This window comes from Aquabacterium sp. A7-Y, assembly GCF_026153205.1.
Lineage (GTDB): Bacteria > Pseudomonadota > Gammaproteobacteria > Burkholderiales > Burkholderiaceae_C > Caldimonas.
Window position 1 is genome coordinate 113402 of record NZ_JAPFBW010000014.1, and the last position, 48063, is coordinate 161464.

Annotated in this window: 47 protein-coding genes and 1 pseudogene (1 of these 48 running past the window's edge); 32 read left to right on the plus strand and 16 right to left on the minus strand. The window is 70.6% G+C overall.

Going from position 1 to position 48063, the window contains the following annotated elements:
- Positions 1 to 81, plus strand: the final stretch of a protein-coding gene (locus tag OOT46_RS14700; protein ID WP_265404362.1) for an SGNH/GDSL hydrolase family protein. It extends 879 nt beyond the left edge of the window; the window shows 81 of its 960 coding nt (coding positions 880-960); the start codon falls outside the window, past its left edge; the stop codon is at positions 79 to 81.
- Between the two features lie 85 nt (positions 82 to 166).
- Here OOT46_RS14700 and OOT46_RS14705 read toward each other — a convergent pair.
- Positions 167 to 421: pseudogene (locus OOT46_RS14705) on the minus strand (SemiSWEET transporter); the annotation flags it as partial.
- Positions 418 to 1851 (minus strand): D-alanyl-D-alanine carboxypeptidase/D-alanyl-D-alanine-endopeptidase, encoded by a 1434-nt coding sequence (gene dacB / locus OOT46_RS14710; RefSeq protein WP_265404363.1) that lies wholly within the window; start codon positions 1849 to 1851, stop codon positions 418 to 420. The pseudogene OOT46_RS14705 and the gene dacB, both read right to left, overlap by 4 nt.
- Positions 1852 to 1992: 141 nt before the next feature.
- Here dacB and tsaB point away from each other — a divergent pair, with 141 nt between their 5' ends.
- Genes tsaB through OOT46_RS14730 form a run of 4 tightly spaced genes read left to right on the plus strand, consistent with a single transcriptional unit; the run spans position 1993 to position 5060 of the window.
- Positions 1993 to 2730: a tRNA (adenosine(37)-N6)-threonylcarbamoyltransferase complex dimerization subunit type 1 TsaB gene (tsaB, locus tag OOT46_RS14715; protein WP_265404364.1), complete on the plus strand. Its 738-nt coding sequence runs from the start codon at positions 1993 to 1995 to the stop codon at positions 2728 to 2730.
- Positions 2727 to 3230, plus strand: a complete 504-nt coding sequence (gene rimI / locus OOT46_RS14720) for a ribosomal protein S18-alanine N-acetyltransferase (protein ID WP_322114258.1) — start codon at positions 2727 to 2729, stop codon at positions 3228 to 3230. The genes tsaB and rimI overlap by 4 nt, the downstream gene beginning before the upstream one ends.
- On the plus strand, positions 3227 to 4102 hold the full coding sequence (locus OOT46_RS14725) for a uracil-DNA glycosylase (protein ID WP_265404365.1): 876 nt from the start codon (positions 3227 to 3229) through the stop codon (positions 4100 to 4102). Before rimI ends, OOT46_RS14725 begins: the two co-directional genes overlap by 4 nt.
- Before the next feature lie 7 nt (positions 4103 to 4109).
- Complete coding sequence (locus OOT46_RS14730) at positions 4110 to 5060, plus strand: DUF1853 family protein (protein ID WP_265404366.1); 951 nt, start codon at positions 4110 to 4112, stop codon at positions 5058 to 5060.
- On the opposite strand, the gene OOT46_RS14735 is transcribed toward OOT46_RS14730, so the two are convergent.
- Both OOT46_RS14735 and hemB read right to left on the minus strand, forming a co-directional pair.
- Positions 5054 to 6166 carry a magnesium transporter CorA family protein gene (locus OOT46_RS14735; RefSeq protein WP_265404367.1) on the minus strand — a complete coding sequence of 371 codons (1113 nt, stop codon included), beginning with the start codon at positions 6164 to 6166 and terminating at the stop codon, positions 5054 to 5056. The two genes, OOT46_RS14730 and OOT46_RS14735, sit on opposite strands and share 7 nt — an antisense overlap.
- A gap of 16 nt (positions 6167 to 6182) precedes the next feature.
- A complete protein-coding gene (gene hemB / locus OOT46_RS14740; protein WP_265404368.1) occupies positions 6183 to 7184 on the minus strand; it encodes a porphobilinogen synthase in 1002 nt (333 codons plus the stop codon).
- A 282-nt stretch (positions 7185 to 7466) separates the two neighbouring features.
- Here hemB and OOT46_RS14745 point away from each other — a divergent pair, with 282 nt between their 5' ends.
- The 7 genes from OOT46_RS14745 (at position 7467) to OOT46_RS14775 (ending at position 12466) form a co-directional block, all read left to right on the plus strand.
- Positions 7467 to 7895, plus strand: coding sequence for a CopD family protein (locus OOT46_RS14745; protein WP_265404369.1), 429 nt, complete (start codon positions 7467 to 7469; stop codon positions 7893 to 7895).
- A gap of 8 nt (positions 7896 to 7903) precedes the next feature.
- A complete protein-coding gene (locus OOT46_RS14750) occupies positions 7904 to 9025 on the plus strand; it encodes a VanZ family protein (RefSeq protein ID WP_265404370.1) in 1122 nt (373 codons plus the stop codon).
- A 105-nt stretch (positions 9026 to 9130) separates the two neighbouring features.
- On the plus strand, positions 9131 to 9457 hold the full coding sequence (locus OOT46_RS14755; RefSeq protein WP_265404371.1) for a (2Fe-2S) ferredoxin domain-containing protein: 327 nt from the start codon (positions 9131 to 9133) through the stop codon (positions 9455 to 9457).
- Positions 9458 to 9460: 3 nt separating this feature from the next.
- Positions 9461 to 10069 carry an alpha/beta hydrolase gene (locus OOT46_RS14760; RefSeq protein ID WP_265404372.1) on the plus strand — a complete coding sequence of 203 codons (609 nt, stop codon included), beginning with the start codon at positions 9461 to 9463 and terminating at the stop codon, positions 10067 to 10069.
- Positions 10070 to 10106: 37 nt separating this feature from the next.
- Complete coding sequence (locus OOT46_RS14765) at positions 10107 to 11264, plus strand: D-alanyl-D-alanine carboxypeptidase family protein (protein ID WP_265404373.1); 1158 nt, start codon at positions 10107 to 10109, stop codon at positions 11262 to 11264.
- A gap of 42 nt (positions 11265 to 11306) precedes the next feature.
- Complete coding sequence (locus OOT46_RS14770; RefSeq protein ID WP_265404374.1) at positions 11307 to 12194, plus strand: D-amino acid aminotransferase; 888 nt, start codon at positions 11307 to 11309, stop codon at positions 12192 to 12194.
- Entirely contained in the window at positions 12191 to 12466 is a 276-nt protein-coding gene (locus OOT46_RS14775; protein ID WP_265404375.1) for a DUF493 family protein, read from the plus strand. The genes OOT46_RS14770 and OOT46_RS14775 overlap by 4 nt, the downstream gene beginning before the upstream one ends.
- A 16-nt stretch (positions 12467 to 12482) precedes the next feature.
- Here the strand turns inward: OOT46_RS14775 and OOT46_RS14780 are convergent, their stop codons facing one another.
- A complete protein-coding gene (locus OOT46_RS14780) occupies positions 12483 to 13211 on the minus strand; it encodes a tetratricopeptide repeat protein (RefSeq protein WP_265404376.1) in 729 nt (242 codons plus the stop codon).
- A 117-nt stretch (positions 13212 to 13328) separates the two neighbouring features.
- On the opposite strand from OOT46_RS14780, the gene lipB reads away from it, so the two are divergent.
- The 7 genes from lipB to OOT46_RS14815 all read left to right on the plus strand — a co-directional run bounded on the left by lipB (position 13329) and on the right by OOT46_RS14815 (position 20596).
- Complete coding sequence (gene lipB / locus OOT46_RS14785) at positions 13329 to 13991, plus strand: lipoyl(octanoyl) transferase LipB (RefSeq protein WP_265404377.1); 663 nt, start codon at positions 13329 to 13331, stop codon at positions 13989 to 13991.
- A gap of 45 nt (positions 13992 to 14036) precedes the next feature.
- Entirely contained in the window at positions 14037 to 15020 is a 984-nt protein-coding gene (gene lipA, locus OOT46_RS14790) for a lipoyl synthase (RefSeq protein ID WP_265404378.1), read from the plus strand.
- Between the two features lie 373 nt (positions 15021 to 15393).
- Complete coding sequence (locus tag OOT46_RS14795; protein ID WP_265404379.1) at positions 15394 to 17727, plus strand: RICIN domain-containing protein; 2334 nt, start codon at positions 15394 to 15396, stop codon at positions 17725 to 17727.
- A gap of 14 nt (positions 17728 to 17741) precedes the next feature.
- Positions 17742 to 18284, plus strand: coding sequence for a hypothetical protein (locus tag OOT46_RS14800; RefSeq protein ID WP_265404380.1), 543 nt, complete (start codon positions 17742 to 17744; stop codon positions 18282 to 18284).
- Positions 18274 to 18876 carry an SCO family protein gene (locus OOT46_RS14805; RefSeq protein WP_265404381.1) on the plus strand — a complete coding sequence of 201 codons (603 nt, stop codon included), beginning with the start codon at positions 18274 to 18276 and terminating at the stop codon, positions 18874 to 18876. The genes OOT46_RS14800 and OOT46_RS14805 overlap by 11 nt, the downstream gene beginning before the upstream one ends.
- A gap of 68 nt (positions 18877 to 18944) precedes the next feature.
- Positions 18945 to 19643, plus strand: coding sequence for a helix-turn-helix domain-containing protein (locus OOT46_RS14810; RefSeq protein ID WP_265404382.1), 699 nt, complete (start codon positions 18945 to 18947; stop codon positions 19641 to 19643).
- A gap of 83 nt (positions 19644 to 19726) precedes the next feature.
- The gene (locus tag OOT46_RS14815; RefSeq protein WP_265404383.1) at positions 19727 to 20596 is read left to right on the plus strand and encodes a DMT family transporter; all 870 of its coding nucleotides are present in this window, start codon (positions 19727 to 19729) and stop codon (positions 20594 to 20596) included.
- Here the strand turns inward: OOT46_RS14815 and OOT46_RS14820 are convergent, their stop codons facing one another.
- Complete coding sequence (locus OOT46_RS14820) at positions 20597 to 21097, minus strand: TlpA family protein disulfide reductase (RefSeq protein ID WP_265404384.1); 501 nt, start codon at positions 21095 to 21097, stop codon at positions 20597 to 20599. It abuts the gene before it with no gap.
- 11 nt (positions 21098 to 21108) lie between these two features.
- Here OOT46_RS14820 and OOT46_RS14825 point away from each other — a divergent pair, with 11 nt between their 5' ends.
- Positions 21109 to 21807, plus strand: a complete 699-nt coding sequence (locus tag OOT46_RS14825; RefSeq protein WP_416136197.1) for a DUF4197 domain-containing protein — start codon at positions 21109 to 21111, stop codon at positions 21805 to 21807.
- 26 nt (positions 21808 to 21833) lie between these two features.
- On the opposite strand, the gene OOT46_RS14830 is transcribed toward OOT46_RS14825, so the two are convergent.
- Positions 21834 to 22532, minus strand: coding sequence for an alpha/beta hydrolase (locus OOT46_RS14830; protein WP_265404385.1), 699 nt, complete (start codon positions 22530 to 22532; stop codon positions 21834 to 21836).
- 95 nt (positions 22533 to 22627) lie between these two features.
- Between OOT46_RS14830 and OOT46_RS14835 the strand changes: the two genes are divergently transcribed.
- The 3 genes from OOT46_RS14835 to OOT46_RS14845 all read left to right on the plus strand — a co-directional run bounded on the left by OOT46_RS14835 (position 22628) and on the right by OOT46_RS14845 (position 23997).
- Positions 22628 to 23173 (plus strand): hypothetical protein, encoded by a 546-nt coding sequence (locus OOT46_RS14835; RefSeq protein WP_265404386.1) that lies wholly within the window; start codon positions 22628 to 22630, stop codon positions 23171 to 23173.
- Positions 23174 to 23300: 127 nt separating this feature from the next.
- Positions 23301 to 23759 (plus strand): PTS sugar transporter subunit IIA, encoded by a 459-nt coding sequence (locus OOT46_RS14840; protein WP_265404387.1) that lies wholly within the window; start codon positions 23301 to 23303, stop codon positions 23757 to 23759.
- A complete protein-coding gene (locus OOT46_RS14845; protein ID WP_265404388.1) occupies positions 23728 to 23997 on the plus strand; it encodes an HPr family phosphocarrier protein in 270 nt (89 codons plus the stop codon). Before OOT46_RS14840 ends, OOT46_RS14845 begins: the two co-directional genes overlap by 32 nt.
- A 21-nt stretch (positions 23998 to 24018) precedes the next feature.
- Here the strand turns inward: OOT46_RS14845 and OOT46_RS14850 are convergent, their stop codons facing one another.
- Positions 24019 to 24870 (minus strand): GNAT family N-acetyltransferase, encoded by an 852-nt coding sequence (locus OOT46_RS14850; protein WP_265404389.1) that lies wholly within the window; start codon positions 24868 to 24870, stop codon positions 24019 to 24021.
- A 186-nt stretch (positions 24871 to 25056) separates the two neighbouring features.
- On the opposite strand from OOT46_RS14850, the gene OOT46_RS14855 reads away from it, so the two are divergent.
- Positions 25057 to 28686 (plus strand): PAS domain-containing protein, encoded by a 3630-nt coding sequence (locus tag OOT46_RS14855; RefSeq protein ID WP_265404390.1) that lies wholly within the window; start codon positions 25057 to 25059, stop codon positions 28684 to 28686.
- Here the strand turns inward: OOT46_RS14855 and pobA are convergent.
- Complete coding sequence (pobA, locus tag OOT46_RS14860) at positions 28659 to 29837, minus strand: 4-hydroxybenzoate 3-monooxygenase (RefSeq protein WP_265404391.1); 1179 nt, start codon at positions 29835 to 29837, stop codon at positions 28659 to 28661. The genes OOT46_RS14855 and pobA overlap by 28 nt on opposite strands.
- A gap of 64 nt (positions 29838 to 29901) precedes the next feature.
- On the opposite strand from pobA, the gene OOT46_RS14865 reads away from it, so the two are divergent.
- Entirely contained in the window at positions 29902 to 30132 is a 231-nt protein-coding gene (locus OOT46_RS14865; protein WP_265404392.1) for a helix-turn-helix domain-containing protein, read from the plus strand.
- Positions 30133 to 30161: 29 nt separating this feature from the next.
- Here OOT46_RS14865 and OOT46_RS14870 read toward each other — a convergent pair whose 3' ends face one another.
- Complete coding sequence (locus OOT46_RS14870) at positions 30162 to 30470, minus strand: hypothetical protein (protein ID WP_265404393.1); 309 nt, start codon at positions 30468 to 30470, stop codon at positions 30162 to 30164.
- A 720-nt stretch (positions 30471 to 31190) separates the two neighbouring features.
- Between OOT46_RS14870 and OOT46_RS14875 the strand changes: the two genes are divergently transcribed.
- Positions 31191 to 32408 carry a calcium-binding protein gene (locus OOT46_RS14875; RefSeq protein WP_265404394.1) on the plus strand — a complete coding sequence of 406 codons (1218 nt, stop codon included), beginning with the start codon at positions 31191 to 31193 and terminating at the stop codon, positions 32406 to 32408.
- Here the strand turns inward: OOT46_RS14875 and pth2 are convergent.
- Complete coding sequence (gene pth2, locus OOT46_RS14880; protein WP_265404395.1) at positions 32405 to 32821, minus strand: aminoacyl-tRNA hydrolase; 417 nt, start codon at positions 32819 to 32821, stop codon at positions 32405 to 32407. The two genes, OOT46_RS14875 and pth2, sit on opposite strands and share 4 nt — an antisense overlap.
- A 71-nt stretch (positions 32822 to 32892) precedes the next feature.
- On the opposite strand from pth2, the gene OOT46_RS14885 reads away from it, so the two are divergent.
- Positions 32893 to 33240: a hypothetical protein gene (locus OOT46_RS14885; protein ID WP_265404396.1), complete on the plus strand. Its 348-nt coding sequence runs from the start codon at positions 32893 to 32895 to the stop codon at positions 33238 to 33240.
- Between the two features lie 60 nt (positions 33241 to 33300).
- Here the strand turns inward: OOT46_RS14885 and OOT46_RS14890 are convergent, their stop codons facing one another.
- From OOT46_RS14890 to OOT46_RS14900, 3 genes are all read right to left on the minus strand, one after another.
- The gene (locus OOT46_RS14890) at positions 33301 to 34074 is read right to left on the minus strand and encodes a general secretion pathway protein GspB (RefSeq protein ID WP_265404397.1); all 774 of its coding nucleotides are present in this window, start codon (positions 34072 to 34074) and stop codon (positions 33301 to 33303) included.
- Positions 34075 to 34079: 5 nt separating this feature from the next.
- Positions 34080 to 35744, minus strand: a complete 1665-nt coding sequence (locus OOT46_RS14895) for an ExeA family protein (protein WP_265404398.1) — start codon at positions 35742 to 35744, stop codon at positions 34080 to 34082.
- 273 nt (positions 35745 to 36017) lie between these two features.
- On the minus strand, positions 36018 to 36200 hold the full coding sequence (locus OOT46_RS14900; protein WP_265404399.1) for a substrate-binding domain-containing protein: 183 nt from the start codon (positions 36198 to 36200) through the stop codon (positions 36018 to 36020).
- 332 nt (positions 36201 to 36532) lie between these two features.
- Here OOT46_RS14900 and OOT46_RS14905 point away from each other — a divergent pair, with 332 nt between their 5' ends.
- The gene (locus OOT46_RS14905) at positions 36533 to 39217 is read left to right on the plus strand and encodes a glycoside hydrolase family 3 protein (protein ID WP_265404400.1); all 2685 of its coding nucleotides are present in this window, start codon (positions 36533 to 36535) and stop codon (positions 39215 to 39217) included.
- Positions 39218 to 39405: 188 nt separating this feature from the next.
- A complete protein-coding gene (locus OOT46_RS14910; protein WP_265404401.1) occupies positions 39406 to 41178 on the plus strand; it encodes a cellulase family glycosylhydrolase in 1773 nt (590 codons plus the stop codon).
- 30 nt (positions 41179 to 41208) lie between these two features.
- Here OOT46_RS14910 and OOT46_RS14915 read toward each other — a convergent pair whose 3' ends face one another.
- Positions 41209 to 43935 carry a CHASE domain-containing protein gene (locus OOT46_RS14915; RefSeq protein ID WP_265404402.1) on the minus strand — a complete coding sequence of 909 codons (2727 nt, stop codon included), beginning with the start codon at positions 43933 to 43935 and terminating at the stop codon, positions 41209 to 41211.
- A 146-nt stretch (positions 43936 to 44081) separates the two neighbouring features.
- Here OOT46_RS14915 and OOT46_RS14920 point away from each other — a divergent pair, with 146 nt between their 5' ends.
- On the plus strand, positions 44082 to 44966 hold the full coding sequence (locus OOT46_RS14920) for a hypothetical protein (protein WP_265404403.1): 885 nt from the start codon (positions 44082 to 44084) through the stop codon (positions 44964 to 44966).
- 14 nt (positions 44967 to 44980) lie between these two features.
- The gene (locus OOT46_RS14925) at positions 44981 to 45814 is read left to right on the plus strand and encodes a creatininase family protein (RefSeq protein ID WP_265404404.1); all 834 of its coding nucleotides are present in this window, start codon (positions 44981 to 44983) and stop codon (positions 45812 to 45814) included.
- A gap of 6 nt (positions 45815 to 45820) precedes the next feature.
- On the opposite strand, the gene ribA is transcribed toward OOT46_RS14925, so the two are convergent.
- Positions 45821 to 46993 carry a GTP cyclohydrolase II gene (gene ribA, locus OOT46_RS14930; RefSeq protein ID WP_265404405.1) on the minus strand — a complete coding sequence of 391 codons (1173 nt, stop codon included), beginning with the start codon at positions 46991 to 46993 and terminating at the stop codon, positions 45821 to 45823.
- 137 nt (positions 46994 to 47130) lie between these two features.
- On the opposite strand from ribA, the gene OOT46_RS14935 reads away from it, so the two are divergent.
- Positions 47131 to 47997, plus strand: a complete 867-nt coding sequence (locus OOT46_RS14935; protein ID WP_265404406.1) for a RibD family protein — start codon at positions 47131 to 47133, stop codon at positions 47995 to 47997.
- The last annotated feature ends 66 nt before the right edge of the window (positions 47998 to 48063 follow it).

Sequence of the window (48063 nt, forward strand, 5' to 3'; positions counted from 1 at the left end):
AAAGGCCGTTACCTGACGCCGACCATCAACCGCCTGCTGGGCGACCTGGCGGTGAACCGCGCCGAGGACCACCCGTTCTGAGTGCCACCCGGCCGCGGCGGGTGGCCGCGGCCTTTCCTGCCGGGGCGGCTGCGGCCGCCCTTGGAGCGATGCCGCGCCCGCCCGCATAACCAATCTTCATCGCCAGGATGGTCAGCGCGAGCGACAGCGTCACGACGTTGGCCACGATGAGGGGCCAGGTGCCGAGCAGAAGGCCATACACCAGCCACAGCGCGATGCCCAGCGTGAACAGGCTGTACATGCCCAGCGAGATGCCGCTCACGTCGCGGGTCTTGAAGGTGTGCCAGGCCTGCGGCACGAAGGACAGCGTCGTCAGCGCGGCGGCGGCGAAGCCGAGGACGTCGATCAGTCCGAGAGTCATGGCAGGTCCTTCGCCGTCCAGTCGATCAGCGCCTCGAGCACCGGCCGCGCGGCCGCCGCACGCGGATGGTTGACGATGGCGACCAGCACGTAGCGCTTGCCGCTGGCGGCCAGCACATAACCCGCCACGCCCGACACATCGCGCAGGGTGCCGGTCTTGAGGTGGGCCGTCTGCGGGCTCGCGGTGTAGCGCTTGAGCGTTCCATCCACGCCGGTGACGGGCAGCGAGGCGATGAACTCCGGCATCACCCGCCCAGCCCAGGCCGCCTGCAGCAGGCGCGTCAGGAAGGCAGCGCTCACGCGGCTCTCGCGGGACAGCCCGGCGCCGTTGTCGAGCACCAGCTCCGGCGTCGCGCCCCACTTGGCGTCGGCCCACTCGCGCAGCGCGCGCTCGGCGGTCTCCTGCGAGCCGATGCCATGCTGCACCAGACCCAGCGTCAGGAACAGCTGGCGTGCCATGGTGTTGTTGCTGTACTTGTTGATGTCGCGCACCACCTCGGCGAGCGGCGGCGACACCGCGGTGAACAGCGGCGGCACCCCCACCGGCGCGACACCGTCGCGCACCCAGCCGCGCAGGCGCCCGCCCAGGCTCAGCCACATCCCTTCGACGGCGCGCGCGTTGTAGCTGCCCGGGTCGGCATAAGCGAGCGACCAGGTCTTCTCGCCGCAGGCCAGTGCATAGGCGCCGCGGAACCACAGTCGCTCGGTGCCGCCCAGCTCGCCGCGCAGGCCGGCCTGCCAGTCGCTGCAGCCGGCCGTGTGGTCCAGCGGCACCCGCGCATCGACCGAGACGCCGGCCAGCGGCGGATCGACCGAGATGCGCGCGATGCCGCGGTCGGGGTCGGGTGTGAAGGTCAGCTGCAGCGCCTTGAAGTTGACCAGCAGCGCATCGGGCGCGACGTTGTAGGGCCGCAGCGGCTCGCCGTCGAAGGCCCCCGGGTCACCCTCGGGCAGGTCGAAGGCGAGGCGGTCGAGCACGATGTCGCCGCGCACCTCGCGCACGCCCAGCTGCTGCACCCGGCGCAGCAGCTGCCAGAGCCGCTCCATCACCAGCGTGGGGTCGCCCTCGCCCTTCAGGTAGAGGTTGCCATGCAACACCCCGTCCTCCACCGGTCCGTCGACATGGACCGGCGTGTTCCAGGTGTAGGCCGGGCCCAGCAGGTCCAGGGCGGCATAGGTGGTGACCAGTTTCATCAGCGAGGCGGGCTGCAGGCTCGCCTCGGTCCGGTGCGCCAGGCGCGGCTCCGCGGCGCCGACCTCGACCACCTGCACGGCGAGCGCGTCGGCGGGCAGGCCGGCGCGCGCAAGCGCCGCCTCGGCCTCGGCGGGCAGGCGCTCGGGCAGCAGCGTGCCGCCCCAGGCGGGACTGCAGCAGAGGAACAAGCAGACGATGGCCCTGCGCAGCCACGCGGACACGACACTCGAAGGCATGGCCGCGATTATCGCGGTGGCGGGGGCTTGGCGCGCGTTGCGGGCACGCCGCAGCCGCCCCGCTAAACTGCCAGCCTGTGTGCCGCTGCGCGCTTCGTGCGCCGGCCGTCCTTGATCCGCGCTTTGCCTCCGCTACCGCCCGTGCCGACCCCTTCGCCTGTCCTGCTGGCCCTCGAGACCGCCACCGAAACCCTCAGACTGGGCGCGCTGACCGCCGGGCGCGTCCACACCCGCGAGGGCGCCGGCGGCGCCCAGGCTTCGGTGCAGTTGCTGCCGGCCGTGCTGGCGCTGCTGGAGGAGACGGGGCTGCGGCTGCAGGACCTCGACGCGATCGCCTTCGGCCGCGGCCCCGGCGCCTTCACCGGCCTGCGCACCGCCTGCTCGGTCGCGCAGGGGCTGGCCTTCGGCGCCGGCAAGCCGGTGCTGCCCGTCGACACCTTGCTGATCGTCGCCGAAGCGGCGCGGCGCGACGGCGGCGCGGCCGACGTGTGGGTCGCCCAGGACGCACGCATGAACGAGATCTATGCGGCACGCTACCGGCACGACGGCGGACGCTGGCACACGCTGCGCGAGCCGGCGCTCTACAGCGCGGCCGCGCTCGCCGAGCGCATTGCCGCCGAGGGCGGCGAGTGCCTGGCGGGCAACGCCCTGGCCCTGCACGCCGAGCCCTGGCAGGCCCTCGCGCTGCAACGCCTGCCCGACGCGGTGCCCGATGCCGCCGCCCTGCTGCAGCTGGCCGCGGCGGGCTGGTCGCGCGGCGAGGCCGTCGATGCCGCCCTGGCCCTGCCGCTCTACATCCGCGACAAGGTGGCCCAGACCACCGCCGAGCGCGAGGCGGCGGCGCGGGCCGCGGCGCAGGACGCGGGAGCCCGACCATGAGTGCGGCACAACGCCTCGGGCCGCTGACACCCGGGCACGGCGGGGCAAGCCCGGCGTGCCAGTTGGAGCTGATGACGGTCGCCTCGCTCAGCGAGGTCCTGGAGATCGAGCAGCGGGCCTACGAGTTCCCCTGGACGCGCGGCAACTTCATCGATTCGCTGCACGCCGGCTACCTGGCCCGACTGCTGTCGGCACGCGACGGCCGCCTGCTCGGCTATTTCGTCGCCATGTCGGGCTTCGAGGAAATGCACCTGCTCAACCTGACCGTTGCGCCGCCCTTCCAGGGCCAGGGCCACGCCTTGCGCATGCTCGATACCTTGTGCCAGCTGGCGCGCGAGCGCGCGGCCTTGCAGCTGTGGCTGGAGGTGCGCGTCAGCAATGCCCGCGCACGCGCGCTCTACGAACGCTACGGCTTCCAGGCCGCCGGCATGCGCAAGGGCTACTACCCCGCCCTGGAGGGCCGGCGTGAAGACGCCATCGTGATGAGCTTGCCGCTATGAGCCTGGATCCGCGCCGACTGGCGATGCTCAAGGAGATGGGCATCGTGACCTGGGAGCCCCGCGATGCCGGGTCGACCGACGAGGCCGCCGAGGGTGTTGCGCTCGCCGAGGCCCTGCCTGAGGCTTTGCGGGCTGCACCGCCGCCCGCCCGGGCCGCTGGGCCCGAACCGCGCCATGAGAACCGGCCTGCTGCGGCCCGCGAGATGACGCCCCCCCCGGCGCTCGTGCCCCGGCCTCCCCCGCAGGAAACGCCGATCCGGATGGCGCCGGGCGGCGAGGCCCGACGCCCGGCCGGCGTCGCGACCATGGACTGGTCCGCGCTGCGCGAGGCGGTGGCCGGCTGCACCGCCTGCAAGCTCTGCTCCGGCCGACGCCGCACCGTCTTCGGCGTCGGCAACGAACAGGCCGACTGGATGGTCATCGGCGAGGCGCCCGGCGAGCAGGAAGATCTCAAGGGCGAACCCTTCGTGGGACAAGCCGGCAAGCTGCTCGACAACATGCTGCGCGCGCTGGGCCTGGGCCGCGAGCCCGAGACGGCCGACAAGCAGGTGTTCATCGCCAATGTGCTGAAGTGCCGGCCGCCGCACAACCGCAACCCCGAGCCCGAGGAGGTGGCGCAGTGCGAACCCTACCTGCAGCGGCAGGTCGAGCTGGTGCAGCCGAAAATCATCCTCGCGATGGGCCGCTTCGCGGTGCAGTCGCTGCTGCGCACCAGCGAACCCATCGGCCGACTGCGCGGCCGCGTGCACCGCTACCACGGGGTGCCGGTGGTGGTCACCTACCACCCGGCTTATCTGCTGCGCAACCTGCCGGACAAGGCCAAGGCCTGGGAGGACCTGTGCCTCGCCGCCGACACCTTCCGGGCCGCCTGAGACGCCCATGACGGCCGGGCCCGGCGCCGCCGCCGCGCTGGCCGATCTGGCCTGGCTGCTGCTCTCCCCGCCCTTGCTGGCCGACGGCTGCTTCAGCGCCCCGGTCCAGGCCTTCGATGCCGACGAACGTGCGGCCATCACCACCTGGCTGGACGGCTTGCGAACCGAGCCGGCGCCCTTGCTCGACTTCCTGCAGCACGCCGGCGCAGTGGCGCCGCCGCGCCTGCCGCTGGGCCGCCATGCCGAGCGACTGCTGGAATTTTTCCTGCGCCACGGACCGACCCACCGGCTGGTGGTCGCCAACCTGCCGCTGCGGCATGCGCCGGGCGCCCTGCCGGGCATCGACCACACCACCCGCGGCGAGATCGACTTCCTGCTGGAGGATGCCAGGGGGCGGCCGCTGCACTGGGAGCTGGCGGTCAAGTTTTTCCTCTGCACCGCCGAGGGCGAAACGGCCCGGGCGGACGATTTCGTCGGCCCCGACCGCGCCGAGACCCTGCCCGGCAAGCTGGACAAACTGTTCGGCCGCCAGCTGAAACACCGGCCGCCCGTCCCCTGGGACCAGCGCGGCTGGCAGCCGGCCGCCTACACGCGCGGCTGGATGTTTTATCGCCACGACCGCCCGCCGCCTTGCTGCCCGCTGCTCTCGCACGCGCACCTGCGTGGCGGCTGGCTGGAGTGGCAGGAGCTCGACCGGCTGCCCGCCGGCCACTATGAACGGGTGCCGCGCTCGCGCTGGATGGCCGCAGCCCGGCTGGACGCCGACGACCCCGCGCCGCTACCGCGCCAGGCGCTCGCCGCCCACCTGGAAGGACTGTGGGCGGCGCCGCCACCCCCCGGGGCGCGGCGCTGGCCCACGGCTCAGCTGCTGGCACGGCTGGAGCCGGACCCGCAGGGCTGGCACGAGACCGGGCGGTGGTTTGTCGTGCCGCAGGGCTGGTCCGACCCGCCTCAGTGATGCGTGCCGAGGTAACGCTTGCGCCAGAAGAACAGGCCCAGGCCGATGCCCACCAGCACCATCATCACGAAGGCCCCCCAGAAGCCCGAGCTGCTGTGGATCAGCGGCAGGAAGTCGAAGTTCATGCCGAAAAAGCCGGTGATCAGGTTCAGCGGCAGGAAGATCGCGGTCAGCACCGTGAGCGTGCGCATGATGTCGTTGGCACGGTTGCTCTGGGCCGAGAAGTGGATCTGCACCGCGCCTTCGGCCGAGGACTCCAGCCGCCTCACGTGGCCCAGCACGCGTTCGATATGCTCGACCACGTCACGCGAGCGCACCCTCAGCAGCTCGCGTTCACGGCGGCCCTGCGAGTCGATTGCCGCGGGGCGCTCCTCGAAGGTGTCTATCCATTCGAGCGCGGCGCTGCGCTGGTCCTCGCAGATGTCCTCCAGCTGGTGCAGCGCGTTGCGCCAGTCCAGCAGCACCTGCCAGCTGCGGAAGCGCCCGCGCGGATCGAGCAGCGCGCCCTGCAGGTTGCCCAGCTGGCGGGTCAGCAGCCGGCGCAACTCCAGGTAGCCGTCCACCATCTGGTTGACCATGCGCAGCATCTGGTCGTCGGGGCTGGTCGGCAGGCGCGAGGACGCCGTGCGTGCGTCGCCGCCCGGCTCTCCGGCGGCCTGGCCCATCTGGGCCAGCCGCAGGATCGAGGACTCCAGGATCTGGCAGGGCCCCGGGTGCACGGTCAGCAGCACGCGGTCGAACACCGCGAAGCCCACCGCGCTGGTATCGATGGCCTGCAGGGCGCGCTGCGCACCCGCCAGCCGACCGTCTTGATCGTCCTCCACCAGCGCGGTCGAGATCGAGCCGGCGGCAAGCCGCCGGAACACCAGCAGGTCGTACCAGGAGGTGTAGTCGAAGTGGGAAGGCAGCTGCCGGTTCAGCAGGTCCGAGACGTGCAGATCGACCAAGGCGCCGCCGGCGCACTGATGCAGGAAGGACTGCAGCGTGGCGAGCTTCGCCTCGAAGTCGTCGCGCGAGATGGCGAGCCAGAGATAGCCCTGCTCGGGCACGCGTTCGGGCATCCCGGCCAGCTCCTCGAACCGGGCTCCAATATGGAAAACACGCATCGTCGGTCGGTTTTTTTCAAGCGCGCAGGAGGCGGGCCGCCTCGACCGCGAAGTAGCTCAGCACGCCGTCGGCCCCGGCCCGCTTGAAGGCGAGCAGCGATTCCATCATCACGGCGTCGTGGTCGAGCCAGCCGTTGGCGGCGGCGGCCTTGAGCATCGCGTATTCGCCGCTCACCTGGTAGGCGAAGGTCGGCACGCGGAACTCGTCCTTGACCCGGCGCACGATGTCGAGGTAGGGCATGCCGGGCTTGACCATCACCATGTCGGCGCCTTCGGCGATGTCCATCGCCACCTCACGCAGCGCTTCGTCGGAGTTGCCCGGGTCCATCTGGTAGACCTTCTTGTTGCTCTTGCCGAGGTTGGCCTTGGAGCCGACCGCGTCGCGAAAGGGGCCGTAGAAGGCGCTCGCGTACTTCGCGCTGTAGGCCATGATGCGGGTGTGAATCGCGCCGCTGTGTTCGAGCGCACCGCGTATCGCGCCGATACGGCCGTCCATCATGTCGCTCGGCGCAACGATATCGACGCCGGCCTCGGCATGCGTGAGCGCCTGGCGCTTCAGCACGTCGACGGTCTCATCGTTGAGGATGTAGCCGGTCTGGTCGAGCAGGCCGTCCTGGCCGTGTGTGGTGTAGGGATCGAGCGCGACATCGGTGAGGATGCCGAGTTCGGGAAAACGTTGCTTGAGCTCGCGCACCGCACGCGGCACCAGGCCTTCGGCATTGAAGGCCTCACGCCCGTCCTCGGTTTTCAGCGCGGTGTCGATCACCGGGAACAAGGCCAGCACCGGAATGCCGAGCTTCGTGCAGTCCTCGGCCAGCGGATAGAGGCGGTCGAGGCTCAGGCGCTGTACGCCCGGCATGGAAGCCACGTCCTGCACCTGGCCCTGCCCGTCGAGGATGAAGACCGGATAGATCAGGTCATTGACGGACAGCTCGTTCTCGCGCACCAGGCGGCGGGTGAAATCGTCGCGGCGCAATCGGCGCGGACGGGCAGAGGGAAAGGAAGCGGGCAGACTCAAGGACTTTTTCCTGTAACAGGCGCATAAACACGAAAAACTAGCGTTTTCCATGCCTTTCGCAAGGATACGTGTCAGTGAAATGACAGCTGTGTTCTGGTAAAGTTACATGTGAATGATACGTCGCAAGACGTTCATTCCCTGCTTTTCCTCCCTGAGCAGGTGCCTTACCGTGATGACAGCGTTAAGGCTTTGCAGCCCCAGTCTCAGGACTGGGGCTTTTTCTTTGGGGCCTGCTTCGCGGCCTTCGGGGCTGGCTTTCGCGGCGCTGGCTATCATCGCCCGATGCTCTGGATCAAAGCCCTGCACATTGTCTTCGTGGCCAGCTGGTTCGCCGGCTTGTTTTACCTGCCACGCATCTTCGTCAACCTCGCGATGGTGCCGCAGGACAGCCATGCCGAGCGCGAACGCCTGCTGCTGATGGCGCACAAGCTCTACCGCTTCATGAGCCTGCTGATGGTACCGGCTCTGGGCTTCGGCCTGTGGCTGTGGCTGGGTTACGGCATCGGCAAGGGCAGCGGCAACGGCTGGCTGCATGCCAAGCTCGCATTGGTCGTCGCGCTGATCGGCTACCACCATTACTGTCGCCGCCTGCTGCGCGAGTTCGAGCAGCTGGGCAACCGCCGCAGCCACACCTGGTACCGGTGGTTCAACGAGGCGCCGGTGCTGGGCCTGCTGCTGGTGGTGGTGCTGGTGGTCGTCAAACCCTTCTGAGCCGCCGCATGGCGCGCCACCGCAGCTCCCTGGTGCCGCTGGCGATCGCCTATGCGGCGCTGATCGCCTACGCCAGCCTCTATCCCTTCGCCGGCTGGCGCCTGCCGGGCGTCAGCCCCTGGGCCTTCGTGACCTTGCCGTGGCCGCACTGGTGGACCACCTTCGACCTGGTGTCCAACCTGCTCGGCTACATGCCGCTGGGCGGCCTGTTGTGCGGTGCGCTGCTGCGCAGCGGCGCGGGCCGCCTGCTCGCGCTGGTCGCCGCGGTACTGCTCGGTGGACTGCTGTCCGGCACGCTCGAGGTGCTGCAGAACTACCTGCCCTCGCGCGTGCCCTCCAACGTCGACTGGGGTCTCAACACCCTCGGCACCTTCGCCGGTGCGCTGCTCGCGCTGGCGGTGGCCATGATGGGATGGATGGGCCGCTGGCAGACCCTGCGTGACCGCTGGTTCATCCCGCAGAGCGCCGGAGGGCTGGCGCTGCTGCTGCTGTGGCCCGTGGCGCTGCTGTTTCCGGCGCCGGTGCCACTGGGGCTGGGCCACGTCGCGCAGCGGCTGCACGAGCTGCTCCAGACCTCGCTGGCCGACACGCCGCTGGAACAGTGGGCCGCCGGCCTGCCGCCGCCCGGCGGCGAGCCGCTCGGCCCGGGCACCGAGCTGATCACCATCGCGCTGGGGCTGATCGCGCCCTGCCTGCTCGCCTACACGATCTCGCCGCCGACCTGGCGGCGCGGCCTGCTGGTGAGCGGCGCGGTGGTGCTCGGGCTGGCGGCCACCACCTTGTCCACGACACTCAGCTTCGGCCCTTCGCACGCGCTCGCCTGGGTCACGCAGTCGGCGCCGCTGGGCTGGGTGGTCGGGTCCGGGGTGGCGCTGGTGCTGGTCTTCCTCCCGCCGCGCATGGCGGCAGCGCTCGGCGTGCTGCTCGTCGTCGGACTGATGGCGCTGGTCAATGCCTCGCCGGCCGATCCCTATTTCGCGTCCAGCCTGCAGGGCTGGGAGCAGGGCCGCTTCATCCGCTTCCACGGGCTGGCGCAATGGGTGGGCTGGCTCTGGCCCTACATGGCCCTGGCCTACTTCCTCGCCCGGCTGACCACCCGCAGCCCGCGGCCGCGACGAGCCTCCAGGTGATGTCTCCGCCGCGCTGCGGCCGTCGATGCACAAGCCGCTTCCTGCCTTGTGGTGAGGCATCGGAAGCAGCAGCCCGCGGGCGCGCAAACCCCTAAAATCGCGCGGATGAGCTATTACGAGCGGCACATCTTCTTCTGCCTCAATCAGCGCGACAACGGCGCGGACTGCTGTGCAGCCCATCACGCGCAGCAAGGCTTCGAGCACTGCAAGGCGCGCGTGAAGGCCGAAGGCCTGGCCGGCCCCGGCCAGGTGCGCGTGAACAAGGCGGGGTGCCTGGACCGCTGCGCAGCCGGCCCGGTCGCGGTGGTCTACCCCGAGGCCGTCTGGTACACCTATGTGGACCAGCAGGACATCGACGAAATCGTCGAGTCGCACCTGAAAAACGGCCAGGTGGTGGATCGCCTGCTGGTCCCGCCGGGTGTCGGCCGCTGAGTCATGAATTCGCAAACCGCCAAAGAGACGATCAGCGGCCCGGCCGGCTCGATCGAGTGCGCGCTCGACCAGCCGGTCGGAACGCCCGTCGGCCTGGCCGTGATCGCGCACCCGCATCCGCTGCACGGCGGCACGATGGACAACAAGGTCGTGCAGACGCTGGCCCGTGCTTTCGTGCAGGCCGGCTGGCGCAGCGTGCGTTTCAACTTCCGCGGCATCGGCGCATCCGAAGGCCGTTGGGACGAAGGCCGCGGCGAGATCGACGACATGGCGGCCGTCATTGCCCACTACCACCGCGGGGGGGAAGCCTTGGCCCTGGCCGGCTTCTCTTTCGGGGCCTACGTCACCTCGCACGCCGCCGCCCGCCTGGGGCCGGAGCAGGTCCGGCACCTGGTGCTGGTCGGGCCGGCCACCGGAAATTTCACCGTGGCGCCCGTGCCTGCACACACCCTGGTGATCCACGGCGAACAGGACGACGTGGTGCCGCTGGCGGCGACCTTCGACTGGGCCAGGCCGCAGAACCTGCCAGTGGTCGTGGTGCCGGGTGTCGGCCATTTTTTTCACGGCCAGTTGCCGCTGCTGAAGCACCTGGTGCTGCGCGGACTGGCCTGAGCTCGCTCTCCGAGCCTTACCTTACGAACTGGACTGCATGAAAAGAATTCTTGCTGTATGCCTGGCTCTCACCGTGAGCCTGTCCACCACCCTGCCGGTACACGCCCAGGTGCTGCAGCCACCCGAGGTGGCGGCCAAGTCCTACCTGCTGCTGGACATGACCAGCCAGCAGGTGCTGGCGGCCCGCGACGCCGACGCGCCGGCCGACCCGGCCTCGCTGACCAAGCTGATGACCGCCTACGTGGTGTTCGGCGCGATCCGCGACAAGAAACTGACCCGGGAGCAACTGCTCCCGGTCTCGGTGCGCGCCTGGGACGAGCGCAAGGGTGGCGCCTCGGTGATGTTCATCGAGCCGCGCATGCAGGTCTCGGTGGACGACCTGCTCAAGGGCATGATCGTGCAGTCCGGCAACGACGCCTCCGTGGCCCTGGCCGAAGGCGTGGCCGGCAGCGTCGAGAACTTCGTTGCACTGATGAACCGCGAGGCCCAGCGCCTGGGCCTGAAGAAGACCAGCTTCAAGAACGTCACCGGCATCACCGAGCCGGGCCACGTGACGACCGCGCGTGACCTGGCCATCGTCGCCTCGCACATCATCACCGACTTTCCCGACTTCTACCCGCTGTATTCGATCCGCGAGTTCAAGTTCAACAACATCACCCAACCCAACCGCAACCTGCTGCTGCGCCGCGACCCCAGCGTCGACGGCATGAAAACCGGCCACACGGCGGCCGCGGGCTATTGCCTGGTCGCCTCGGCGCAGCGCGAGCTGCCCAACGGCAAACGCCGACTGCTCAGCGTGGTGCTCAACACCACCTCGATGGAGGCGCGCGCCAACGAAAGCCAGAAGCTCCTGAACTGGGGCTATCAGGCCTTCGACACGCTCAAGGTGTTCGACGCCGGCCAGGCCATCGCAACACCCCAGGTGTGGAAGGGCGAGGTGCCCCAGGTCAAGCTCGGCAGCGCGCGGCCGATCTACGTGACCGTCGCCAAGGGCGACGCCGACAAGATCAAAACGCAGATCGAGCGTGTCGATCCGCTGGTGGCCCCTCTGACGAAAGGACAGGCGGTCGGCAAGCTCAAGGTCAGTTCCGGCGGCAGCGTGATTGCCGAAGCCCCGCTGGTGGTGCTCGAGCCGGTGGCGCAGAGCGGATTTTTCGGCCGCGCCTGGGATGCCATTCGGCTCTGGATCAAGTAACCTGCGCGCTACGGGCGCTTGAGCCCGCGACAGGAGGCGACGATGCAAGCTTTGCCCGACAGCCTGTGCTACCTCAACGGCGAGTACACGCTTCTGCGCGACGCAAAAATCTCGGCTCTCGACCGGGGATTCATCTTCGGAGACGGCGTCTACGAGGTAGTGCCGGTGTACGGGCGACGCCTGTTCCGCTTCCAGGAGCACATCTCGCGGCTGGAGCGCTCGCTCGCCAAGGTGCGCATCCCCAACCCGCACACCGAGGTCGAATGGCTGGAGCGCATGCGCCGCCTGATTGCCGCGTATGCCGAGCGCTACGACGTGGCCGATCAGCTGGTCTACCTGCAGGTCACGCGCGGCGTCGCGCTGCGCGACCACGTCATGCCCGAAGGGCTGCAGCCCACCGTCTTCATGATGGTCAGTCCGCTCAAGCCCGCCAGCGCCGAGCAGCGGCGCCAGGGCGTGGCCTGCATCAGCGCGCGCGACTTCCGCTGGCAGCGCGGCGACATCAAGTCCACCTCGCTGCTGGGCAACGTGCTGGCGCGCCAGATGTCGGCCGACCAGGGCGCGGCCGAGACCCTCCTGTTCCGCGACGGCTTCCTGACCGAGGCGTCGGCGAGCAATGTCTGGGTCGTGCACGAAGGCGCGGTGCTGGGCCCGCCGAAAAGCGAGCATGTGCTCGAAGGCATACGCTACGGACTGATCAGCGAACTCTGCGAGGAGCTCAGCATCGGCTTCAATTTGCGGCCCATCTCGGAAAGCGAGGTGAACGCCGCCGACGAGATTTTCCTGTCGTCCGCGACCAAGGAAGTGCTGCCGGTCACGCGCCTGGACGGCGAACCGGTCGGGCACGGGGCTGGAAAAGGCAAACCCGGCCCCATCTATGCCCGCTTGTACGAGGCCTACCAGCGGGCCAAAGCGGAGCAGTCCATATGAACCTCACCCCTCCCGAGCCGTCGCTCATCGAATACCCGAGCCAGTTTCCGATCAAGGTCATGGGGGCCAACGTCGACGGCTTCGCCCAGGCGATCGCCGAGGTGGCCCTGCGCTTCGATCCGTCCTTCGACGCCGGCAGCATCGAGATGCGCCCGAGCAAGGGCGCGAACTACTTGGGCCTGACGATCACCGTCATGGCCACGAGCCGCGAGCAGCTCGACGATCTCTACCGGGCGCTGTCCTCGCACCCGATGGTCAAGGTGGTGCTGTAGTCCCTCCCCGCCCCGCTCACAGCGGCACGGTGCGCAGGCGCTGGTCGATTTCCTTCACCTTGTGGGGCGCTGCCTCGTCGCCGTTGCGGGCGGCGGCGTCGTACCAGTAGCGCGCGATGCGCAGGTCCTGCTCGACGCCGTGGCCGGACTCGTACATCGAGGCCAGCAGATATTGCGCTCCGACATCGCCGCCCTGGGCGGCGCGCCGGTACCACTCGGCCGCCTGGGCCGGGTCCTTGGCGATGCCCCGGCCGAGGTAGTAGGCGGTCGCGAGCGAGACCTGTGCGTCGATGTGGCCGTGCTGGGCTGCACGCTGGTACCAGGACACCGCGCGCGGCTGGTCTGGCGGGCCGGCCACGCCCAGCTCGTAGAACTGGCCCAGCGCATATTCGGACCGCACGAAACCCTGCGCCGCCGACTGCTCCAGCAGCCGCACCGCCTCGCCCTTGTCGGGTCGCGCGGCCTCGTCCAGGACGTGCATCATCGCCAGGTTGTAGCGCCCCACCGGGCTGCCCTTGCCGGCCAGGGCCCGGAAGCGCTGTTCCGCCTCGGCGTAGCGGCCCGCTTCGTACACCGCCAGTGCCTCGGCGATCTCGCTGCGCTCCAGGCGGTGGCGCTCGACCGACTCCGGGTCGCCGAGTGCGGCGCGGGCCGCGCCCGTGCCGGCCGCCCGGGCCGGGCTGCTGCCCCAGGCCAGGCAGCCGGCCAGGATCGTCAGGATGACGGAACGGCGGCTGGGACGCATGCTGCCTCCTGGGTGTGACGAACGCGGTGCTTGCATTCTGGCGCGGATACCGGGTTCCGGACAGCCCCACAGGCCGGCCGGTCGGCCCGGGGAGGCTCCGCTACACTGGCCGCCGCCATGGACATCCGAGTGCTCGGGCGCGTCGATTACGCCGCCACCTATGACGCAATGCGCACCTTCACCGACGGGCGCGACGACGGTACGCCCGACCAGCTGTGGCTGTGCGAGCACGCGCCGGTCTACACACTGGGTCAGGCCGGCAAGCCGGAACACGTGCTGAACCCGCGGCAGATCGAGGTGGTGCAGACCGACCGGGGCGGGCAGGTGACCTACCACGGCCCCGGGCAAGTGGTCGCCTACCCCCTGGTGGACCTGCGCCGGCTCGGCATCTTCGTGAAGGAATACGTGTTCCGGCTGGAAACTGCGCTGATCCAGACCCTCAACAGCTGGGACATCACCGGGCACCGGGTGGCAGGCGCCCCGGGCATCTATGTCAGCCTGGCGGCTCCCTCCAGCCACGGCCAGTTGACCGGCCCGCGCCCCGATCCTTTCGCCGGGCTGGGCAAGATCGCGGCGCTGGGCATCAAGATCACCCGCCACCGCACCTACCACGGCGTGGCGCTCAACGTCGCGATGGATCTGAGCCCCTTCGACGGGATCAACCCTTGCGGTTACGCAGGACTGCGCAGCGTGGACTTGGCTACACTCGGGGTTTCCACCGACTGGGGCACCGCCGCCGCTCGCCTTGGCGAGCGTTTGGCGACACACTTGAGCCCCTGACGCCCAGCCTGCCGTCAAGCGCGGGCGAGCCTGGAGAGTTCCGAGATGTCGACCCCCAACGTCGTCCACGCGGCCCAAGACGCGGCCTCCTACGACGCCACCGCGAAACAAAAAGCCCAAGCCAAGACCGCCCGCATCCCGATCAAGGTCGTGGCCGCGGAGCAGCTCAAGAAGCCCGACTGGATCCGCGTCAAGGCCGGCTCGCCGTCGACGCGCTTCTACGAGATCAAGCAGATCCTGCGCGAGCACAAGCTGCACACCGTCTGCGAGGAAGCGTCCTGCCCCAACATCGGCGAATGTTTCGGCAAGGGCACCGCGACCTTCATGATCATGGGCGACAAGTGCACGCGGCGCTGTCCCTTCTGTGATGTCGGTCACGGCCGGCCCGATCCGCTCGACGCCGAGGAGCCGCTCAACCTTGCCAAGACCATCGCGGCGCTGAAGCTCAAGTACGTGGTCGTCACCAGCGTCGACCGCGATGACCTGCGCGACGGCGGCGCGGCCCACTTCGTCGAGTGCATCCGCAAGACCCGCGAGCTCTCGCCCGAGACGCGCATCGAGATCCTCACGCCCGACTTCCGCGGCCGCCTGGACCGCGCGCTGGACATCCTGAAGGCCGCGCCGCCCGACGTGATGAACCACAACCTCGAAACCGCGCCGCGGCTCTACAAGGAAGCGCGGCCCGGCTCGGACTACCAGTTCTCGCTCAACCTGCTCAAGCGCTTCAAGGAGTTCGCGCCCGAGGTGCCGACCAAGAGCGGCATCATGGTCGGCCTGGGCGAGACCGACGAGGAAATCCTCCAGGTCATGCGCGACATGCGCGCGCATGACATCGACATGTTGACGATCGGCCAGTACCTCGCGCCCAGCGGGCACCACTTGCCGGTGCGCCGCTACGTGCACCCCGACACCTTCCGGATGTTCGAGGAAAAAGCCTACGAGATGGGCTTCACGCACGCCGCGGTCGGCGCCATGGTGCGCTCCAGCTACCACGCCGACCAGCAGGCGCACGAAGCCGGCGTGGTCTAGGCGCCGGCCCCCGCCTCACCGACGCAACGGGCAGTTCGAGGCTGCCCGTTTTGCTGCGTGCCGGGGCTTGCGTTTCCTGGCGTCTGCGCAGCCGGTTTGCGGAATTGCATCGGATGTAAAAAGCTTCTGAGCGGCCTCGGCGGAGCGCCAAAAAACCTGCCCTGGAATGGCTGTGCCCGGATTGCACCGTCACACCGCGCTCCTGCTGGCCTGCTCTGTGTTTGCTGTGCTGGCCGGAGAAGCAGTTCCGCGGCGTTGAAATCACACCCTACAAAGACTATGTTTCTCTCGCTACAAGATGTGGCTCGGCTCGGCTTGGCGTTTGCCACCACGGGCCGCCACAGACGCCGGGGAGGCAGAGATGAACAGGTCGATGACATGGAGAGTCCCGCTTTGCCTGGCGGGACTTGCATTCGGTCCGGCTGCCCTCGGGCAGGTCGCGACCGCCTACACCACCTTGGTCGTGCAGCACAGCGGGAAGTGCGTGCGCATCCTGGGCGACAGCGGCGGCGGCGGACCCGGTGCCGCGGCGATGCAGTACGGCTGCGAGGGGGCGAACCAGGACAGCTGGACGCTGGAGCCGGTCGGTACCGCCTTTCGCATCGTCCAGCGGGGCAGCAGGCAGTGTCTGTCGGTCCAGGGCGCCATGCTGGGCGACGACGCGCCCGTGCAGCAGTTGCGCTGCGAGGACCGTGGCAACCAGCTCTGGAACCTGGTGCGCGAAGGCGCGGTCTGGCGGCTGAGGGCACTCCACAGCGGACGCTGCCTGGACGTCCGCGGCGGATCCCTCGCTGACAGCGCCCGCATGGTGCAATCGAGCTGCAGAGCCGTGCCGAGCCAGGCCTTCGTGTTCTCCTCGCGGATGTTCGATCCGCAAACGCCGGCCAGTGTGGTGGCTCGCCACAGCGGTATGTGCCTGCAGGTGCGCGACGGCGGGACGGCGCAGGACACCCCGGTGGTCCAGGTGCCGTGCAACGGCGCGGCCGCGCCCCACGAGCGCTGGCGCCTGGAAGCGGAAGCCAGCGGCTGGCGCCTCATCGCCGAGCACACCGGCCAGTGCCTGTCGGTGGCCGGCGCGTCGCGCAGCGCCTCGGCAGCGGTGGTCCAACTGCCCTGCGGCGGCGCGCAGCATCAGCACTGGCGCCTGCGAGCAGGCCCGCGCGGGTATCAGCTGGTGGCCTCGCACAGCGGGATGTGCCTCGATGTCGAGGGCGGCTCGCGCACCAGCGGTGCCCGGCTCATCCAGTACGGCTGCCACTCGCGCGACAACCAGCGCTGGCACCTGGCCCTGCCGACCCAGCCGGCCCTCTGGAGCGGGGTCATTCCGCTGAGTATCGTGCCGGTCGCCGCCGCCCACCTGCCCGACGGCCGGCTGCTGACCTGGTCGGCCTATGACCGACTCAACTTCGGCGGCGACTACGGCTACACCTACACGGTCTTTTTCGACCCGGTCACCGCCACCGGCAGCGAGCGGCTGGTCAGCGAGACCAGCCACGACATGTTCTGCCCCGGCATCGCCAACCTCGCCGACGGCCGCATCCTGGTCAACGGCGGCAGCAGCACGGCCCGCACCAGCATCTACGACCCCGCCAGCAACAGCTGGAGTGCCGAGGCACCGATGAACATCGGGCGCGGCTACCAGGGCACGACACTGATGTCCGACGGCTCGGTGCTGACCCTGGGCGGCTCCTGGAGCGGCGGCATGGGCGGCAAGGACGGCGAGCGCTGGAAGGCCGGCGAGGGCTGGGTCCCGCTGCCGGGCGTGCCGGTCGGGCCCATCCTGGCCGACGACCCGGAAGGAATCTACCGGGCCGACAACCACCTGTGGCTGCTGACGATGGCCGGCGGCCGGGTGCTGCACGCCGGCCCCAGCCCGAACATGAACTGGATCGACGGCCGCGGCCAGGGCAGCATCACGTCAGCCGGTCGGCGCGCCGACGATCCCTACAGCATGAACGGCACCGCCTCGCTCTACAACGTCGGGCGCATCCTCACGGTGGGCGGCGCGCCGGCCTACCAGCGCGGGTTGGCCACCGCCAACGCCCATGTGATCGAGCACAACGGCAGCGACCTGTCGGTCCGGCGCACCGCGTCGATGGCCTATACCCGCGGCATGCACAACAGCGTGGTGCTGCCCAACGGCGAGGTGGTGGTGATCGGCGGCGTCGCCGTTCCCGCCTCTTTCACCGATGCGCGCTCGGTGCTGGTGCCAGAGCTGTGGGACCCGCGCACCGAAACCTTCAGCCGCCTGCCGCCCATGCGCACCCCGCGCAACTACCACAGCGTGGCGCTGCTGCTGACCGACGGTCGCGTTTTTGCCGGCGGTGGCGGGCTGTGCGGCAGCTGCCCGGTCAACCACCCGAATGCCGAGATCCTCACGCCACCCTACCTGCTCAATGCCGACGGCAGCCCAGCCGCGCGCCCGTCCATCACGGCAGCGCCCGCCACGGCGGCCTTGGGCGCGAGCATCAACGTGAGCACCGACGGCCCGGTGCCGGAGTTCGCGCTGATCCGCATGTCCTCCGTCACGCACACCGTCAACAACGACCAGCGGCGCATTCCGCTGCGCGCGCTGACGGCCGACGGTCGCAGCTACATCTTGAAGCTGCCGAGCGATCCCGGGGTGGCCCTGCCCGGCTACTACATGCTGTTCGCACTCAACAGCCAGGGTGTGCCCAGCGTGGCGCGGGTGATCCGGATCGCTTGAGCGGCGCGGCGGCGATGTGGAGCCCCCTGTCCTGCCGGCGCCGCGCCTGGCTGGGAACGGCCGCAGCGGTGCTCGCGCTGGGGTCGCTGCCCGCGGCGGCCGTCCCGCCCGGGCTGGAGAGCTTGGCCGAGCCGGACCTCGCTGACGTGGCCCTCGGCCGTGCGCTGTTCAACGGCCACCGGCCGCTGCTCGGCCGCATCGCAGGTCATGACGCAACACTGCCGGCAGCAGTCTCCGCCTGCACCGGCTGCCATCGCCCGCGCACCGGGCTGGGGACGCAACTCGGCGCTGCCGCGGCGGCGTCCTTCGGTCCCGAGCTGAGCCGCGCCTTCCTGTTGCAGGCGCTGCCACGCCGCAACGGCCCGCCGTCCGCCTACACCACCGCCTCGCTGTGCGAGGCCTTGCGCACCGGCGTGGACCCGGCCTTTGTCACGCTGCTGCCCAGCATGCCGCGCTACCAGATGAGCGACGCCGAGTGTCGTGCGCTGTGGTCCTACCTGACCGCAGCGCCCGCATCCCGAGCCGGCGTGCCGGAGGAAGCAGGCGATGAAAACTGAGGCGGGCCGCGAAGCCGGTCGGCGCCGCTGCCTGGCCTGGCTCACCGGCCTGCTCGCCCTCACGCGGGCCGCATCGGCCCACGAGGACATGGGGCCGGTGGAGCCGGCGCGCCCGGCGCCCGATCTGCCGCTGCGGCTCGATGACGGCGGGGTGACCCGCCTGCCGGCCCTGCTGGCCGGGCAGACCACCGCGTTGCAGTTCATGTTCACTGGCTGCAGCTCCATCTGCCCCGTGCAGGGTGTCCTGTTCGGCGAGGCCCAGGCCCTCCTGCTGCAGGCGGCGCGCCGCCAGGCGGGACCCGGCGTGCAGCTGCTGTCGCTCAGCATCGATCCGCTCGGCGACGACCCGCCCCGGCTGGCGGCCTGGCGACGCCAACATGGCGCCACGGCACGCTGGCGCGCCGCCGTGCCGCCGGCCTTGAGTGCCGGCCGCGTCCTGAGGAGCTTCGATGCCGGGCAACGCGACGACGACCAGCACACCACCCAGGTTTATCTCTTCGATCGCCTGGCCCGGCTCGTCTGGCGCACCGGCGAGCTGCCGACGGGCGCCGAGATCGCTGCCATCGCGCTGCGCATCGACGCGCGCGGCTGAGCAGGGCTGGCGTGGCGTCGCTCCGCCGCGGCGCCGATACACTGCCGCCTGACGCTCCGTTTCCTTACATGAGTCACGACGCCCCTTCCCTCAGCCTGCGCCGCTACGGCGCCTCGCCCGGCAGCCACAGCCACACGCACTTCCAGCTGCTGTGGGGCTGGCGGGGCGCGCTCGAGCTGGAGGTCGAGGGACGCGGCGCACGCATGACGGCTGGCCGGCTGGCGGTGATCGCGCCCGGCGACCGGCACGACTTCTGGGCCCCCCGCGGCAGCAGCTGTTTTGTGGTGGACTGCGGCGAGCTGCCACAGCTGGGCCGCCTGGCAGGCCGCGTGGTCGACGCCGGGCCCGCGACCCTGGACCTGTTGCGTTTCCTGGCCGCCCATCCCGGGCTGGAGGCGGTGCAGCGCGGCGCCGCCGAGCTGCTGCTGTCCACCTTGCCCGCGGCGCCCGACGCGGGCCGCGCCCGGCGCCGCATCGACTGGCCGGCACTGGACGCATGGATCGATGCCCACCTGGCCGAGCCGGTCTCGGTCGCGCGCCTGGCGCTGCTCGCCTGCCTGAGTCCCTCGCAGTTCGCCGCCCGCTGCGTCGAGGAAACCGGGCTGGCGCCGATGGCCTATGTGCGCGGGCGCCGCCTGCGGCAGGCACGCGGGTTGCGGGCGCAGGGCTGGCAGGTGCAGCAGATCGCCAGCCACTGCGGCTACCGCTCGCCCTCGGCCCTGACCGCCGCCTTGCGGCGCGACGCCGACGCGAATCGCGACGCCTGAGGCGCGGGAACCGTCGTTGCGCGACGATACGGCGTGCTTGCGCGCCGGCACCACGGCCCGAGAGGCCCTAAGCTCGCCTCACGATGACCCCGCCGAACGCCTCCCTGCACACCTCTTCCGCCCGCTTCTCGGGCGCGCACGCTTGCGCCCTCGGCGCGATCGCCCTGTGGGCCTCGCTCGCCACGCTGGGCGTGGCGCTGTCCAAGCTCCCGCCCTTCCTGCTGACCGGCCTGGCACTGCTGATCGGCAGCGTGCCGGCCTGGCCGCGCTGGCGCGAATGGCGGGTGCCCGCGAGCACCCTGGCCCTGGGCCTCTGGGGCCTGTTCGGCTACCACTTCCTGCTGTTCGTCGCGCTGCGCGATGCGCCACCCGTGGAAGCCAACCTGGTCAACTACCTCTGGCCGCTGCTGATCGTGCTGCTGTCGCCGCTGCTGCTGCCCGGCACACGCTTGCGCCCGCTGCACCTGGTCGCAGCGCTGGCCGGCTTCGCCGGCGCGGCGATCGCCATCGTGGGCGGGCGCTCGCTCTCGGGAACATGGTCGTGGGGTTACCTTGCCGCGCTCGGAGCGGCCTTCATGTGGTCCAGCTACTCGCTGATGACCAAACGCGTGGCGGCCTTCCCGACCTCGGTGATCGGCCTGTTCGGGCTGGTCTCGGGGCTGCTGTCGCTGGCCTGCCACGTCCTGCTGGAGCCCTCGGTCGAGCTCAGCCTGCGCGACTGGGGCTTGGTCACCGTGATGGGCCTGGGCCCGCTGGGCGCGGCGTTTTTCCTCTGGGACAAGGCCATGAAAACCGGCGACCCGCGCAGCATCGGCATCCTCAGCTATCTGACGCCGCTGGCCTCGACGACGCTGCTGCTGCTCGTGACCGGGCGCAGCCTGACGACCTGGACCGCGCTGGCGGCAACGCTGATCATCGGCGCAGCAGTCGTCGGCCTGCGGGCCAGGGGCTGATCAACCCTCGGCCAGGAGCTTCTCGACCAGCTGGTGCAGGGCCGCGAAGTCGGGCTCGCCCAGATAGCGCTTGACGACTTCCCCGCGCTTGTCGAGCAGGTAGGTGGTGGGCGTGAGCTTGACGTCGCCGAACTGCCTGGCGATCTCGCCGCTGCTGTCGATGCTGACCTTGAAAGGAAGCTGGCGCGACTGCGCGAAGTGCGACACGTAGGCCGGCGTGTCGTAGCTCATCGCGACCGCGACGAAGTCCAGGCCGCGGTCGCGGTACTTCTGGTAGGTCTCGACCATCTGCGGCATCTCCTTCACGCAGGTGACGCAGCTGGTGGCCCAGAAGTTGACCAGCACCACCTTGCCCTTGAGGTCCGCGATGTTGTGGCGGCTGCCGTCGAGCAGCACGTAGTCGACCGCCGGCGCGGTCTCGCGCTGGCCGACGGCCATCCAGCCCGCCACACCCAGCGCCAGGGCAACGGCAATGCCGGCCAGATAATGTGTTTTTTTCATGGAGGGACTCCGTGGATCGACGCAAGTTTACGGTGCAAGCCGGTGGCCTGGCCGGCGCCCTGCTGCTCGGCACGCCGATGAGCGTGAAGGCTGTCTCGCTTGCCTCGCTCAGCGAGGGCGAAGCGACCGCCGGTCTGCGCGCGGCGCTGGAGCGTGGCGCCCTCGCCGCGGTCAGCCTGCTGGGACGCACCGATGGATTCCTCGGCAACCCGAAAGTTCGCATCGAACTGCCCCAAAAGCTGCAGGAAGCCGCCAACCTGCTGCGCACGCTCGGCCAGGGACGCCGGCTCGACGAGCTGGAGACGGCGATGAACCGCGCCGCCGAAGCCGCGGTGCCCCAGGCCAGGAGCCTGCTGGTCGGCGCAGTGCGCCAGATGAACGTGCAGGACGCCAAGCAGATCCTGACCGGCTCCGAAACGTCCGTGACCGAGTTCTTCTCCGCCAAGACCCGCGAGCCGCTGGCCGCACGCTTCCAGCCCATCGTCGCGCGCACGACCGAGAAGGTCGGCCTGGCGCGGCGCTACAACCAGCTGATCGAGCGCGCCTCCGCTTTCGGGCTGGTCGACGCCGACGCGCGCATCGAGCCCTATGTCACCGCCCGCGCGCTGGATGGCCTGTTCCTCGTGATCGGCGAGGAAGAGGTGCGCATCCGGCGCGATCCGATCGGCACCGGCAGCGCCATCCTGCGCAGGGTGTTCGGCAGTCTCTGAGGGCTGGCGGAACCCGCAGGGCCACTTCAGGCCAGCGCCAGCAGGGCGCGCAGCAATGCCTCGGGCGCGCTGATCATCGGGTCGTGCCCGGTGGCGATCTCCACCACCTGCCAGCCGGACTCGCTGCGTACGCGCCGGCGCGATGCCGCGATGGTGGGCAGGGCCGGGTCGGTGCAGTCGATGAAGGTCTTGGGCCGCCCGAACACGCGCGCGGCATCGAAGTCCAGCGGGCTGTCGTAGACGCCGCCGGGCTGAGGTGTCATGCGCCGTGCCACCCAGGCCGCATCCTCGCCCCGCAGCCCGAAGGCGACGGGATCGGCGGGCGGCAGCACACCCTGCGCAGCGATCTGGGCACGCCGCTGCTCGCGGGTCTCGGGACTGTGGCCGCTCGACCAACTCTCGCCAGGACCTGGCACCACCGCGTCGAGGTAGACCAACTGCCCGATGTGTTCGGGCAGGCGGTCGGCCACGCCGGTGACCACCATGCCGGCATAGCTGTGGCCCACCAGCACGGCCGAGTCCAGCTCCTCGGCCTCGATCACCCGGCAGACGTCCTCGACATGGGTTTGCAAGGTGATCGGGGTCTGGAGCAGGTGGGCGCGTTCGCCCACCCCGGTGAGCGTCACCGCGAAGGCGCGATGCCCGGCCTGCCAGAGCCCCGGCAGGATGCGCTTCCAGCACCAGGCGCCGTGCCAGGCACCGTGGACGAGTACGTAGTCGGCCATCCTTGCTCCTTTTCGATGATTGTCCCGCCGCCTGCCGCCAGGGAGGCGGCACGAAGCACCGCGCATATTCTGCGCGGCTGCGGATAATCGCGCCCATGATGCGCATTTCTCCTGGCCGGGCGGTTGCCTGGGGCGTCGTTGCCGCGGGCTCGGTCCTCGGGCTGGCCGGCTGCAGCCCCAGCCTGGACTGGCGCCAGGTGCGCCCGGAAGGCTCGGGTCTGCAGGCGATGTTCCCGTGCAAGCCCTACAGCCACGCCCGCCAGGTGCTGCTGGCCGGGCAGGCGACGCGCATGGAGATCCACAGCTGCAGCGGCGGAGGCTGGACTTTTGGTATCACTTTCGCCGACATCGGCGACCCGGGTCGTGTCGGCCCGGCGCTGGAGCAATTGAGCCAGGCGGCCGCGGCCAACGTCGGCGCCTCGGCCTCGCCGCAGGCGCCGCCGCAGGTCCAGGGCATGACGCCCCACCCGCAAGCCCGGCGCATCCTGGTCCAGGGCCGGCGGCCAGACGGCAGCGCGCTGCTGCAGCACGCCGCTTTCTTCAGCAAGGGCACGCGGGTCTATCAGGCCAGCATCGTCGGGGCCGAGCCTCCGCCGCCCGAAGTGCTGGAGGGCTTCTTCGACGGCCTGGCCCTGCCATGAGCGCGCACGGTCGATGTCGCGGGCGATCCGCCTCGTCCCGGCGCAACTGCATCACGCGGGTCGCCACACTGTTGCAGTTGTCTCGCCGCCGGCGCGCGTTGTGCGCGGATAATCCGCGCTTCCTGCTATGACCGGCATCCTGATCATTGCCCACGCTCCCCTCGCCAGCGCGCTCAAGGCCTGCGCGGCGCACACCTTTCCCGATTGCGCAGCGACGCTGGAGGTCCTGGACGTGGCGCCCAACCTCCCGGTCGAGGACATCGAGGCCCAGGCCCGCGTGCTGCTGGCGCGCGTGCGCCAGCCCGAAGCGCTGGTGCTGACCGATGTTTTCGGTGCCACCCCCTGCAATGTCGCGCAGCGGCTCGCGGACGGGATGACCGTGAAGGTGGTGGCCGGCGTGAACGTGCCCATGCTCTGGCGCAGCCTGTGTTATCAAGGCGAACCGCTCGACGCGCTGGTCGCGCGCGCGGTCGCGGGGGCGACTCAGGGTGTCATGCAAGTGGCGACCGCGAGGCCGCAGAATCAGGCCCAGAACGTCGGCTTGCGAACGGGACATGATCAAGCAGAACATCACCATCAGCAATAAGCTCGGCCTGCACGCGCGTGCCTCGGCCAAGCTCACCAAACTCGCGGCGGGCTTCCGCAGCGACGTCTTCATGAGCCGCAACGGCCGTCGCGTGAATGCCAAGAGCATCATGGGCGTCATGATGCTGGCCGCCGGCCTCGGCAGCGAGATCGAGCTGGAAGTCGACGGCCCCGACGAACAGGACGCGATGACGGCGCTGGTCGCGCTGATCGACGACAAGTTCGGCGAAGGCGAGTGACTGCGCCGCCTTGCGCCCGCCTCAGGCGGCCAGGAAATGCCGCCGGTAGCGCGCCGGCAGGTCCTGCAGGCGCATCAGCATCGGCAGGTCAGCGGTATTGAAGTCGGGGTCCCAGGCGGGCGCCCCGAGGATCTTCGCACCGCAGCGCAGATAACCCTTGATCAGGGCCGGCGCCTCGACATCCAGGTCGCGGCGCAGTTCGTGCACCGGCAGCGGCAGGCGCGGCCGGACCTGCCATTCGATGGGCGCCAGGTGGGTGTGCCGCAGGCGCTCCCAGAGGCTGGCCGCCACATGGCCGCCGTCGCGCATGCTGATGCTGGCGCAGCCTATCATCGTGTCCAGCCCGTTGCGCCCCATGAATTCCGCCAGCGCCCCCCACAGCGCCAGGATGGCGCCGCCCGAGCGGTGCTCGGGGTGCACGCAGGAGCGGCCCAGTTCCACCAGGCGCGGTCGCAGGGCGCGCAGCCGTGTCAGGTCGAACTCGGTCTCGCTGTACAGGCTGCCGACCCGCACGGCCGCCTCCGGCGTCAGCACCCGGTAGGTGCCGATCACCGGGCCGCGCTCGCCGGCCTGGGGCGTCGACGGCGCGGCACGCACCAGCAGGTGTTCGCAATGGGCGTCGAACATGTCGACGTCATGCCCGGCCGGCGCCCCGCGCAGCGGTGTCAGGCGGGCGCCCATCTCCTCGGCGAAGATCTGGTACCTCAGTCGCTGGGCTTCGAGGACGTCGTCACGGTCGCGCGCCCAGGCCACTTCCAGCCGGGGAGCCGGCGCAGTGGCCGCATCCAGCCTCGCACCACCCGGGTGAAGCGACCTCCGTGGCGGCATGCGGAGTTCCGACAGCGGCATGGTCGGCATCGGCACGTCTCTCATCTGATCCTCCCGTCCAAAGTGGCTCTAGCGTAGGCAGCCGGGGTGACGCGCACGTGACCCCGGCGTGACGCTTGCGTGAAGGTACCAGTGGTACTAGTGCGCAGCCGAGGCTGCCGACGTCCGTAGTTCCCCCCTTTCTCCACGCTGCCAACGTGGTAACTTCTCGCAACACCGTCCCGCCCAGCCATGCCGCCTTCCTTGGACCCTCCGGCGCCCTGCCCCCTCTGGCCTGCGGCGCTGCTGCGCTGGGCCTCCGTCAGCCGTGCCCGGCGTAGCGTCGGTGCGGCGCTGGCACTGGCGCTGTTGGGGACTGCGGCAGCCTGGCTGTGGCCGCAGAGCGGCGCGCCGGGGCTGTCCTGCCTGCTCCTGCTGCTACCGCCGCTGGCCTTGTGTTTCCTGCTCGGCGCAGGCGCCGGGCTGGCGGGATCGGGCGCCGCCGCCGCGTTCGTGTTCGCGCTGGCACACCGACACGCCAGCCCCGAGGGCGCTGCAGCCTATCTTCCGGCCGTTGGCTACGCCGCCTTCGCGCTGCTGCTGTGGGCGCTGGCCGCCGCCCTGCGGGCCCACGTGGTGCGCGCCCGCGACCTGCAGGTGGAGGAACGCGCGCTGCGCGCGCACGAGCGCGAGCTGCTGGACCTGAACAAGCGCCTGGAGCTGGCCGCCCAGGCCGCCAGCTTCGGCGTCTGGGAGTTCGATGTCGCGCGCCGCAGCTTCGTTGCCGATGCCCGGCTGCTGGCCCTGCTGGGCGAGGACGGACCGCCGCGCGAGATGAGCTTCGAGGAGGTGCGCCGCCGCGTCCACCCCGAGGACAAGCTGCAGCTCAACGACCGCCTCGTGCAGGCGCTGGCGAGCGGCTCGGTCTACCAGGCGCAGTTCCGCATCGTCCGTCCCGACGGCGAAGTGCGTTGGCTGAGCAGCGTCGGCAAGGTCGAACGCGATGCGGACGGCGTGGCGCTGAACATCGTGGGCCTGGACCAGGACGTCACCCGCGACACCGAAGCCCGGCTGTCGGACCGCCGGACGCAGGCGGCGTTGCGTGAAGCCAACGAGCGGCTCAACGTGGCCCTGTCCGCCGTGCAGGCATCGGTCTGGGTCTACAACGCCGATTCCGACACGCTCGAGTGGGACGAGCGCGGCGCCGATCTCTACGGGCGCATCCTGAACGGTCAGCCGCGCGCCTGGCAGGACAGCCTCGCGCCCGACACCGCGGTCGCCACGCTGCAGCGCTGGCACGAGCACTTGGCCGACCCCCGCTGCACCGGCTTCGACATGGACTACGCGATCCAGCACCCGGCGCGCGGGGTGCGCCACATCCGCTGCGTGGGCCGCATCGAACGCGATGCCCAGGGCCGGCCGCTGCGTGCGGTGGGGCTGGACCTCGACGTCACCGAGCAGCGCGCCACCGCGCAGCGCGTCGAGGAGTTGGCGGGCCGCCTGCAACTGGCCGTCTCGGCCTCGGGCCTGGGCATCTGGCTGGTCGACCTGGTGGCCGGGCGCACCGAGTGGAACGAGGAGCTCTACCGCATCTACGGCATGGACCCGGGCAGCTTCCAGCCCACCATGTCGACCTGGGACGAATACCTGCATCCCGACGATGCCGAGCGGGTCCGCCAGCTGGCCGCCCGCACCCTCAGCGGCGAGCCGGTGGACGTGGACGAGTACCGCATCGTGCGGCCCGACGGCGAGGTGCGCAGCGTGCGCACCATGCTGCGCCATGTGCGCAACGACCGCGGACGCACCCTGCGTGTGGTGGGGGCCACCTTCGACATCACCGAGCAGCGCCGCGCCACCGAGGCGATCGAACGGGCCCGCGCCGCGGCCGAGGCCGCCAACCGGCTCAAGAGCGAGTTCCTGGCCAACATGAGCCACGAGATCCGCACCCCGATGAACGCCATCATCGGCATGACCGAGCTGGCGCTGCTCGGCGCCCTGCCGGCACGCGAGGAGCAGCATGTCGCCAAGGCCAATGCGGCGGCGCGCAAGCTGCTGCGCGTGCTCAACGACATCCTCGACTTCTCCAAGATCGAGGCCGGCCGGCTGGAGGTGGAGCAGATCCGCTTCTCCCTGCACGAAGTGCTGGAGAACGTGGTCGACGTGGTCGGCCTGCAAGCCGCGGAGAAGGGCCTGGAGCTGGTGCTGGACCTGCCCGCCTCGCTGCCGGCCGAACACATCGGCGACCCGACCCGGCTGGCCCAGGTGCTGACCAATCTGCTGGCGAACGCGGTCAAGTTCACCGAACAGGGCCGCGTGACCCTGCGTGCCCAAACGCTGCCGGCGCCGGTCGACACGGGGCCGCAGCGGCTGCGCTTCGAGGTCAGCGACAGTGGCATCGGGCTCAGCGAGGCCCAGCAGGCCCAGCTGTTCCAGGCCTTCAGCCAGGCCGACACCTCGATGACGCGGCGCTTCGGCGGCACCGGGCTGGGGCTGGTGATCTGCCGGCGCCTGCTGGAACTGATGGGCGGGGAGATCGGCGTCGAATCGGCCCCTGGGACCGGCGCGACGTTCTGGTTCGAGCTGCCGCTCGGGCGCTGCCTGCCGGCCGCCCTGCCGCTGGGCGGCCCCACCCCGCCGCCGCAGCGCCACTGGGTGCTGGTGGTCGACGACGATGCCGGCACCCGTGACGCCCTCACACGTCTCCTGCAGGGCATGGGCCACGAGGCGGCCGCGGCCGCCGGCGCGGCCCAGGCGCGGGCGCTCTGGCAGCAGCACCGCCCCCAGGGCCTGCAGGACGCGGTGGCCCTCATCGACGCAGGCCTGCCCGACCGCGCCGGCCTGTTGCTGGCCGCCGAGCTGTCGCGCGATGCGCCAGCGCCACGGCTGCTGCTGATGTGCCGGCCTCAGGAACACGACGCGCTGCGGCCGCAGGCCGAGCAGCTGGACGTGCACGCCTGGCTGGGCAAGCCGGTGCTGCCGGCCCGTCTGCGCGAGGCCTTGGGCGAGCCGAGCGCGGTGCCGCACACCTTGCCGGGCAGCCTCACCATGCCGGTGCTGCGCGGCATGCGGGTGCTGCTGGCCGAGGACAACCCGCTCAACCGCGAGCTGGCGATCGAACTGCTGCAGCGCGCCGGTGTCCAGCTGAGCACGGTGGGCAGCGGGCGCGAAGCGGTGCAGGCGGTGCAGCGCCAGGCCTTCGACGCGGTGCTGATGGACGTGCAGATGCCCGAGATGGACGGCTTCGAGGCGACCCGCCGGATTCGCGAGCTGGGCGGGCCCTATGCCTTCCTGCCCATCATCGCAATGACCGCCCACGCGATGGCGGGCGACCGCGAACGCTCGCTCGCCGCCGGCATGGACGACCACCTCGCCAAGCCCATCGACACCGCCGTGCTGCTGCGCACCCTGCAGCGCTGGGGCGGTGCACAACGTGAAGGCGATGCAGGCAGCCGGCCCATGCCCTTGGCGCCAGCCCCGTGGCCGGCCGCCCCTGGGAACGAGACCACGCTGCAGCCTGCCGCGGACGCAGCGGTGCTGGACCTGGACGCGGCGCTGCGGGGCTGCGGCGGCATGCAGTCCATCCTGCGCCGCGCCCTCGGACGTTTCGCCGAGCTCTACCCCCAGGGCCCGCTGCAGCCGGACGACAACGCCGAGGCACAAGCCCGCACCGCGCACAGCCTCAAAGGCGTGGCCGGGTCCCTCGGCATGCAGGCCCTGCACGCCCTGGCGCGGCATACCGAGCTGAGCTGCCGCGGCGGCGTGCCGCTGGACGCGGCGGCGCGCGAGCGCTTCAACGCCGCGGTGGTGGCGGCACGCGAGGCGGCGCTGCGTTATCTGCTCGACCCCGCGCCGCCTCAGTCCTCGAAGGGCAGCCCGACGTAGTTCTCGGCCAACGAGGCCGCGGCGGCCTGCGAATGCACCAGGTAGTCGAGCTCGGCCTCCTGGATCTTGTGACCGAACTCGCCCTGGTCGGGAAAGCGATGCAGCAGGCTGGTCATGTGCCAGGAGAAACGCTCGGCCTTCCAGACCCGCCGCAGGCACTTGGCCGAATAGTCGGCGATGCCGGCGGCGCTGTGGTCCCGGTAGTACTCGATGAAGGCGCGCGAAAGGTAGCGAACGTCCGAGGCCGCCAGGTTGAGGCCCTTGGCGCCGGTGGGCGGCACGATATGGGCCGCGTCACCGGCCAGGAACAGGCAACCGAAGCGCATTGGCTCGGCAACGAAGCTGCGCAGCGGCACCATGCTTTTCTCGATCGAGGCGCCGGTCACCAAGGCCTGCGCCGTCTCGGCATCGAGCCGTCGGCGCAGCTCGTCCCAGAAGGCCGCGTCGCTCCAGCGCTCGGCCCGGTCGTCGAGCGAGCACTGGAGGTAGTGCCGGCTGCGCGTCGGCGAGCGCATGCTGCACAGTGCGAAGCCGCGCTCGTGGTTCGAATAGACCAGCTCGTCTGAGACCGGCGGCGTGTCGGCCAGCACGCCCAGCCAGCCGAAGGGATAGACCCGCTCGTAGATGCGCAGCGCGCCGGCCGGCACGCTGGCGCGGCAGACGCCGTGGTAGCCGTCGCAACCGGCGATGAAGTCGCAGCGCACTTCGTGGCGTTGTCCGTCGCGCCGGAAGGTGACGCGCGGGCGCTCGCCGTCAAAGTCGTGCACCCGGACCTCGGCGGCCTGGTAGACGCTGGGCAGGCCGGCAGCCTCGCGCGCTTCCATCAGGTCGCGCGTCAGCTCCGTCTGGCCGTAGACGCGCACCGCCCGGCCGCCGGTGAGCCGGTACAGGTCGAGGCGGTGGCGGCGCCCGCCGAAAGCCAGCTCGATGCCATGGTGCACGAGGCCTTCGCGGTGCATGCGCTCGCCGACGCCGGCTGCGTCGAGCAGGTCCTGGCTGATCTGCTCCAGGATGCCCGCGCGTATGCGTGCCAGCACGTGGTCCTTGCTGCGTTGTTCGATCACGACGGCAGCGATGCCGGCACGGTGCAGCAACTGCCCCAGCAGCAGCCCGGCCGGCCCGGAGCCGACGATGGCGATCTGGACTCGCATGCTTGTCTCCAGAGGACTCGACGTCGGTCCAGGGACTGTCAATACTATGGGAGGGCTCGCGCCGGTGCCGGTCCTGCTCGCCTTCTACGCCGCGCAGCCGGGCATCACACCGACCCGGCTCAACCGGGTCTGCCGCGAGGTGCTGAGCGTGAAGGAGATCGGCTTGACTCCGGGTTTCGAGGATGTGGCGTATTTCACGCGGTTTTTTGCCCGCCAGACCGGCACCTCGCCCAGCCGATTCCGTGCGGCGGCACGGCGCGAACTCGCCGGTCGCCGCCCGGCACCCTCGTCCTGAGACCGAGACGAGCTGGCCGGTGCCCTGGCTCAGGGTCGGACCCCGTTGAAGGAGGCGGGGCGGCGCGGATACCGGTCCACCAGCCTTTGCGGGGCGGTAGATCGGCCCTCGCCCAGGTCCCACAGCTGCCAGTTGTCCAGCTCGGGTGGCCACGACCACAGGCTGCCCGGCTCGGGCGTGGTCGTCAGCAACTGCTCATGCTCGGGCAGCCAGGCTGCGACGGCCTCCCGCGGCCCCGCCCTCCCGAGCGGCAGGCAGCCGAGGGCAGGACCCGGCAGGCAGAGGCCGAAGCCGGCTGCCAGCGCAGCGATCTGCAGGAAGGGCCGACACTGTCTCATCAGTGAGATGCCTCGCGTCGTGCTCGGAAGCGCTCAGTGTCGATCCGCCGCGCAAGGCGATCAATGTCAGGAAGTGGCAGCCCGCGGCGGGGAGAGACAAGCCGGCTGCCCAGGCGGCTCGAGCAGCCGCTCCAGCGCCGTCCCACCCATCTGTCCGGAGGCAAAACACAAGGGCCGTGTGTATCCGGTGTGGGGCGCGACCAGGCCGGCGGCGAAGCGGGCCGCCGCTTGCTGCAGCGGTCGTTGACGGTCGCTTACACAAAGGGTTTTCCCATGGGGCCGCCGGGCGCCTACTCTGAGGTGTCGGCGCCTCATGCTGCAACGCAACATCCAGTCCACCCTGTCCGGCGGGCCGGGTGCATGTGAACCGCATCAAGACGAGGCAGTTTCTGTTGCGCCGCCTTGTCCACATCTCTCAGGGGGTCAGAGATGAACCATCGGGTCCCGGCCGGCGAGCCGTTCAGCGCCACGTCATCTTCAGACGCTCCACAAGCCGCCCCTCGCGCGGGGGCAACACCAGTTCCCCGGGCGTTCCGGGCTCTACACCCGGGCGTGCATCCGACCCAGTTCCGGGGGGTGCTCCGAGCCCGAGGTTGACGGCGCCCGCTGCGGGTTGCGCTCGCAAGCCAGCATGTCGTCACTGGCGCCGGTGTGCCGCTTCCACGGCAACGACCGCTTCCCAGGGTGCGCTCCTTCTTTCAATCCCTTTCCGTTCCATCCATGGAGATCCAGATCATGGCGATCATCAACGGCACTTTTGCCAGCGACTTCCTGAAAGACCTCTCAGAGGACCTCGTGTCGACCTTGAACGCGAACTGGTCGCTCGGTGACGACGAGATGGCCGGCGGCGTGCGTGACGACACCTATTGCGTCAATTCGCTGGGGGACGACGTCATCGAGAGCAGCGGCCAGGGCACCGACACGGTGGTGTCGCGGCTCTACCTCTACACCATCGCCAACAACGTCGAGAACCTGGTGCTCGACAACACCGCGACACAGCTCGTGTCGGCACCCGGCGGCTACAAGATGGTGGCGGCGGCGGTCAACGGCCAAGGCAACCAGCTCGACAACCTCATGCAGGGCAACGACCGCGACAACAGCCTGGGTGGCGGCGCCGGCGCGGACAAGCTCTACGGCGGCGCCGGAATCGACACCCTGGACGGCGGCCTCGACAACGACTATCTCGACGGCGGGGCGGGCGATGACATGCTCAACGACAGCGGCGGTGACGACACGATGGTCGGCGGCACGGGCAACGACACCTACTACCTCGACAGCGCCGGCGACCATATCGTCGAGTACGCCGCCCTCGGTGGGCAGGACCAGGTGTACGCCTCGGTCAACTACACGCTCGAAGCCCAGGTCGAGAACCTCACCCTGCTCGACGTCGAGGCAGCGACCGAGGCGCGCGGCAACGCACTGGCCAACACGATCAAGGGCAACACCCGCGACAACACGCTGTCCGGACTGGACGGCGCCGACACCCTCGACGGCGGCGACGGCAACGACACGCTGTTCGGGGGCAAGGGCGTCGACCTGCTGAACGGCCAGGCCGGCGCGGACCTTTTTGTCTTCGGCGAGGTCGGTCCCGCGCATGCCGACCTGATCAAGCAGTTCCAAGACGGCCTGGACCGTATCGGCCTGGCCGACGCGCTCGACCAGAGCTTGCCCGGCAGCCCTCAGGACGGCGTGCTGGGCCTGAAGTTTCTCGGCGACGAGGGGGTCGGCGCGGTGCTTGACGCCGGGTACTTCTTCAAGGGCAGCGGCTCGGTCGGCAATCTGAGCGGCCAGCACTGCGGCATCTATGTCAACACACAGGACGGCCGCGTCTGGTACAACCCCACCACCGCGCTGGGGGGCGACACGCAGCAGCTGTGCCAGCTCAATCCGGCCGACGCGGCGCGCCTGGACGCCTCGGACTTCATCTATGGCGGTTAAAGCAGTCTGAGCGACGAGGTGATCGGATCCAGCTTCTCATTGGAACCGGGTCCGATTGCCAACGCGGTGTAAGTCGGCACGCCGCCAAACTCGGTGATGCCGCTGTCCTGGATCAGCGCGCAAGGAAGCCCGGCCGCCAGGGCCTGGCGATGCAGCTCGAGCAACTGGGCCTCGCTGTCGGCGCTCACGCAGATCTTGCGGAAGCGCCCCGTGAGCCAGGCCGCCGAGGCCTCATCGAGCACGACCCGCATCTCCAGACCGGAAACGCCGGCCACGAAGCTCGTGCCGGGCCCGCGCGTGAAAACGGCCATCGAGGCATGAGCACCTTGCGCCACCATCTTGCCTTTGCGCATGTTCAGGTCCTTGCGCAGCACGATGACCTGCTTGAAATCGGTTTCGGGGTTGTCGGGCATGAGGGCGGATCGGCTCCTTGTGAAGCGGGTCATGCTACCGAAAGCTGCCGCGTCCCGAGCACAATCGCGTCATGTCTCCCCTGTTGAGTACCGCCCTCGAGGAAGCCCGCCTGCTGGCCTTCAGCCGGCCCTGGATTCTGCCCAGCGACAACACCCTGGCCGAGGCCGAACGGCTGCTGGCGCTGGTGATCTCACGCTGGCCCGAGCCCGACGTGCTGGTCGAGCCGGACGGCTCCGTCTCACTGGAGTGGGAAGCCGGCGAACAGGGCTGGCTGACCTTGGCCGTCGCAGGCAGTGCCGAGGTCACGCACAGCGCCGTGATCGAAGGCGACGAATACGGCCAGGTCGAACCCTTCGGCAGTGAACTGCCGGATTGGGCGGCGGCATTGCTGCGCCGGCTGTTTCCGCCACCCCACTGAGCTTGCACCGCGCTGCCGCGACCGGCCGCGGCACACGCGCCTACCTAGCCGTTCACAAGCTCAGTAGGCGATTGCCCAGCGGTAGCCCTTGTGCTTGAGCACGGCGCGCTTGAGTTCGATCTTCTCGAGCGTCACGTCCTGCGCCACCCGGTCACCCTCGTGGAACAGCTCGCCGTTGATGATCAGGATGCGGTCGGTCGAGGTGTCGGAGTGGATCGCCCCGCCTATCGTCAGCGACGGCAGCGAGCGGCGCACCGGCTCCGGCAGTTCGCTCCTGGCATAGACGCGCCGATCATCGGCCTGCCGCGGTGCGGCCTCACGGGCCGGGGTGCGAGGCACCGGTGCCTCGGGTGCCGCGGTCTCCCGCGCGGCGGCACGCCGCGATGCGGCGGGGGCGCCGTCCCGGTTGCGCGGCCCGGCAGCGGGCACCGGGGCTGGCGCCGGGGGTTCTGCCGGTATCGCAGCGGCCGGTACCACGGCAGCGGTCGGCACAGGCTCGGGCTGCGCCGGAGCGGCAGGCAAGGGGGCCGGCGACACTGTATCGGGCGTCGGCGTCGGCGTCGGCGTCGGCGTCGGCGGCGGAGCCGGGGCAGCGGTCGCCGTCGGAGCTTGCGCCACCTGCGGCGGCGGCGCATCGCGGCCGAGCAGTTGCCACGCCAGCGGCGTCAGCAGACCGACCGACAGCCCGACGACGATCCACAGCCAGGGCTTGCCGGCGCTCGGCTCGGGGTTGTCGTCGGCGAAGGCCGGCACGGACGGGGTATGGATGCTGGGAACCGCGCCGCGCTCGCGCTCGGAATCGGCTCGTCGCAGTGCATCAAGGATGTAGGACACGCGCTCTACCTTTCAATCTGCAGGCGGGGCTCGTCGACGCCGGTGGCGCGATTGAGCTGCATCAGCGTGACGGGGCCGGCCACACCGTCGGGCTTGAGGCCCTGGGCGACCTGGAAAGCGTGCACCCGGGCCTTCAGGGCGGCCTCGTCCAGGGCCCCGTCGCCGGGACGGGGGCCGCCCGGCAGCCGGCTCAGCCGCTCGCCCAGCCAGTCGGCGGAGGGGCCGGCCGGGCTGTCGCTGCCGCCATAGTTCGGCGGCGCCCGCCAATAGGTGGCGAACTCGCCCCGCCACATGCGTGCCAGCGAAGCCAGCGACAAGGTCTGCGACACACCCCGCATGCGCAGCGTGGCCTTGTCTTCGCCCAGCGCGATGAGCAGGGCGTAGACGGTGCGCTCGTTCTCGTCGTGCAGGGTCAGGATGCCCGGGCGGCCCAGCTGGCGGATCAAGGCCAGCCCGCTGCTGCTCCTGAAACATTGCAGCTGCTGCCGGCGTGCCGTCTCGCAGGGGTTGTCATCGTTGTCCGGAATCTGCACCTGCCAGGCGCGGGCCAGCTCGCGCCAGGCCTCGTTCTCACTGCGGACGACGGGCGCCGCGGTGGCAGAGGCGGCGCCGGACGCCGCGACCGGCGCCGCCACGGCCGCTGGCACGACAGCTGGGCCCACCGGCTGCAGCACGGGTTGCACCGGGCCCGGCAAGGCCGCGGATGCCGTCGCCGCGACGGCGTCCCGCTTGCCCGGGACGACATCGATCGCCAAGGTGACCACGCCGGCCAGCGCAGCACCGGCCGCCAGGCCCGTTGCCAGCACCGCACCGCGGCCCCAGCGCAGCGGGCGCGGCAGCGTGTTTTCGACGCCTTCGAACACCTCGGCCCCGGCCTTGTCGACCATCTCGCGGTCCACCGTGGAGCGGCCCCTCGCGTAGGCGCCCAGCAAGGCACGGTTGCACAGCAGGTTGATGCGCCGCGGCACGCCGCGCGAGAGCTCGTGGATGCGCTGCACCGCGCGGCGCTCGAAGGGCAGCGGACGGCTCATGCCGGCCACCGCCAGCCGGTGGCGGATGTATTGCGCGGTCTCGCTTTCCGACAAGGCGTCGAGGTGGTAGCGGGCGATCACGCGCTGCGCCAGTTGCTCCAGCCCCGGCTGCGACAACATGCTGCGCAGCTCGGGCTGGCCGATCAGGATGATCTGCAGCAGCTTGCGCTCGTTGGTCTCCAGGTTGGTCAAGAGGCGCAGCTGCTCCAGGACGTCGGCCGACAGGTTCTGCGCCTCGTCGATGATCAGGACGTTGTTCTGCCCCACCGCGTGGGTGCGCAGCAGGAAGTCGTTGAGCGCGTCGACACATTCCTTGACGGTGGCGGGCCCTGGCACGCCCTCCTCGCGCGGAATGCGGAACTCGTCGCACACCGACTGCATCAGCTCCTCGACCGTCAGCTTGGGGTTGAAGACGTAGGCCACATTGCAGCGCTTGGGAATGCGCTCCAGGAAACACCGGCAGACGGTGGTCTTGCCGGCCCCGATCTCGCCCGTCAGCAGCACGAAGCCGCCGCCGCCGCGCAGACCGTAGCGAAGGTGAGCCAGGGCTTCGCGGTGCCGGTCGCTCATGAACAGATAGCGCGGATCTGGCGCTATCGAAAAAGGCTCGCGCTGCAGGCCGAAGTGTTTCGCGTACATGGTGCAGAGGATAGTGGCACGGGGCGCACGCCGCGTGTCCGGCGCGTCAAGCGGCCGGCGTTCTCGGGAAGCGGCGTGCAGCGAGCAGGCCGGCAAAAAAAGCCGGCGCAGGCCGCCGTGCGCCGCAGCCCGGCGGTCATTCTGCAGGACGCCGCCCACGGCCGTGCCGGCACCCGGGTTTTATTCGTGCGGGCGGGCTCCGTTTTTTTGCCGCAAGCTCCCCTGGCGGCAGCAGCCGGCGCCCGGACGGGCGCGCCAGCCCGACGCAGGCGACTACAGCCGCCGCGTGGTCTCGCGCACCACCAGCCGTGGCGCCGGCGCCACGAGTGCAGCCGGCACGCCTTCGATCAGCGACAGCAGCGCGGTCGCGGCCGCCTGGCCCCTCTCGAACAACGGCTGCCGCACCGTGGTCAGCGGCGGCGTGGCGAGCTGATGGCCGGTGCAGATCAGCGGCACCTGGCGCGCTGCGTTCCGCAGTTCGGCCTCGCCTCTACGAACTCGGAATACTGCAAACGTTATCATTTGTGTGACCAGAAGAAACCACACCGCCAGGCGGCAGCGAGCGGACCGGCCCTTCGTGCGCCCCCTCTTCCCAAGCCCAGCTTGACGTACTTTCCCGTAACCGGCGCTCGAAGGACGAGAAGGCCGCTTGTCCGGCTCTTGCTCGTCGTTACCGGCCTCCGCTTCCTCCCGATTTGAAAACGTTTTCACTGTTCCTATGCTTCGCCCGCCTGTCGTGGTGCAGGTGGCCCACGGCTGCGGCAGATCACATTCGGAGGAAGACAGACATGCGTAACAAGTCGGTATGGACCGTGAGGTCGCTGGCCTTGAGTTCGGTGGCGGCGGCGGCCCTGGTGGCTGCCTGCGGTGGAGGCGACGGCAGTGATGCAGGGGCGCCCGGCGATGGCGGCAACGGTGGCGGCACCGACTGGGTCAACCCTGGCACCTTGGCGGAGTGGCCGCGCCTGAAGAGCGCGGTCGTGAGCGACCCGGCGATCGAAGCCAAGGTCGAGGCCCTGCTCACCTCGATGAGCCTGGCCGAGAAGGTCGGCCAGATGACGCAGGTGGAGATCCAGGACGTCACGCCCGAGGAGATTCGCCGCTACCACATCGGCTCGGTGCTCAACGGCGGCGGCTCCTTCCCCAACCGCAACAAGGGCGCCGCGATCGCCGACTGGCTGGCACGCGCGGACGAGCTGTGGGCGGCTTCGATGGACCCGGCCAAGCCCCACCGCATCCCGCTGATCTGGGGCACCGACGCCGTGCACGGGCACAGCAACGTCAAGGGGGCGACCTTCTTCCCGCACAACATCGGCCTGGGCGCCACCCGTGATCCGGCGCTGATCCGCCGCATCGGCGAGATCACCGCGCGCGAGGTCGCGCGCACCGGCATCGACTGGACCTTCGCGCCGACGCTCGCCGTGGTGCGCGACGATCGCTGGGGCCGCACCTACGAGGGGTATTCGGAAGACCCGCAGATCGTCGCGCAATACGCCTCGCAGATGGTGCAGGGTCTGCAGGGCGCGCTGGGCACCGAGCGCGAGAAGGTGGTGGCCACCGCCAAGCACTACCTGGGCGACGGCGGCACGCTCGACGGCGACGACCAGGGGATCACCCATGTCAGCGAAAGCGAGCTCATCAACATCCACGCACGCGGCTACTTCCCGGCCCTCGAGGCGGGCGCGCAGACGGTGATGTCGTCCTTCAGCAGCTGGAAGGACAAGGCCGGCGGCGACAAGGCGCCGGCCTTGAAGATGCACGGCCATACCTACCTGCTGACCGAGGTGCTCAAGGTCAAGATGGGCTTCGACGGCTTCGTGATCTCCGACTGGAACGGCCTGGGCCAGCTGACGCCCGACAACAGCGACGCCGAAAGCCCTTGCAGCAACAGCCACTGTCCGGCGGCCATCAACGCCGGCATCGACATGGTGATGGTGCCGGCCCGGGCCGACTGGCAGGCCTTCATCGCCAACACCATCGCCAGCGTCGAGAAGGGCGAGATCGCGCGCTCGCGCATCGACGACGCAGTGCGCCGCATCCTGCGCGTGAAGTTCCGCGCCGGCCTGTTCGACAAACCCAAGCCCTCGGCCCGCATCACCTCCCAGGAGGTCGGTAGCGCCGAGCACCGCGCCACCGCCCGCGAGGCGGTGCGCAAGTCGCTGGTGCTGCTGAAGAACAACGCACAGACGCTGCCGCTGGCGCGCAATGCGAAGCTGCTGGTGGCCGGCAAGAGCGCCGACAGCCTGGAGAACCAGACCGGGGGCTGGTCGCTGAGCTGGCAGGGCACCGGCAACAGCAATGCCGACTTCGGCGGCGGCACCACGGTCTGGGGCGCGATCCGCAAGATCGCGCCGAACGCCGAGCTCGACACCAGCGCCGACGGCACCAAGGCCGATTCGAGCCATGACGCCGCCATCGTCGTGATCGGCGAGACGCCCTACGCGGAAGGCAACGGCGACCTCGGCAAAAGCAAGACGCTGGAGCTGGCCAAGCTGCGCCCGGAAGACCTGGCGCTGATCGAGAGCCTCAAGGCCAAGGGCGTGAAGAAGATCGTCACGCTGCTGATGTCGGGCCGGCCGCTCTACGTCAACAAGGAGCTCAACCGCTCCGACGCCTTCGTCGCGGCCTGGCTGCCGGGCACCGAGGGGGACGGCGTGGCCGACGTGCTGTTCAAGACGGCGGCCGGCGCGGTCCATCACGACTTCAGCGGCAAGCTGTCCTACTCCTGGCCCAGGTCGGCCTGCCAGGTCTCGCTCAACCGTGGTGACGCGAGCTACGACCCGCTGTATGCCTACGGCTACGGCATGCGCTACGCCGAGCCCCGGGACCAGCCGGCCTACGACGAAGCCAGCCCCGAGGTCGGCTGCGGCATCGAGAACGGCGGCGGCACGGCCGACCAGCCGCTGAGCCTGTTCGCCGGCGGGATGAACGAGGCCGGCTGGAGCCTGCGCCTCGGCGCGCCGTCCCACTGGGGCGTGCCGGTCGCGCTGGCCGGCACCACCGTCACCTCGACCCCGGGCGGCGAGATCTCGACGCTGCCGGTGGACGACCGCGGCGGCATCCAGTGGGCGGCCGTCAAGGCGACCTGGCACAACAACACCGGCGAGATCTTCACCGAGCACCCCGGGGAGGCCCTCGACCTGCTCGCCTATGCCAACTCGAACGGCGCGCTGGTCTTCGATCTCAAGGTCCTCACCCCACCGAGCAGCACGGTGACCCTGCGTGTCGACTGCGGCTACCCCTGCACCGGCGCGATCGACGCCACCGCGGCGATGAAGTCCGCCCCGGTGGGCGAGTGGAAGGAGCTGGCGATCCCGCTGAGCTGTTTCGCCGACCAGGGCGCCGACCTCACCGCCGTCAACAAGGCCTTCCTGCTCAGCAGCTCCGGCACCCTGGAGCTGGCCATCGCCGGCATCCGCTGGGAGCCCAACAAGACAGCCAACGTGTCGTGCAGCGGAGCGCCCACGAACTGACGAACGGCCGGCTGCGCCATCCCGGCGCGACCTGCCGGCGGACGTCCCCGATGCACACTCGGTCGCTCCTCGGAGGCCGCTGCAGCGTCATGACGGGACGCCCATCGGCAGGGCCGCGCCCGCTTCCGAACGGCGTCGACCGCGCCGACCCGCCGGCAGGCGCCGGCACACCCCCCCAAGGAGACACCATGAGTCAGGTCCTTCCCCGCGTCCGTCGCACGCAGCCCCGCCCCAGCCGGCGCGGCCGCACCGCCTCCGCGCTGCTCGCGTCCGGCGCCTTCGCGCTGCTGACCGCCTGCGGCGGCGGCGGCGAGTCGGCTTCCACCGCCGGGCCCCAGTCCGCCAGCCCGGCTGCCCCCGAAGCCCGCGCGCAGGCGGTGGCAGCGGCCCCGCTGCCGATGCTGCGCCAGGACGGCCGGCTCTGGCGCAATGCCGCCGGCCAGCAGGTGAACCTGCGCGGCACCAACCTCGGCAATTGGCTGCAGCTCGAGTTCTGGATGATGCCGTTCGATGCCGCCACGCCGGACCAGTGCACGCTGGAGAACCGCCTCACCGCGCGTTTCGGCCGCGCCGAGAAGGAGCGCCTGATGCAGGTGTTCCGCGACCACTGGATCACCACGCGCGACTGGGACCTGATGCAGCAGTTCGGCCTCAACGTCGTGCGCCTGCCCTTCTGGTACAGCCTGATCGAGGACGAGACCCGCCCCTACACGCTGCGGCCCGACGCCTGGAAATACCTCGACCGCGCCATCGACGAGGCCGAGAAGCGCGGCATGTACACCATCCTCGACCTGCACGGCGCGGTGGGCAGCCAGGGTTGGGAGCACCACTCCGGCTGCGCCGGCAAGAACGAGTACTGGGGCAATGCCGAGTACCGCAACCGCACCCGCTGGCTGTGGCAGCAGATCGCGCAGCGCTACCGCGACCGCGGCGCGGTGGCCGGCTATGGCCTGCTCAACGAACCCTGGGGCACCACCCCCGAGAACCTGGCCAACGTGATCACCGACCTCTACCACGCGGTGCGCCAGGTCGACCCCAAGCACGTCGTGATCCTGCCCGGCCACGCCGCCGGCATCGATGCCTACGGCACGCCGGCCAGCCGCGGCATGCACAACGTGGCCTTCGAGATGCACTTCTACCCCGGCTTTTTCGGCTGGGGCGAGCCGAGCTACCCGGTGCACAACGATTGGCTCTACTGCGGCAATGCCGGCACCGGTGGCGTGTGCGAGTGGGAGCGGCGGCTCAACGCGCTGAACACGCCCTTCCTGGTCGGCGAGTTCCAGCCCTGGACCGCCATCGGCGCGCTCGGGCCCCAGCTCGGCGCGCGCCACTACGACGTCTACAACCACCGCGGCTGGGGCGCGACGAGCTGGTCCTACAAGACCCTCTCCCGGGACGGCCAGGCGGGCGACGGCAGCGCCGGCTGGCCCTGGGGCATGGTGACCAACCCGGCCGGCGCGCGCGTGCAGGAGGTCGACACGGTGACGGCCTCGGCGGCCCAGATCGAGGCCTACTTCCGCAGTTTCGGCACGCTGCCGCTGGTGAAAAACGAGGCGCTGCAGCGCTGGATGACGCTCAAGCACAGCGCGCCCGGCCGCATCGAGGCCGAAAGCTTCACCTGGATGCAGGGCGTGCAGACCGAGCCGACCAGCGACGGCGGCACCGGCATCAACGCGGGCTGGCTGGACGCCCGCGACTGGATGTCCTATCCGGTCAACGTCAGCACCTCGGGCACCTACCGCGTGTCCTTCCGCGTCGCCTCGCCCAACGGCGGCGGCCGCGTGATCCTGAGCCAGGACGCACGCGACCTGGCGGTCGCCACGGTACCGGCCACCGGCGGCTGGCAGAACTGGACCACCGTCAGCGCGCTGGTGCCGCTGAAGGCCGGACAGCAGACGCTGACCGTCTACATCGGCGCCGGTGGGTTCAACCTCAACTGGTGGCAGCTCGACAGGCCGTGAAGCGAGCGGGCCCGAAACGCCGGGCCCCGCTCAGCCGGTCTTGCACGCCGAAGCCTTGGCCCTCGCCCGGCGGTCGACGACCGCCAGCAACTCGTCCAGCTGCACCGGTTTCGTCAGGTACTCGGCGAAGCCGGCGTCCCGCGCTGCTGCCACCTGGGAAGGCAGGGCATCGCCGGACAGACCGATGCAGGGAACCGCCATGCATTCCGGGGTCGTCGCAAGACGTGAGCGGAGCTCGATCCCGTGCATGTCGCCCAGCTGCATGTCGATCAACATCAGGTCCGGCGGTGCGCGACGGGCCGTCTCCAAGGCTTCCGCACCGCTGCGGGCGACCCGGAGCTGCACCGACGGCCGCAAGGCGAGCATGCCTTCCACCAGCGCGATGTTGACCTCCTCGTCCTCGGCATACAGCACGCTGAGCGGCGCGTCGCACGGCGTCTCGGTCGTGCCCTCGGGTGTCGCCTTCGAGGCCGGCGCGGGCGGCACGACACCCGGCCCGGCGCCGCCGGCCGCCGGCAGCCACAGCGTGAAGCGTGAGCCCAGGCCGATCTCGCTGACCACCTCGATGCGGCCTTCCATCATCTCGACCAGGCGGTGCGACAGGGCCAGACCCAGCCCGGTGCCGGGCACGTCGGAGCGCTGCGCTCCGAGTCGTTCGAAGGGCTGGAACAGCTTCGCGACCTGCTCCGGCCGCATGCCGATGCCGGTGTCCGCGACACCCAGGCCGACCTGGCGTCCGGAGGTCCGCGCTTCGATCGTCATCCGGCCACCGGGACGGTTGTACTTGATCGCATTGGTCATCAGGTTCACGAGCACCTGCCGCAGCCGCACGGCATCGGCGAGGACCACGGCCGAAGACGCCGCCACACGATCGACCAGCTCCACCTGGGCACGCTCCGCCTGCCCCTGCACCATCTCGAGCGCCTCGCGCACGGCCGCCGCCACGGCGACCGGTTCACGTGCGATGCGCACCCGGCCGCACTCCACCGCCGCGAAGTCGAGCAAATCCGTGACCATGGCCATCAGGTGCAGGCCGGCCCGGTGGATCTGCCGGACCCGTTCGAGCTGTTGTGGCGCCAGGCGGTCCGGCGCGTCGCGCTCCAGCAGCTGGGAGAAGCCGAGGATGGCATTCAGCGGCGTGCGCAGCTCGTGGCTCATGCGGGCCACGAACTCGTCCTTGGCCGCCGCCAGGCGCTGCGCCGTCTGCGCCGCCACCCGGGCCTCTTCCGCCTGCTTGCGTTCGCTGATGTCGAGGTTGGTGCCGGTCATGCGCAAGGCCTGGCCGTCGATGTCGCGCACCACCGCGCGGCCGCGGTCCAGCACCCAGAGCCAGCCCCCCTCCTTGCGCAGCGCCCGGTATTCGGCCGAATAGGTCGGCAGCCGCCCGGACAGATGGCCCTCCAGCGCCTCAAGCACCGCCTCCCGGTCTTCGGGATGGATGAGGTCCTTCCACCAGCCGGCCTCCGGCCGGGCCTCTGCGACGCTGTAGCCGCGCATCGACAGCCAGCGCGGGTTCCACACCATCTCGCCGGTTTCGATGTTCCAGTCCCACCAGCCCAGGTCGGCCCCGGCGAGCGCAAGTTCGAGGCGCTGTTCGCTGGTTTTCAGCGACGCGTTGACGAGCGCCAGCTCCGCGGTGCGCTCCCTCACCCGGGACTCGAGCCGCTGGCGGGCTGCCGTCTGCACCCGCGCGAGCTGGAACGCCAGCAGGCTGACCAGCGCACCGAAAACCAGCACCAGCACCGGCGTGTGGCGGTTGCTGCCCAGGCCGGCGCCCGGGCGGTCGCGGAACTCGAAGCGCCAGAGCCGGCCCCCGAGCGCGACATCGACGGCATGCGTGCGGCGTGGTGAGGAGGCCACGGGCCCGTCGCGGCGGGCCGTGGTGTCGTAGAGCAGATTGAGCTGTGAAGGCGGGCTTGCTGCCTGGTCCAGCCAGCCCAGGTCGTGCAGGCGGAAGTCCAGGTGCTCCAGCAAGTCCTGCCGAACCAGGGTGGTGATGAAGTCGTCCATCCGCAAGGCCACGGCGGCCATGCCGAACAGCGCCGCGCGCCGCTGCTCGGGCGTGTTCAGCGGCATGCCGGCCCGATAGAGCGGCTCCCTCAGAACGTAGCCGACCGAGGCGGCCCCCTGGACCAGGCGCAAGGGGCCGGAGCCGGTCACCTCCCCGCGGTCACGCGCCCGCTCGAAGGCTTCACGTCGTTCGGGCGTGTGCGCCGCATCGAAGCCGAAAGCCGCTTCGTTGCCGGCCATCGGCTCCACGTAGCGGGTCACGTAGTAGTCGGCGCGCCGGCCCGGCGGCTCGATCGTGAAGTTCGGACGACCGGCGGCGCCGACACTGCGATCGGCACGCACCGAGGCTTCGAACGCCGCTTTTTGCGTGTCCGGCACATACACCAGGAACTGCAGCGACAGGAAGCCCGGGTAGCGACGCGGCAGATCGAGGTGCTCGTAGTAGTCCCGGAACTCGCGCGCCGTGACCGACTCGGACGCCGCGAACAAGGCCCGCATGCCGTGCAGCACCTCGGCCCAGCGCCCGGTGCGCCGCTCGGTGATGCCGGCCACGATGGCCGCCCGGTCCTCGAGGGCCCGCTGGGCCTCGGCATCGCTCCAGCGCGATGCGAACCGCCAGGCGGCCGCGGTGAGCAGCAAGCCGAGCGCGAGCACCGCCCATGGCAGCGAGCGGCGGAGGAGGCTCGGCGTTTCGATGGCGGGGAAGCCCTGCGACAGGGGGGCTTGCTCACGTTCCTGGGACTGCATGGACGCAGAGGTGAAGCGGCGGGCTGCCTACCCTACCACTGGCGCCCGGCACGAAGAAGTGGGCAGCCTGCGGCGGAAAGGCCCGACCGGCCGGCCACGGCCGGCCCTAAGATGGACCCCCCACACCAAAACACACGGAGGGGCTCATGGATCCGAACCATCCACTGGTGCAGAGCGTCGCACTGCCGTTCGCCGTCGCGCTCGCTGCAGCGGGCGGGCTGAAAGCAGCGCTGCCCGGCACCGGCCCCTCCCGCTGGCCCGGCGCCGCGCTCGGGCTGGCCCTGCTGGTGTCGGTCGCCTGGCTGCTCGGCTGGTCGCGCAACCCCGCCACGCTGGTCGAGAAACTGCCCTGGCTGCTGGCTGCGGCCCTGCTTGCAGGCCTGCTGCTGGATGGGCTGAAGGCGCCCGGAGCGGCCGCCATGGGTGTCGCCGCGCTGCTGTGGGGTGGCGCCCTCGTGTGGATGCGCGGGCCGTCGCTCGGCTTGGGCCTGGCGGCCTGGGTGCTGGGCCTGCTGGTGCTGATGGCGCTGGCCGCCGCGGCCCGCGATGCCAGCTGTGCGGCGCCGGGGGAGACCACGGCCCCGGCCGGCGCGCTCGCGATGGTGGTGGTGGCCTCGCTGGGCGTCGCGGCGCTCGCGATGGCGCGCGACTCGCTGGTGCTGTTCCAGCTGGGCGTGCTGCTGGCTGCCGCGAGCGGCGGCCTGGCACTCTGGTTGTGGCCCAAGCAGCGCCTCGGCCTGGGCGCGTCGGCCCTGCTACCGGCCGGCCTCGCCTGGCTCGCGCTGGCCTGGGCGCTGCTCGTGCTGACCGCCGCGCCGCCTTGGGTGCTGGGTGTCCTCACGGCCGGCTTCGCGGCCGCAGCGCTGGTGCGGCGCCTGCGTCTGCCTGGCCCCCGGGCGGTGGTGGCACCGCTGGCGACAGCCGCGCTCGCCGCCCTGTGCGCCGGTGCCGCCGTGCTGCTGATGCCTGCAGCCGCCGGCCCGGCAGCCCCGGCCGGCGGCGACGACGCCTATTACCAGCCTGCCTGGTGAGCGGCGGCCCGGCCATGGCGCGCTCTACCGGACCAGCCGACGCACTGCCCTGCGGACATTGGCAGGACTTCAGCACCCGCGACTTCGCGCGTGTCGACCCGGAGCGTTCGGTGGCGCTGCTGCCGGTGGCCGCGATCGAGCAGCACGGGCCCCATCTGCCGCTGGGCACCGATGCGCTGATCAACGAAGGGGTGGTGCGTGCCGCGCTGCCCCGGTTGCCGGCCGGCTCCTCCGTGCTGGTGCTGCCCGCGCTGGTGGTGGGCGACAGCCTCGAGCACTCGGCCTTTCCCGGCACGCTGAACGCCGACCTGCCGGCCTTGATGGGTCTGTGGCTCTCGGTGGGGGCCAGCGTCGTCCGCGCCGGGGTGCGCAAGCTCGTGATCTTCAACAGCCACGGCGGGCAGCGCGCGCTGGTCGACCAGGTGGCGCTCCGTCTGCGGGTGGCTCACTCGATGCTGGTGGTGCGCGCCCACAGCTTCCGGCTCGGGCTGCCCCCGGGTTTGTTCGAGATCGACGAACTGGCCCACGGCCTGCACGGCGGCGCGGTCGAGACCTCGATGCTGCTGCACCTGAGGCCCGATCTCGTGCACACCGACAGGCTGGCCGACTTCCCCTCACTCGGGCGCCGGCTCGCCGAACACGGCGGGCTGCTCGGCGTCGAGCAGCCAGTCGGGCTGGGCTGGATGGCGCAAGACCTGCATCCGGGCGGCGCCTGCGGCAACGCCGCCGCGGCCACCGCCGAGAAGGGCGCGCGGGTGGTCGAGCACCTCGCCGACCAGCTGGTGCAGCTGCTCGGCGAGGTGGCCCGGCTGCCGCTGGCGACCCTGCGGGACGCCGCCGGGCCCTGAGCCGCCTTATTCCTGCTCTTCGCCGCGCAGGTGGCCGGCACGCTCGCGTTTGGTGTCGATGTAGCGTGCGTTGTGCGGGTTGACGGGTGCGATCAGCGGGATGCGATCCACCACGTCGATGCCGCCGCTGCGGATGGCTTCGATCTTTTTCGGGTTGTTGGTCATCAGCCGGATGCGCTGGATACCGAGCGACTTCAGCATCGCGACGGCCGACTGGAAATCGCGCTCGTCGGAGCGAAATCCGAGGTAACGGTCCGCATCAATGGTGTCCAAGCCCGCATCCTGGAGCCGGTAGGCGCGCAGCTTGTTGCCAAGCCCGGTGCCGCGGCCCTCCTGCGCCAGGTAAAGCAGCACCCCGCCGGTCTCGGCCAGCCGTTCGATGGCGTCGCGGAGCTGGTCGCCGCAGTCGCAGCGCAGGCTGCCAAGCAGGTCGCCGGTGAGGCAGGACGAGTGCAGGCGCACCGGCACCGGCTGGGCCAGGTCGGGCCGTCCGACCACGATGGCGACGTGCTCGGCGTCACCGTGCGATTCGCGGAACAGCACCAGGGTGCAGTCCTCATGCGCGGCGATCGGCACCCGGGCATCGCTGACACGGCGCAGCCGCAGGTGGGCGTCGCGCTGCACCCGCACGATGTCCGAGGTGGACACCTGCAGCAGGTGGGCTGCCTCCAGCGTGCCCGGCAGCAGCGAAGGCGGCTCGGCGACCAGCAGTGCCGGCGTCAGGCGGCCGCGCTTGGCCAGGCTCAGCGCGGCCTGCATCGCCGGCGTGGCGTCGGAGGCGCCGGCCGCCTCGGGATGCAGCTTTTCGTGCAGCAGCTCCGGCGCCACCTGGCCCGGCAGCACCGCGCCCAGCTGCTGCAGCGCCTCGACCGTGATGCCGGCCGGCAGCGGCAGCGCCCGCGCCGCGCCGGCCTGCGGCAGCGCGATGGCCTGGCAGCGCTCGGCGGTCAGCAGCAGGCGCAGCGGCCCGCCCAGCGAGGTGAACCATTTGAGCCGGTTGGGGGTCAGCGTCTCGACCGCCGCGACCAGCAGCAGCGGCGCCGCGCCCTGCGGATCGAGGACCGCCAGCGCCCGGCCGTGCTTGAGTTCGGTCTGTGCCCGGTCCACCCGGATGGCGGCCAGTTCGTCGTCGGAGTGCAGCGCAGCGGAGTCCGGAAGCTGAAAGGATCGATCGTTCATAGGCTGCTAGCATAAAGGCCCGGCGCCCCGGTTGCAGCGCGCGGCCCTTGCCGCCCGCCCGGCCGCCGGGTCACGGCGGCCTCCAAGACGTCCGGGCCGCTGCCCTGCCACCGTCTTCCACGGAGCCCGGACCGCTCTTGAACCCGCCCTCCTCCCGCCCCGGCATGGCGACCCTCTGGCCCCTCTGCCTGGACGCCGCCGGGCTGCGCCGCGTGAAGCCGCGTCCCGCCGCCTCGGCCGCCGGCGCCCTGGTGCGGCAGCCCGGCACCGGCTGGCAGCTGCAGGGCGACTGGGACCTGGCGGCGGCCGAACTGTTCGCGCTCTACAAGCCTTTGCTCGACTGGCAAGCCGGCGACCCGCCCTGCGTGCTGGGCCACCTGGGGCAAAGCCTGGACGGCTGTGTCGCGACGCACACCGGCGACTCCTGTTTCGTCACCGGCAGCGACAACCTGGTGCACTTGCACCGGCTGCGCGCCCTCAGCGACGCGGTCCTCGTCGGCGCCGGCACCGTCGCGGCCGACAACCCCCGCCTCACCACCCGCCGCGTTGCCGGCCCCCATCCGGTCCGGGTGGTGCTGGACCCCTCGCTGCGCGCTCCGCCCGAGGCGCGCGTCTTCACCGACGACGCGGCGCCCACCTTGCTGGTTTGCGACGCGCGCCTGGGCGCAGAGGCAGCGGCACGCCACGGCGCCGGGCGGGTCCTGGCGCTGCCCGGGCTGATGGGCGAAGACGGCGAGCTCGCGCTGGCCGCCGTGGTCGGGGCCCTGCACGAGCGCGGGCTGTCGGTGCTGTTTGTCGAGGGCGGCGGGGTGACGATCTCGCGCTTCCTCACCCAAGGCCTGCTCGATCGCCTGCACCTCGCGGTGGCGCCGGTGCTGATCGGCTCCGGGCGTCCCGGCGTGCAGCCGCCGACCGCCACCTGGATGAAGCAGGCGCTGCGCCCGCCCTGCCGCATCGTGCGCATGGGCCCCGATGTGCTCTGGGACCTGAACCTGCGCGATTGAAGGCGCCGAAAGCTGCCGCATCTCAGGCCACCGGCCAGGCCAGCAGCTCCAGGTGCCCCACACGCA

What these genes read in the sequence shown, in the direction of transcription:
- dacB (WP_265404363.1), bottom strand. Translation starts at nt 1,851, where the DNA reads ATGCCTTCGAGTGTCGTGTCCGCGTGGCTGCGCAGGGCCATCGTCTGC.
- rimI (WP_322114258.1), top strand. Translation starts at nt 2,727, where the DNA reads ATGAGTGCGGCACAACGCCTCGGGCCGCTGACACCCGGGCACGGCGGG.
- OOT46_RS14725 (WP_265404365.1), top strand. Translation starts at nt 3,227, where the DNA reads ATGAGCCTGGATCCGCGCCGACTGGCGATGCTCAAGGAGATGGGCATC.
- OOT46_RS14730 (WP_265404366.1), top strand. Translation starts at nt 4,110, where the DNA reads ATGACGGCCGGGCCCGGCGCCGCCGCCGCGCTGGCCGATCTGGCCTGG.
- OOT46_RS14735 (WP_265404367.1), bottom strand. Translation starts at nt 6,166, where the DNA reads ATGCGTGTTTTCCATATTGGAGCCCGGTTCGAGGAGCTGGCCGGGATG.
- OOT46_RS14745 (WP_265404369.1), top strand. Translation starts at nt 7,467, where the DNA reads ATGCTCTGGATCAAAGCCCTGCACATTGTCTTCGTGGCCAGCTGGTTC.
- OOT46_RS14750 (WP_265404370.1), top strand. Translation starts at nt 7,904, where the DNA reads ATGGCGCGCCACCGCAGCTCCCTGGTGCCGCTGGCGATCGCCTATGCG.
- OOT46_RS14755 (WP_265404371.1), top strand. Translation starts at nt 9,131, where the DNA reads ATGAGCTATTACGAGCGGCACATCTTCTTCTGCCTCAATCAGCGCGAC.
- OOT46_RS14760 (WP_265404372.1), top strand. Translation starts at nt 9,461, where the DNA reads ATGAATTCGCAAACCGCCAAAGAGACGATCAGCGGCCCGGCCGGCTCG.
- OOT46_RS14765 (WP_265404373.1), top strand. Translation starts at nt 10,107, where the DNA reads ATGAAAAGAATTCTTGCTGTATGCCTGGCTCTCACCGTGAGCCTGTCC.
- OOT46_RS14770 (WP_265404374.1), top strand. Translation starts at nt 11,307, where the DNA reads ATGCAAGCTTTGCCCGACAGCCTGTGCTACCTCAACGGCGAGTACACG.
- OOT46_RS14775 (WP_265404375.1), top strand. Translation starts at nt 12,191, where the DNA reads ATGAACCTCACCCCTCCCGAGCCGTCGCTCATCGAATACCCGAGCCAG.
- OOT46_RS14780 (WP_265404376.1), bottom strand. Translation starts at nt 13,211, where the DNA reads ATGCGTCCCAGCCGCCGTTCCGTCATCCTGACGATCCTGGCCGGCTGC.
- lipB (WP_265404377.1), top strand. Translation starts at nt 13,329, where the DNA reads ATGGACATCCGAGTGCTCGGGCGCGTCGATTACGCCGCCACCTATGAC.
- lipA (WP_265404378.1), top strand. Translation starts at nt 14,037, where the DNA reads ATGTCGACCCCCAACGTCGTCCACGCGGCCCAAGACGCGGCCTCCTAC.
- OOT46_RS14795 (WP_265404379.1), top strand. Translation starts at nt 15,394, where the DNA reads ATGACATGGAGAGTCCCGCTTTGCCTGGCGGGACTTGCATTCGGTCCG.
- OOT46_RS14800 (WP_265404380.1), top strand. Translation starts at nt 17,742, where the DNA reads ATGTGGAGCCCCCTGTCCTGCCGGCGCCGCGCCTGGCTGGGAACGGCC.
- OOT46_RS14805 (WP_265404381.1), top strand. Translation starts at nt 18,274, where the DNA reads ATGAAAACTGAGGCGGGCCGCGAAGCCGGTCGGCGCCGCTGCCTGGCC.
- OOT46_RS14810 (WP_265404382.1), top strand. Translation starts at nt 18,945, where the DNA reads ATGAGTCACGACGCCCCTTCCCTCAGCCTGCGCCGCTACGGCGCCTCG.
- OOT46_RS14815 (WP_265404383.1), top strand. Translation starts at nt 19,727, where the DNA reads ATGACCCCGCCGAACGCCTCCCTGCACACCTCTTCCGCCCGCTTCTCG.
- OOT46_RS14820 (WP_265404384.1), bottom strand. Translation starts at nt 21,097, where the DNA reads ATGAAAAAAACACATTATCTGGCCGGCATTGCCGTTGCCCTGGCGCTG.
- OOT46_RS14830 (WP_265404385.1), bottom strand. Translation starts at nt 22,532, where the DNA reads ATGGCCGACTACGTACTCGTCCACGGTGCCTGGCACGGCGCCTGGTGC.
- OOT46_RS14835 (WP_265404386.1), top strand. Translation starts at nt 22,628, where the DNA reads ATGATGCGCATTTCTCCTGGCCGGGCGGTTGCCTGGGGCGTCGTTGCC.
- OOT46_RS14840 (WP_265404387.1), top strand. Translation starts at nt 23,301, where the DNA reads ATGACCGGCATCCTGATCATTGCCCACGCTCCCCTCGCCAGCGCGCTC.
- OOT46_RS14845 (WP_265404388.1), top strand. Translation starts at nt 23,728, where the DNA reads ATGATCAAGCAGAACATCACCATCAGCAATAAGCTCGGCCTGCACGCG.
- OOT46_RS14850 (WP_265404389.1), bottom strand. Translation starts at nt 24,870, where the DNA reads ATGAGAGACGTGCCGATGCCGACCATGCCGCTGTCGGAACTCCGCATG.
- OOT46_RS14855 (WP_265404390.1), top strand. Translation starts at nt 25,057, where the DNA reads ATGCCGCCTTCCTTGGACCCTCCGGCGCCCTGCCCCCTCTGGCCTGCG.
- pobA (WP_265404391.1), bottom strand. Translation starts at nt 29,837, where the DNA reads ATGCGAGTCCAGATCGCCATCGTCGGCTCCGGGCCGGCCGGGCTGCTG.
- OOT46_RS14870 (WP_265404393.1), bottom strand. Translation starts at nt 30,470, where the DNA reads ATGAGACAGTGTCGGCCCTTCCTGCAGATCGCTGCGCTGGCAGCCGGC.
- OOT46_RS14875 (WP_265404394.1), top strand. Translation starts at nt 31,191, where the DNA reads ATGGAGATCCAGATCATGGCGATCATCAACGGCACTTTTGCCAGCGAC.
- pth2 (WP_265404395.1), bottom strand. Translation starts at nt 32,821, where the DNA reads ATGCCCGACAACCCCGAAACCGATTTCAAGCAGGTCATCGTGCTGCGC.
- OOT46_RS14885 (WP_265404396.1), top strand. Translation starts at nt 32,893, where the DNA reads ATGTCTCCCCTGTTGAGTACCGCCCTCGAGGAAGCCCGCCTGCTGGCC.
- OOT46_RS14895 (WP_265404398.1), bottom strand. Translation starts at nt 35,744, where the DNA reads ATGTACGCGAAACACTTCGGCCTGCAGCGCGAGCCTTTTTCGATAGCG.
- OOT46_RS14905 (WP_265404400.1), top strand. Translation starts at nt 36,533, where the DNA reads ATGCGTAACAAGTCGGTATGGACCGTGAGGTCGCTGGCCTTGAGTTCG.
- OOT46_RS14910 (WP_265404401.1), top strand. Translation starts at nt 39,406, where the DNA reads ATGAGTCAGGTCCTTCCCCGCGTCCGTCGCACGCAGCCCCGCCCCAGC.
- OOT46_RS14915 (WP_265404402.1), bottom strand. Translation starts at nt 43,935, where the DNA reads ATGCAGTCCCAGGAACGTGAGCAAGCCCCCCTGTCGCAGGGCTTCCCC.
- OOT46_RS14920 (WP_265404403.1), top strand. Translation starts at nt 44,082, where the DNA reads ATGGATCCGAACCATCCACTGGTGCAGAGCGTCGCACTGCCGTTCGCC.
- OOT46_RS14925 (WP_265404404.1), top strand. Translation starts at nt 44,981, where the DNA reads ATGGCGCGCTCTACCGGACCAGCCGACGCACTGCCCTGCGGACATTGG.
- ribA (WP_265404405.1), bottom strand. Translation starts at nt 46,993, where the DNA reads ATGAACGATCGATCCTTTCAGCTTCCGGACTCCGCTGCGCTGCACTCC.